This is a genomic window from Pseudoalteromonas sp. P1-13-1a (assembly GCF_001401875.1).
Lineage (GTDB): Bacteria > Pseudomonadota > Gammaproteobacteria > Enterobacterales > Alteromonadaceae > Pseudoalteromonas.
This window is the reverse complement of record NZ_LKDV01000024.1, coordinates 1-57,671: the sequence shown is the minus strand read 5'-3', so window position 1 is coordinate 57,671 and position 57,671 is coordinate 1. Positions and strand designations below refer to the sequence as shown.

48 protein-coding genes and 2 pseudogenes (1 of these 50 running past the window's edge) are annotated in these 57,671 nt (G+C 41.2%); 30 read left to right on the top strand and 20 right to left on the bottom strand.

Annotated elements, in window-relative coordinates; translation table 11 throughout:
* The 3 genes from nrdA to ubiG form a co-directional block, all read right to left on the bottom strand.
* Positions 1-1,415, bottom strand: the 5' portion of a protein-coding gene (nrdA, locus tag AN391_RS14505; RefSeq protein WP_055016063.1) for a class 1a ribonucleoside-diphosphate reductase subunit alpha. 868 nt of this gene lie to the left of the window's left edge; the window shows 1,415 of its 2,283 coding nt (coding positions 1-1,415); the start codon lies at positions 1,413-1,415; the stop codon falls past the left edge of the window.
* A 412-nt stretch (positions 1,416-1,827) separates the two neighbouring features.
* Positions 1,828-2,508 (bottom strand): HAD family hydrolase, encoded by a 681-nt coding sequence (locus tag AN391_RS14500; protein WP_055016062.1) that lies wholly within the window; start codon positions 2,506-2,508, stop codon positions 1,828-1,830.
* Complete coding sequence (gene ubiG, locus AN391_RS14495) at positions 2,508-3,218, bottom strand: bifunctional 2-polyprenyl-6-hydroxyphenol methylase/3-demethylubiquinol 3-O-methyltransferase UbiG (protein ID WP_055016061.1); 711 nt, start codon at positions 3,216-3,218, stop codon at positions 2,508-2,510. Before ubiG ends, AN391_RS14500 begins: the two co-directional genes overlap by 1 nt.
* 178 nt (positions 3,219-3,396) lie before the next feature.
* Here ubiG and gyrA point away from each other — a divergent pair, with 178 nt between their 5' ends.
* The 10 genes from gyrA (at position 3,397) to AN391_RS14445 (ending at position 14,159) form a co-directional block, all read left to right on the top strand.
* Entirely contained in the window at positions 3,397-6,096 is a 2,700-nt protein-coding gene (gene gyrA, locus AN391_RS14490) for a DNA topoisomerase (ATP-hydrolyzing) subunit A (protein WP_055016060.1), read from the top strand.
* Positions 6,097-6,206: 110 nt separating this feature from the next.
* Positions 6,207-7,289, top strand: a complete 1,083-nt coding sequence (gene serC, locus AN391_RS14485; RefSeq protein WP_055016059.1) for a 3-phosphoserine/phosphohydroxythreonine transaminase — start codon at positions 6,207-6,209, stop codon at positions 7,287-7,289.
* Positions 7,289-8,566 carry a 3-phosphoshikimate 1-carboxyvinyltransferase gene (aroA, locus tag AN391_RS14480; RefSeq protein ID WP_055016058.1) on the top strand — a complete coding sequence of 426 codons (1,278 nt, stop codon included), beginning with the start codon at positions 7,289-7,291 and terminating at the stop codon, positions 8,564-8,566. The genes serC and aroA overlap by 1 nt, the downstream gene beginning before the upstream one ends.
* 107 nt (positions 8,567-8,673) lie before the next feature.
* A complete protein-coding gene (cmk, locus tag AN391_RS14475) occupies positions 8,674-9,384 on the top strand; it encodes a (d)CMP kinase (protein WP_055016057.1) in 711 nt (236 codons plus the stop codon).
* Between the two features lie 95 nt (positions 9,385-9,479).
* Positions 9,480-11,147, top strand: coding sequence for a 30S ribosomal protein S1 (gene rpsA, locus AN391_RS14470; RefSeq protein WP_055016073.1), 1,668 nt, complete (start codon positions 9,480-9,482; stop codon positions 11,145-11,147).
* A 65-nt stretch (positions 11,148-11,212) separates the two neighbouring features.
* Positions 11,213-11,500: an integration host factor subunit beta gene (gene ihfB, locus AN391_RS14465; RefSeq protein WP_004587872.1), complete on the top strand. Its 288-nt coding sequence runs from the start codon at positions 11,213-11,215 to the stop codon at positions 11,498-11,500.
* A gap of 21 nt (positions 11,501-11,521) precedes the next feature.
* A complete protein-coding gene (locus AN391_RS14460; RefSeq protein ID WP_004587873.1) occupies positions 11,522-11,803 on the top strand; it encodes a lipopolysaccharide assembly protein LapA domain-containing protein in 282 nt (93 codons plus the stop codon).
* A gap of 2 nt (positions 11,804-11,805) precedes the next feature.
* On the top strand, positions 11,806-12,942 hold the full coding sequence (lapB, locus tag AN391_RS14455; RefSeq protein ID WP_055016056.1) for a lipopolysaccharide assembly protein LapB: 1,137 nt from the start codon (positions 11,806-11,808) through the stop codon (positions 12,940-12,942).
* A 46-nt stretch (positions 12,943-12,988) separates the two neighbouring features.
* Entirely contained in the window at positions 12,989-13,693 is a 705-nt protein-coding gene (gene pyrF, locus AN391_RS14450) for an orotidine-5'-phosphate decarboxylase (RefSeq protein WP_055016055.1), read from the top strand.
* 91 nt (positions 13,694-13,784) lie between these two features.
* Complete coding sequence (locus AN391_RS14445; RefSeq protein WP_055016054.1) at positions 13,785-14,159, top strand: hypothetical protein; 375 nt, start codon at positions 13,785-13,787, stop codon at positions 14,157-14,159.
* Positions 14,160-14,408: 249 nt separating this feature from the next.
* Here the strand turns inward: AN391_RS14445 and AN391_RS14440 are convergent, their stop codons facing one another.
* Positions 14,409-15,239 (bottom strand): S1 RNA-binding domain-containing protein, encoded by an 831-nt coding sequence (locus AN391_RS14440; RefSeq protein WP_055016053.1) that lies wholly within the window; start codon positions 15,237-15,239, stop codon positions 14,409-14,411.
* Positions 15,240-15,241: 2 nt separating this feature from the next.
* Positions 15,242-16,567, bottom strand: coding sequence for a DEAD/DEAH box helicase (locus tag AN391_RS14435; RefSeq protein ID WP_055016052.1), 1,326 nt, complete (start codon positions 16,565-16,567; stop codon positions 15,242-15,244).
* 198 nt (positions 16,568-16,765) lie between these two features.
* Here AN391_RS14435 and AN391_RS14430 point away from each other — a divergent pair, with 198 nt between their 5' ends.
* The 5 genes from AN391_RS14430 (at position 16,766) to AN391_RS14410 (ending at position 24,864) form a co-directional block, all read left to right on the top strand.
* Positions 16,766-17,773, top strand: coding sequence for a rhodanese-related sulfurtransferase (locus AN391_RS14430; protein ID WP_055016051.1), 1,008 nt, complete (start codon positions 16,766-16,768; stop codon positions 17,771-17,773).
* Between the two features lie 252 nt (positions 17,774-18,025).
* Positions 18,026-19,042, top strand: coding sequence for an efflux RND transporter periplasmic adaptor subunit (locus AN391_RS14425; RefSeq protein ID WP_055016050.1), 1,017 nt, complete (start codon positions 18,026-18,028; stop codon positions 19,040-19,042).
* 2 nt (positions 19,043-19,044) lie between these two features.
* Positions 19,045-22,125, top strand: coding sequence for an efflux RND transporter permease subunit (locus AN391_RS14420; protein ID WP_055016049.1), 3,081 nt, complete (start codon positions 19,045-19,047; stop codon positions 22,123-22,125).
* Between the two features lie 135 nt (positions 22,126-22,260).
* The gene (locus tag AN391_RS14415; RefSeq protein ID WP_055016048.1) at positions 22,261-24,156 is read left to right on the top strand and encodes a DUF294 nucleotidyltransferase-like domain-containing protein; all 1,896 of its coding nucleotides are present in this window, start codon (positions 22,261-22,263) and stop codon (positions 24,154-24,156) included.
* Between the two features lie 3 nt (positions 24,157-24,159).
* Positions 24,160-24,864 (top strand): 3'-5' exonuclease, encoded by a 705-nt coding sequence (locus AN391_RS14410; protein ID WP_055016047.1) that lies wholly within the window; start codon positions 24,160-24,162, stop codon positions 24,862-24,864.
* 94 nt (positions 24,865-24,958) lie between these two features.
* Here the strand turns inward: AN391_RS14410 and AN391_RS14405 are convergent, their stop codons facing one another.
* On the bottom strand, positions 24,959-26,539 hold the full coding sequence (locus AN391_RS14405; RefSeq protein ID WP_055016046.1) for a BCCT family transporter: 1,581 nt from the start codon (positions 26,537-26,539) through the stop codon (positions 24,959-24,961).
* A gap of 436 nt (positions 26,540-26,975) precedes the next feature.
* On the opposite strand from AN391_RS14405, the gene egtB reads away from it, so the two are divergent.
* On the top strand, positions 26,976-28,250 hold the full coding sequence (gene egtB, locus AN391_RS14400; protein ID WP_055016045.1) for an ergothioneine biosynthesis protein EgtB: 1,275 nt from the start codon (positions 26,976-26,978) through the stop codon (positions 28,248-28,250).
* The gene (gene egtD, locus AN391_RS14395) at positions 28,247-29,221 is read left to right on the top strand and encodes an L-histidine N(alpha)-methyltransferase (protein ID WP_055016044.1); all 975 of its coding nucleotides are present in this window, start codon (positions 28,247-28,249) and stop codon (positions 29,219-29,221) included. The genes egtB and egtD overlap by 4 nt, the downstream gene beginning before the upstream one ends.
* A 4-nt stretch (positions 29,222-29,225) precedes the next feature.
* On the opposite strand, the gene AN391_RS14390 is transcribed toward egtD, so the two are convergent.
* The 4 genes from AN391_RS14390 to pxpB all read right to left on the bottom strand — a co-directional run bounded on the left by AN391_RS14390 (position 29,226) and on the right by pxpB (position 33,740).
* Entirely contained in the window at positions 29,226-30,065 is an 840-nt protein-coding gene (locus AN391_RS14390; protein ID WP_055016043.1) for a PhzF family phenazine biosynthesis protein, read from the bottom strand.
* Positions 30,049-31,722 carry an asparagine synthase B gene (gene asnB, locus AN391_RS14385; protein WP_055016042.1) on the bottom strand — a complete coding sequence of 558 codons (1,674 nt, stop codon included), beginning with the start codon at positions 31,720-31,722 and terminating at the stop codon, positions 30,049-30,051. Before asnB ends, AN391_RS14390 begins: the two co-directional genes overlap by 17 nt.
* A gap of 424 nt (positions 31,723-32,146) precedes the next feature.
* A complete protein-coding gene (locus AN391_RS14380; RefSeq protein ID WP_055016041.1) occupies positions 32,147-33,079 on the bottom strand; it encodes a biotin-dependent carboxyltransferase family protein in 933 nt (310 codons plus the stop codon).
* Position 33,080: 1 nt separating this feature from the next.
* Positions 33,081-33,740, bottom strand: coding sequence for a 5-oxoprolinase subunit PxpB (pxpB, locus tag AN391_RS14375; protein ID WP_055016040.1), 660 nt, complete (start codon positions 33,738-33,740; stop codon positions 33,081-33,083).
* Between the two features lie 195 nt (positions 33,741-33,935).
* Between pxpB and msrA the strand changes: the two genes are divergently transcribed.
* Positions 33,936-35,225 carry a peptide-methionine (S)-S-oxide reductase MsrA gene (msrA, locus tag AN391_RS14370; RefSeq protein WP_055016039.1) on the top strand — a complete coding sequence of 430 codons (1,290 nt, stop codon included), beginning with the start codon at positions 33,936-33,938 and terminating at the stop codon, positions 35,223-35,225.
* A 133-nt stretch (positions 35,226-35,358) separates the two neighbouring features.
* Complete coding sequence (locus AN391_RS14365) at positions 35,359-36,093, top strand: ABC transporter substrate-binding protein (RefSeq protein ID WP_235575969.1); 735 nt, start codon at positions 35,359-35,361, stop codon at positions 36,091-36,093.
* A gap of 977 nt (positions 36,094-37,070) precedes the next feature.
* Here the strand turns inward: AN391_RS14365 and AN391_RS14360 are convergent.
* The 9 genes from AN391_RS14360 to AN391_RS14320 all read right to left on the bottom strand — a co-directional run bounded on the left by AN391_RS14360 (position 37,071) and on the right by AN391_RS14320 (position 46,647).
* On the bottom strand, positions 37,071-37,952 hold the full coding sequence (locus tag AN391_RS14360) for a LysR family transcriptional regulator (RefSeq protein WP_055016037.1): 882 nt from the start codon (positions 37,950-37,952) through the stop codon (positions 37,071-37,073).
* A gap of 315 nt (positions 37,953-38,267) precedes the next feature.
* Complete coding sequence (locus AN391_RS14355; protein WP_055016036.1) at positions 38,268-38,924, bottom strand: CoA transferase subunit B; 657 nt, start codon at positions 38,922-38,924, stop codon at positions 38,268-38,270.
* Positions 38,925-38,939: 15 nt separating this feature from the next.
* Positions 38,940-39,638 carry a CoA transferase subunit A gene (locus AN391_RS14350; RefSeq protein WP_055016035.1) on the bottom strand — a complete coding sequence of 233 codons (699 nt, stop codon included), beginning with the start codon at positions 39,636-39,638 and terminating at the stop codon, positions 38,940-38,942.
* Between the two features lie 45 nt (positions 39,639-39,683).
* Positions 39,684-40,586 (bottom strand): hydroxymethylglutaryl-CoA lyase, encoded by a 903-nt coding sequence (locus AN391_RS14345; protein WP_055016034.1) that lies wholly within the window; start codon positions 40,584-40,586, stop codon positions 39,684-39,686.
* Positions 40,586-42,577 (bottom strand): acetyl/propionyl/methylcrotonyl-CoA carboxylase subunit alpha, encoded by a 1,992-nt coding sequence (locus tag AN391_RS14340; protein ID WP_055016033.1) that lies wholly within the window; start codon positions 42,575-42,577, stop codon positions 40,586-40,588. Before AN391_RS14340 ends, AN391_RS14345 begins: the two co-directional genes overlap by 1 nt.
* Positions 42,578-42,585: 8 nt before the next feature.
* A complete protein-coding gene (locus AN391_RS14335; protein WP_055016032.1) occupies positions 42,586-43,356 on the bottom strand; it encodes an enoyl-CoA hydratase/isomerase family protein in 771 nt (256 codons plus the stop codon).
* Between the two features lie 12 nt (positions 43,357-43,368).
* Positions 43,369-44,976 carry a carboxyl transferase domain-containing protein gene (locus AN391_RS14330; protein ID WP_055016031.1) on the bottom strand — a complete coding sequence of 536 codons (1,608 nt, stop codon included), beginning with the start codon at positions 44,974-44,976 and terminating at the stop codon, positions 43,369-43,371.
* A gap of 10 nt (positions 44,977-44,986) precedes the next feature.
* Positions 44,987-46,162, bottom strand: coding sequence for an isovaleryl-CoA dehydrogenase (locus AN391_RS14325; protein ID WP_055016030.1), 1,176 nt, complete (start codon positions 46,160-46,162; stop codon positions 44,987-44,989).
* Positions 46,163-46,212: 50 nt separating this feature from the next.
* Complete coding sequence (locus AN391_RS14320) at positions 46,213-46,647, bottom strand: MerR family DNA-binding transcriptional regulator (protein WP_055016029.1); 435 nt, start codon at positions 46,645-46,647, stop codon at positions 46,213-46,215.
* 330 nt (positions 46,648-46,977) lie between these two features.
* Here AN391_RS14320 and AN391_RS14315 point away from each other — a divergent pair, with 330 nt between their 5' ends.
* The 7 genes from AN391_RS14315 to AN391_RS14285 all read left to right on the top strand — a co-directional run bounded on the left by AN391_RS14315 (position 46,978) and on the right by AN391_RS14285 (position 54,690).
* Positions 46,978-48,159 carry an acetyl-CoA C-acyltransferase gene (locus AN391_RS14315; RefSeq protein ID WP_055016028.1) on the top strand — a complete coding sequence of 394 codons (1,182 nt, stop codon included), beginning with the start codon at positions 46,978-46,980 and terminating at the stop codon, positions 48,157-48,159.
* 104 nt (positions 48,160-48,263) lie between these two features.
* Positions 48,264-49,754 (top strand): CoA-acylating methylmalonate-semialdehyde dehydrogenase, encoded by a 1,491-nt coding sequence (locus AN391_RS14310; protein ID WP_055016027.1) that lies wholly within the window; start codon positions 48,264-48,266, stop codon positions 49,752-49,754.
* Positions 49,755-49,895: 141 nt separating this feature from the next.
* Positions 49,896-51,053: an acyl-CoA dehydrogenase family protein gene (locus tag AN391_RS14305; protein ID WP_055016026.1), complete on the top strand. Its 1,158-nt coding sequence runs from the start codon at positions 49,896-49,898 to the stop codon at positions 51,051-51,053.
* A gap of 10 nt (positions 51,054-51,063) precedes the next feature.
* Complete coding sequence (locus AN391_RS14300; protein WP_055016025.1) at positions 51,064-51,849, top strand: enoyl-CoA hydratase; 786 nt, start codon at positions 51,064-51,066, stop codon at positions 51,847-51,849.
* Positions 51,849-53,000, top strand: a complete 1,152-nt coding sequence (locus AN391_RS14295) for an enoyl-CoA hydratase/isomerase family protein (protein ID WP_055016024.1) — start codon at positions 51,849-51,851, stop codon at positions 52,998-53,000. Before AN391_RS14300 ends, AN391_RS14295 begins: the two co-directional genes overlap by 1 nt.
* Positions 53,001-53,010: 10 nt before the next feature.
* Entirely contained in the window at positions 53,011-53,910 is a 900-nt protein-coding gene (gene mmsB, locus AN391_RS14290) for a 3-hydroxyisobutyrate dehydrogenase (RefSeq protein ID WP_055016023.1), read from the top strand.
* A gap of 9 nt (positions 53,911-53,919) precedes the next feature.
* Entirely contained in the window at positions 53,920-54,690 is a 771-nt protein-coding gene (locus AN391_RS14285) for an SDR family oxidoreductase (protein WP_055016022.1), read from the top strand.
* Between the two features lie 252 nt (positions 54,691-54,942).
* On the opposite strand, the pseudogene AN391_RS14280 reads toward AN391_RS14285, so the two are convergent.
* Positions 54,943-55,911, bottom strand: a pseudogene (locus tag AN391_RS14280) (integron integrase).
* A 241-nt stretch (positions 55,912-56,152) separates the two neighbouring features.
* On the opposite strand from AN391_RS14280, the gene AN391_RS14275 reads away from it, so the two are divergent.
* The 4 genes and pseudogenes from AN391_RS14275 to AN391_RS20420 form a co-directional block, all read left to right on the top strand.
* Positions 56,153-56,419 carry a hypothetical protein gene (locus AN391_RS14275; RefSeq protein ID WP_055016021.1) on the top strand — a complete coding sequence of 89 codons (267 nt, stop codon included), beginning with the start codon at positions 56,153-56,155 and terminating at the stop codon, positions 56,417-56,419.
* 194 nt (positions 56,420-56,613) lie between these two features.
* Positions 56,614-56,925, top strand: a complete 312-nt coding sequence (locus AN391_RS14270; RefSeq protein WP_235576490.1) for a tautomerase family protein — start codon at positions 56,614-56,616, stop codon at positions 56,923-56,925.
* A gap of 114 nt (positions 56,926-57,039) precedes the next feature.
* Positions 57,040-57,327 carry a hypothetical protein gene (locus tag AN391_RS14265; protein WP_055016019.1) on the top strand — a complete coding sequence of 96 codons (288 nt, stop codon included), beginning with the start codon at positions 57,040-57,042 and terminating at the stop codon, positions 57,325-57,327.
* Positions 57,328-57,602: 275 nt separating this feature from the next.
* Positions 57,603-57,671: pseudogene (locus AN391_RS20420) on the top strand (Mobile element protein); the annotation flags it as partial.

Below are 57,671 nucleotides of genomic sequence, written 5' to 3'. Positions count from 1 at the left end.
ATAGCACCTAAGTTAAATGCCGATAGCGTACAAAGGGCAATTTCGCCTTCTTCGTCGTTTACGTTATTTAACGGCTTAGTTGGCAATGCAATTTCTAAACATAAGTTAGATTGGCGAATTGGCGCAACTTTAGAAATAAACGGGCTGTGAGTGTTACAGTGATCCACGTTTTGTAAATAAATACGACCTGTACTAGCTCGCTCTTGTGCGAACATTGAGAAAAGCTCAATCGCTTTGATACGCTTTTTACGAATAGACTCGTCTTGCTCGTATTTTACGTATAACGCATCAAACTCGTCTTGGTCTTCAAAGAATGCATCGTAAAGGCCAGGCACATCTGATGGGCTAAATAACGTAATGTAGTCGTCTTTAATTAAACGAGAATACATTAGCTTATTAAACTGTACGCCGTAATCTAAATGACGAACACGGTTATCATCAACACCACGGTTATTTTTAAGTACAAGCAGGTTTTCTACTTCTAAATGCCAAAGCGGATAGAATAAGGTTGCTGCACCGCCACGAACGCCACCTTGCGAGCAGCTTTTAACAGCTGTTTGAAAGTGCTTATAAAAAGGGATACAACCAGTGTGGTACGCTTCACCGTTACGAATATGGCTGCCTAACGCACGAATACGGCCGGCGTTAATACCAATACCCGCACGTTGTGATACGTATTTAACAATCGCAGATGATGTAGCATTGATTGAATCAAGGCTATCGCCACATTCAATAAGTACACATGAGCTAAATTGGCGAGTAGGGGTACGTACACCCGACATAATGGGTGTAGGCAAAGAGATTTTAAACGTTGATACAGCATCGTAAAAACGCTTGATGTAATCAATACGTGTTTCGCGCGGGTAGTCAGAAAATAAACTCGCAGCCACTAAAATATATAAAAACTGAGCACTTTCGTAAATTTCACCTGTTACGCGGTTTTGTACCAGGTATTTACCTTCAAGTTGCTTTACGGCTGCGTAGCTAAAGTTAAGATCGCGCGAATGATCAAGATACGCATCTAGCTCGTCAAGCTCTTGCTCTGTGTAATCAACAAGTAAGTGAGCATCGTAGCGTTTGTCTTCAACCATTTTTGTAACATGGTCAAATAAACGTGGAGGCTCAAACTGGCCATACGCTTTTTTACGTAAGTGGAATACAGCTAAGCGGGCAGCTAAATACTGGTAGTCAGGCGACTCTTTTGAAATTTGATCGGCTGCTGCTTTAATGATGGTTTCGTGAATGTCTTTTGTACGAATACCGTCGTAAAATTGAATGTGCGACTTTAATTCAACCTGTGAAACCGATACGTTGTTTAAACCTTCGGCGGCCCATTCAATAACGCGATGGATCTTATCAAGATCTAGCGGCTCTTTACGCCCGTCACGCTTGCTTACAGATAACTGTTGGTTCATAGCTTTGCCTGTATTCCTTGGGAATTGAGTATTTTGACCAATGTTTTATACCTCGCTAAAGCAAGGTACGTATTCATTTATTATAAGTTTCACCGTATGGGCGAATTTAATTGAATAACATTTGGCCACAATATCTGGTGTTGTTCAATTTAGAGATCACAAGATAGTGTGGTCTGAGTTGATTTGCAAGGGACATAATTGCCCCTATTTGTGGATAACTTTGGGATAAAGCAGTTGTGTTAGTAGTCACTCACCTTTGAACAATCATTTAAGTTGAAATAGGTAAAAATCAACTAATGATCAGCTAAATTTGCGCATTTTGAAAATAAATTTTGACTGCTTTTTTTATCATCAAGCTGTGCATAAAAACTAACACGATCACAATATATAGTGTTTAATAGAGCTAATGGCACTATATATGGTTAAAAGCATCAATAGGGCTGCGCCAATTAAAGTCGGCTTCCCAGCGCAACGCCTCCTCAATACTTGGTATATAGCCCCAAAGCGCTGTAGCGGTATGCATACCTGCAGCTTTACCCGCTTGTATATCACGTTGTGCATCACCTACATATAAACAACGCTTAGGATCAACGTTCATCAGTTTTGTACAGTGTAATAAGGGTAAAGGAGACGGTTTTGCTTCGGTAAGTGTATCGCCACTGATCACCACATGTGCATTTTTTAATGCGGGGATAGCTGCCACTAAAGGGTCGGTTAAAAACCCAGGTTTATTGGTCATTATCCCCCATTTTGTAGCTTGGTTTTCAAGGGCTATGAGTAATGATTCTATACCTTCAAAGCAACGTGTGTGATTAGCTAGGTTTTGGCTATAGTAACTCACTAGCTGTTTTATCCGCTGTGCTTGAGGTTGCGTGGCCCATTGTTCTTTAAAGCCGAGCTCAAGTAATGCACCTGCACCATTAGAAGCAGCTTTTCGGTACGCCTCAGGTGTAACTTGTGCAACACCTTCACTTTTAAGCACAGCATTCAATGCTGCACCTAAATCATCAGCTGTATCAAGTAAAGTGCCATCTAAATCAAATAAAAAAGCATCGTACTCAAAAGGAGTTACTGGAGTAGAAGAGCTAGCCATTACGCTAACTTCTCAAAGTGAAGTATATAATTAACACTTACATCTGTATTTAATGAATATTGCTTAGAAAGCGGGTTATAGCTAAGACCTGCACTGGCGCGTACTTTTAAGCCTGCTTGCTCAGCCCATGCAATTAGTTGTGCAGGTTTGATAAATTTGTTGTGGTCGTGTGTGCCTTCGGGCACCATTTTCAATAGCTTTTCAGCACCTACAATAGCAAACAAGTATGCTTTAGGCGTTTTATTAAGAGTTGAGAAAAATACATCAGCGCCGGGCTTGGCAAGCTTTGCTACTGCACGAATTATAGAGGCAGGATCAGGGACGTGCTCAAGCATTTCCATGCAAGTTATTACATCAAAGCGAGCAGGGTACTGGTTTGCAAACTCCTCTGCAGGTACTTTTATATAGTCAACATTTACACCCGTTTCTAGGCTGTGTAGTTTGGCTACGGTGAGTGGCTCTTGGCCCATGTCTATACCGGTTACGTTTGCCCCCATGCGCGCCATGCTTTCACTAAGTATACCGCCACCACAACCTACATCGAGTGTTTCTTTTTCAAATAAACCTTGGCTTTTGTTAGCTACAAAGTCTAATCGTAATGGGTTAATTTCGTGAAGAGGTTTAAACTCTCCGTCTTGGTCCCACCATCGCTCAGCAATGGCTTCAAATTTTGCTATTTCTGCGTTATCTACATTTTGATGTTCGGTCATAAAATACTTCCTCGTCAATCTGAGGCCATTATATAGGCCTAAATTGATAAATCGCAAAGTTTTGCGCCTGTAAATTAAAATTAATTGTGATAGCATGGTCGCTTAGAAATAATAACAAATACTCTTGGCACCCAATACCGGGTTGCAAAGAGCTGATACTGAAGGAATGTGATATCAAATGACTGATCTCGCCAATGAAATTCTGCCAGTCAATATTGAAGACGAGTTAAAAAACTCCTACCTAGATTATGCAATGAGTGTAATCGTAGGACGTGCATTACCAGACGTACGTGATGGTTTAAAACCTGTTCACCGCCGCGTTTTGTTTGCAATGAACGAGCTTAGTAATGACTGGAATAAGCCTTACAAAAAATCGGCCCGTGTGGTCGGTGATGTAATTGGTAAATACCACCCACACGGCGACAGTGCAGTTTATGACACCATCGTGCGTATGGCACAGCCATTCTCACTACGTTATATGCTTGTAGATGGCCAAGGTAACTTCGGTTCGGTTGATGGTGATTCAGCAGCGGCAATGCGTTATACAGAAGTACGTATGGCAAAAATGTCGCATGAGTTATTAGCCGATCTTGAAAAAGAAACGGTTGATTTCGTTCCAAACTACGACGGTACCGAACAAATTCCTGACGTTTTACCGACCAAAGTGCCTAACTTACTGGTAAACGGTTCATCGGGTATTGCGGTAGGTATGGCTACAAATATTCCTCCACATAACCTAACTGAAGTGGTGAATGGCTGTTTAGCGCTTATTCAAAATCCTGATTTAACGATTCATGAATTAATGGATTACATTCCAGGTCCTGACTTCCCAACGGCTGCCATTATTAATGGTAAAAAAGGCATTGAAGATGCCTACTTAACAGGCCGTGGTAAAGTGTACATGCGAGCACGTGCCGACATCGAAACCGATGAAAAAACAGGCCGCGAAACTATTATCGTGCACGAAATCCCTTATCAGGTTAATAAAGCCCGCTTAATTGAAAAGATTGCTGAGCTTGTTAAAGATAAAAAAATTGAAGGCATTAGCGCACTACGTGATGAATCAGATAAAGACGGTATGCGTATCGTTATTGAGATTAAGCGTGGCGATGTTGGTGAAGTTATTCTAAACAACCTATATGCACAAACTCAGTTACAAACTGTGTTTGGTATGAATATGGTTGCATTAATTAATAACCAACCTAAGTGTTTCAACCTAAAAGAAATGCTTGAAGAGTTTGTTATTCACCGCCGTGAAGTGGTTACACGCCGTACCGTATTTGATTTACGTAAAGCCCGTGACCGTGCTCATACCCTTGAAGGTTTAGCAATTGCGCTTGCCAACATTGACCCTATTATTGAGCTTATTCGTAAATCACCAACCCCAGCTGAGGCTAAATTGGCCTTGACGGCACGTCCATGGGATTTGGGTAATGTAAAAGCTATGCTTGAAAAAGCAGGGGAAGACAACGTAGCACGTCCAGATTGGCTAGCAAGTGAGCTTGGTATTCGAGATGGTCAGTACTATATTTCTGAGCAACAAGCGCAAGCGATTCTTGATTTACGTTTACACAAACTAACCGGCCTTGAGCATGAAAAAATCTTAGCAGAGTACCAATCGCTGTTAGATTTAATTGCTGAGTTACTTCACATTTTAAGCAGCCCTGAGCGTCTAATGGAAGTTATTCGTGATGAGTTAGTTGAAATTAAAGAGCAGTATGGTGATGAGCGCCGTACAGAAATTAACGCTGCCGCGCACGACATTAGCCTTGAAGATTTAATCAACGAAGAAGATGTTGTTGTGACCTTGTCGCACGAAGGTTACGTTAAGTATCAGGCATTGTCTGATTATGAGGCGCAGCGCCGTGGTGGTAAAGGTAAGTCAGCAACGAAGATGAAAGATGAAGATTTCATTGAACGTCTTTTAGTTGCGAATACCCACGATACCATTTTATGTTTCTCTACTGCGGGTCGTTTGTACTGGCTTAAAGTATACCAGTTACCACTGGCAAGTCGCGCCGCACGCGGTAAGCCAATTGTTAACTTACTGCCACTTGAAGATGATGAGCGTATTACTGCTATTCTACCTGTACGCGAGTACGAAGAAGATAAGTACATCTTTATGGCAACTGCATTTGGTACCGTGAAGAAAACACCACTAACGGCATACAGCCGCCAACGCGCAAGCGGTATTATTGCTGTAAACCTTAACGAAGGCGATAGCCTAATTGGGGTTGATATTACCGATGGTAGCAATGAAATTATGTTGTTTACTGATGCTGGTAAAGTGGTACGCTTTAAAGAAGCCGAAGAGTCTACTGTAGTTGATGAAAACGGCAATCCGGTACTTGATGAAGAAGGCAACCCTGAGGTTCGTTTCAAAGGTGTTCGCCCTATGGGTCGTACTGCTACCGGTGTTCGTGGTATTAAGATGGCCGACGACCAACGCGTAGTGTCATTAATTGTGCCTAAGTCTGACGGTGCTATTTTAACTGTGACTGAAAATGGTTACGGTAAACGTACTCAACTTGAAGATTACCCATCGAAGAGCCGTGCAACACAAGGTGTTGTATCTATTAAGGTGAGTGAGCGTAATGGCGCAGTAGTTGGCGCTGTACAAGTTGACGACAACGATGAAATAATGATTATTTCTAATCGTGGTACGCTAGTACGTACCCGCGTTAACGAAGTATCGACGGTTGGACGTAACACCCAAGGCGTTATTTTGATCAGAACTATTGACGAAGAGCAAGTAGTTGGTTTACAACGTATCGAAGAGATTGAAGTTACAGACAGTGACTTAGTTGATATTGAAGACGTTGAAACGGTTGATACAGTAAATGAAGAAGCAACGGATGATAATCCACCTTCTGAATAACTGAAATTGAAAAAGCGGCTAAGGCCGCTTTTTTTAATCATGTTGAAAAAAATTAATAATCCTTTTTTGTTTATCAAAGAGGTTTAAATTACTGGAATGAGGCAAAGGTAATGAGTAAATATAATTTTTGTGCGGGGCCAGCTATGCTTCCGCAAGCTGTTATGCAAAAAGCACAAAAAGAATTTTTAGACTGGCAAGATTTAGGCGTATCTGTGATGGAAATAAGCCATCGCAGTAAAGATTTTTTAGCGCTTACTGCAAAATGCGAAGCCAGCCTTCGTCGTTTAATGAATATTAGCGATGATTTTGAAGTGTTGTTTATGCATGGTGGGGGCCGCGGTCAATTTAGCGCTGTGCCATTAAATTTGCATCAGCATGGTAAAGCGGCGGTTTATTGCGAGAACGGCGTGTGGTCTAAAAGTGCGACTGACGAAGCTAATAAATTTACTCAAACTCACTCAATCAATGTCAGAAATGACGCTAACGGGCTGTTTTCTATAAAAGAAGTGGCACAGTGGGACTTACCTGAAGATGCATCTTATATTCACTACTGCCCAAATGAAACGGTAGACGGATTAGAAATTTTTGATGTGCCTAGTCACCCAACGGCGCCAATTATTGCTGATATGTCGTCAACAATTTTGTCGCGTGAAATTGACGTAAACAAGTTTGATTTAATTTATGCCGGTGCACAAAAAAATATAGGTCCATCAGGTATAGCTATCGTTATTGTGCGCAAAACATTACTTGAGCGTGAAGGTTTGGCTAAACCAGGTATTTTAGATTACGCACTTGAAGCAAAACAAGGCAGCATGTTTAATACACCGCCTACCTTTGCATGGTATTTAGCAGCCGAAGTATTTGAATGGTTAGAGCAAAACGGTGGCGTTAAGGCAATGGAAGCACACAATATTGCTAAAGCTAAGCTGCTTTATGATTTTATTGATGAATCGCCTTTTTATACCAATAAAGTAGCCGCGCACTGCCGATCTCGCATGAATATACCCTTTTGGCTAAATGATGAAAGCTTAAACGAAAAGTTTGTAATGCAATCTAAAGAGGCTGGCTTACTTGCACTTGAAGGACACAGAATAGTAGGGGGTATGCGTGCAAGTATTTATAACGCAATGCCACTTGAAGGTGTTCAAGCCTTAGTTGACTTTATGGCGGCATTTGCAAAGGAGCACAGCTAATGGAACAACTTCGTTTAGAGCCTATTTCTCGTGTAAATGGCAGCGTTACCTTACCAGGGTCTAAAAGCCTATCAAACCGTATTTTATTGTTAGCAGCGCTGGCTCAAGGGACTACCGTTGTAGAAAACCTGCTAGATAGTGATGATATTCGCCATATGTTGGGTGCATTAAATCTACTAGGTGTTAACGTAACGCTTAATGATGACCGCACTGTGGCAACTGTTGAAGGGGTTGGCGGTATATTTAAAACACCAAGTGAACCTTTATTTTTAGGAAATGCAGGTACTGCGTATCGTCCTTTAACCGCGGTACTTGCTGCTGTATCTGGCGAATATGAGCTAATAGGTGAGCCGCGCATGGAAGAGCGCCCAATAGGCCACCTAGTTGATGCGCTACAAGCACTTGGCGGCGATATTACCTACACAAAGCATAAAGACTACCCACCACTAAAAATAATTGGTGGGCAAATTAAAGGCGGTACTGTTGAAATTGATGGCAGTATTTCTAGCCAATTTTTAACTGCATTGCTAATGGCTGCCCCTTTATTTAGTGGTGATACGCAAATTTCTATTAAGGGTACTTTGGTCTCTAAGCCATACATTGATATTACATTAGATGTAATGGCACGTTTTGGGGTGACCGTTGAGCACAGCAATTACACAACATTTAAAGTGAAAGGCGGCCAACAATACCAATCACTCGAGCGTATTATGGTTGAAGGTGACGCATCATCAGCGTCTTACTTTGTTGCGGCAGCGGCTATTGCCGGTGGCGAAATTGAAATTAAAGGGGTTGGCGCTAAATCAGTACAGGGTGATATTGGTTTTGCAAAAGTGATGGAACAAGTTGGCGCCCAGATTGATTGGTATGACGAACGCCTAGTTGTGCGTAAAGGTGAATTAAAAGGCGTAGATATTGACGCTAATGCGATCCCCGATGCTGCAATGACACTTGCCACTGTTGCGTTATTTGCCAAGGGGCCTACCGCTATTCGTAATATATATAATTGGCGTGTAAAAGAAACTGATCGTTTATATGCAATGGCTACTGAACTTCGTAAAGTGGGAGCAGAGGTTATAGAAGGCGATGACTTTATCGAAATTACACCGCCAAATTCGTTTAATGATGTTGCTATTGATACGTATGATGATCACCGTATTGCAATGTGTTTTGCGATGGTAGCCGTAGGCGGAAAGCCTATTACTATCAACGACCCTAAGTGCACATACAAAACTTTTCCAACCTTTTTCAAGGTTTTAGCATCAGTGAGTGAGTAGAGCTTTTATAAATAATTATAAAAAGTTACACACTAAAGCGGATCTATTTGTAGAAGTGACGTATAATATCGCGGTTTTATTTAGGTGTGCATTGCAGGAGGTTCTAAATGCAGGCGTTATTAATGCCCGTAATCACCGTTGATGGCCCAAGTGGTTCAGGTAAAGGAACTGTTTGTCGCTTGTTAGCCGACAAATTGGGGTGGGATGTATTGGATAGCGGCGCAATTTACCGTGTATTATCCCTTGCCGCACTTCATCACCAAATAGCATTAGACAACGAAGAAGCGCTTGTCCCGCTTGCTGCAAACTTAGATGTGCAGTTTTTGGTTGATAGCCAAACTAATGCTGGAAAAGTTATTTTAGAAGGCGAAGATGTAACCTCGACAATTCGTAATGAAGAGGTTGGGGCTGCTGCTTCAAAAGTGGCTGCATTACCCCGTGTACGTGAAGCGTTACTTCGACGCCAGCGAGCGTTTAAAACCGAGCGGGGCTTAATTGCTGATGGCCGAGATATGGGCACCGTGGTTTTTCAAGACGCTCCATTAAAAATATATTTAACCGCCAGTGCACAAGAACGCGCGCGCAGACGTTATGTTGAGTTGAATGAGCGTGGTCTTGATGTTACACTAAGTGGTCTATTACAGGACATTCAAGCTCGTGATGAGCGCGATATGAATCGTGCGGTTGCACCGCTTGTTCCTGCTGATGATGCAATTGAAATAGACACAAGCGAGCTTAATGCTCAGCAAGTGTTTGATAAAGTTATAACTTTAGTAGATATTGCTATTTCAGAAGGTAAGCTTCCCAAGCGAAGCTAAACACATTTTATGCACCAGCAGGACGCCAGTGCTATTTTAACAACCCCATGCAGCATGGTTGCTTATTGGTATTAATATATGAGACGTATATTCGTATGTCAGAAAATTTTGCGCAGTTATTTGAAGAAAGCTTAAAGGGTTTTGAAGCAGAGCAAGGCTCTATTGTTAAAGGTACAGTAATCTCAATCGAGAATAACATTGTACTTGTAGATGCTGGTCTTAAATCAGAAAGTGCTATCCCTGCAGAGCAGTTCAAAAATGCTGCTGGTGAACTAGAAGTTGCTGTAGGCGACGAAGTAGATGTTGCACTAGATGCAATCGAAGACGGTTTCGGTGAAACTATCCTTTCTCGTGAGAAAGCGAAGCGTCACGAAGCGTGGATCCGTCTTGAGAAAGCATGTGAAGAGCAAGAGACTGTTACTGGTGTTATCAACGGTAAAGTTAAAGGCGGTTTCACAGTTGAAGTTGATTCAATCCGTGCTTTCCTACCTGGTTCACTTGTTGATGTTCGTCCAGTACGTGACACAACTCACCTTGAAGGCAAAGAGCTTGAATTTAAAGTAATCAAGCTTGACCAAAAACGTAACAACGTTGTTGTTTCACGTCGTGCAGTTATCGAATCTGAAAACTCACAAGAGCGTGAAGAGCTTCTTGCTAACCTTGTTGAAGGTCAAGAAGTTAAAGGTATCGTTAAGAACCTTACTGACTACGGTGCATTCGTTGACCTTGGTGGTGTTGATGGTCTACTACACATCACTGATATGGCGTGGAAGCGTGTTAAGCACCCTTCAGAAATCGTTAATGTTGGCGACGAAATCGCAGTTAAAGTTCTTAAATTCGACAAAGATAAAACTCGTGTATCTCTAGGCCTTAAACAGCTTGGCGAAGATCCATGGGCAGCTATCGCTGGTCGCTACCCAGAAGGTTCTAAGCTTTCTGGTCGTGTAACTAACCTTACTGATTACGGTTGCTTCGTAGAAATCGAAGAAGGCGTTGAAGGTCTAGTTCACGTTTCTGAAATGGATTGGACTAACAAGAACATCCACCCTTCAAAAGTTGTTTCACTAGGTGACACTGTTGAAGTTATGGTTCTTGAAATCGACGAAGAGCGTCGTCGTATTTCTCTTGGTCTTAAGCAATGTATTGCTAATCCTTGGCAGGAATTTGCTCGTCTACAAAACAAAGGCGACCAAGTTACTGGTAAGATCAAATCAATCACTGACTTCGGTATCTTTATCGGTCTTGACGGTGGTATTGATGGTCTTGTACACCTTTCAGACATTTCTTGGAACACGCCAGGCGAAGAAGCTGTACGTGAATTCAAGAAAGGCGACGAAATCACTGCTATCGTATTGCAAGTTGACCCAGAGCGTGAGCGTATCTCTCTAGGTGTTAAGCAAATCGAAGCTGACCCGTTCAATAACTACCTTGATGCAAACAAAAAAGGTGCTATTGTTAAAGGTAAAGTGACTGAAGTTGATGCGAAAGGCGCAACTGTAGAGCTTATCGAAGGCGTTGAAGGTTACATCCGTGTAGCTGATATCGCTCAAGAGCGCGTTGAAGATGCAACGACTGTTGTTTCTGTAGGCGACGAAATCGAAGCTAAATACGTTGGCGTTGATCGTAAGAACCGCACTTTAAGCTTATCTGTTAAAGCTCTTTTCGAAGCAGAAGAGAAAGAAGTACTAGAGAAGCTTAAGAAAGAAGAGCCAGTGTTTGAAAACGCAATGGCAGCTGCTTTCGCAAATGCACAAAAAGACTAATTACTAATTAGTTTTTAATTGGAAGGGCAGTTTTGCCCTTCCACTATTCTCTTTAAGGAAACGCTATGACTAAGTCAGAACTGATAGAAACACTTGCCGAACAGCACGCACACGTTCCAGTGAAAGATGTTGAAAATGCAGTAAAAGAAATTCTTGAACAAATGGCCGGCTCATTATCTACTTCAGATCGTATTGAGATCAGAGGTTTTGGTAGTTTCTCTTTGCATTACCGCGCTCCTCGCACAGGTCGTAATCCTAAGACTGGCGATACAGTAGAGCTTGATGGTAAGCATGTACCTCATTTTAAACCAGGCAAAGAATTACGCGATCGCGTAAATGAGAGTATTGCCTAGTTAACCAGTTGGAGTAGTTACTTGTTTAAGGTATTAAAAATTATTCTGGTTGTACTATGCCTATTTTGCGCATTTTTATTGGGTTCTCAAAATCCACAATTGGTACAAATAAATTACATTATTGCCAGTAATACCTTACCACTCGCTGTAATAATAAGTATCTGCTTTATACTGGGTGTAATAATAGGATGTTTTATTAGCTTTAAATTGTTTTCTAAATTAAAGTGGCAAAACTACCGCTTAAAAAAACAATTAGCGCCAGAAAAAAATAATAGTAAGCTTATTGCTAATAAAGACACCTAATCATGATTGAGCTTTTGTTTTTACTACTGCCTGTTGCTGCCGGTTACGGCTGGATTATGGGCAAAAATAGTGCAAAAAACCAAGCTCATCAACTCAACCGTCAAATTACTTCTGAATACAGTAAAGGCTTAAAGTTTTTACTAGACAGAGAAGAAGATCAGGGCTTAGAGCATCTAATCAATCTATTAGAGGTTGCTGCTGATTCTGTCGACCACTATTCAACCCTTGCTACCATGTTTCGCCGAAGAGGTGAGCTTGACCGCGCAATAAAAATCCATGAACTCCTTTTAAAACACCCAAGTTTAAATGAGCAACAAGCTGCCACTAGCCGTTTAGAACTAGCCGAAGATTATATTATGGCCGGTTTATTAGACGGTGCAGAAGAACATTTAGTGTGGCTTGTTAAAGCTGGGCATGAACAAGCGCTTGACCCTATTATTGCTCTTTATTCGCAAACTCGAGAGTGGGAAAAGGGCATTAATATGTTCGAAGCACACGGTGAGTTATTTGTTAAAGAGCAGCATTTTAAAGCCATTGCTAATTTTTATAGCGAGGCGGCCCTAAGCGAAAATAAACCGCAATTAATGAGCAAAGCCATTAGTTTAAATTACAAAGCGGTTCGCCCTTTATACGAATTGGGGTTATCGGCTTACACAAGCGAAGACTACGTAAAAGCTATTTATTATTGGCGTGAATTAGTCTGCCAATTTACATTGTTTGCGCCTTTGTTTATTGACCAGCTTGCACATAGTTATAAGCACTTAAATTTAACGCATCAATTTCATGATTTATTATGTGACTTGCTCGACAAAGGTGGGGTACTAATAAAAATAAAACATTGCCAAGCATTGTTAGAGCAAGGAAATACCAAACAGGCATTTGAGTTTTTAACTGACAGCTTAAAACGTCAGCCAACAATTAGAGGTTTTAGCTTTTTATTACAGCTAATGGCTGATAAAAATCCAAATACCAAAGAGGTACTTGATGAAATTGATAAGCTAGTTACGTCATATATAGCTACAAAACCAGACTTTCAATGCCAACATTGTGGTTTTACAAGCCACACCATTTATTGGAACTGCCCATCTTGTAAACATTGGGAAACCATTGTACCAAGTAGAGGCCTAGACGGATTTTAATAACCCCCAACTATTTATAACTTTACTGCCATTCATTAGGATAGTTATGTCTTTAGAAGATACAAAAAAAGTTCTTATTGCCCTAGATTACGATTCACAAGAGGCGGCTCTTAATTTTGTAAAAAAACTCTCACCAGAGTCGTGTCGATTAAAAGTAGGCAAAGAAATGTTTACTTATTTCGGGCCTGCATTCGTTAAACAGTTAATTGATTTAGGCTTTGACGTATTTTTAGATTTAAAATTTCATGATATCCCTAACACAGTGGCAAAAGCGGTTACCGCAGCGGCTAATATGGGCGTTTGGATGGTAAACGTTCATGCATCAGGTGGTTTTGAAATGATGAATAAAGCAAAGCTGGCACTTGAAAAGTTTGGCGATAAAGCACCTTTATTAATTGCAGTAACAGTGCTAACCAGCATGGATGAAACTGAGTTAAAGCGATTGGGCGTTGAAAAATCAGCGCAAGAACAAGTTATCCATTTAGCACAATTAACAAAAGAAGCAGGGCTTGATGGGGTGGTATGCTCAGCTCAAGAAGCTAAAGTGTTAAAAGAACACTTTGGTAGCGAATTTAAGTTAATTACCCCAGGCATTCGCCCTGCGGGAAGTGATTTAGGCGACCAAAAGCGGATTATGACACCTAAGCAAGCTATTGAAGCCGGTAGCGATTACTTAGTGATTGGTAGACCAATCACACAATCATCAAATCCAGTGCAAACTTTGAATGATGTTAACAGCTCGCTAATTTAAATTAACAAAAAGCAATTATTTAGTGCTAAACCCCTTTTATGAATACATTTTTATGCTACATTAGTACTAAGAATGCAGTAAGGGGTTTATTTTGAAGTTAATTTTTGGATCTATATTAATCGTTGTTGCGGTTTTTTCAGTTAATAAATATGTTTTTTCGAGTAAAGCATATGATGGTGTTGCGGCGATTACTGATCTCGTCGCGAATTACCCCGTAGATTTATTTGAGTTTAAACAAACCATGCATGGCTATGCACACCACTTATGCTATAAAAATGAAGAGCGCTTAACGCGGCAAAACGTGACTACCTCGGAATGTATTTCGAATCACGATAGCAAACAAAGTGAATGTGAAAATAAAGTATTTAGGTTAGCACCGCTCAGCTTAGAAACCAAAGCTGAAATACTTGATTATTCAAAGCAATATACTGAATGTACGTTACCGTATAAGCGTATTATGGGCTAATGCCTATTAGCAATTCCCTACTTATTTTGGGGGGAGAAAATCCAGTGTTAGCTTTGTTTCATAAATTTCACTCACTACAACGTGAAGGCAAAGAGTAGGGCAATATAAGTGCCGTTAGTGATAATGGCTAACTCACGTTTTATTCATCAAAACGTTTTATCACCTATCAACAATCATTTAATTAAACTATTTAAAACGTTTTTAATTAAAAGCGCTAACATAATGTTAGCGCTTATAAAAAGTGTACGCCTATTTTAAGCGAATAGATTTTGCTTCTATATCAATCAAGCCTTGCTTAAATAAACCACCAATGGCTTTTTTGTAGTTAGCTTTACTGGTTGAAAATACTTTTTTGATAAGCTCAGGATCAGATTTATCACCAATGGCTAGTATGCCGCCTTCGTTTTTAAGTTTTTCCATTATTTTATCACCAAGCTCACTTACTTTACCCATGCCTGGCTTTTCAAGGATGACGTCTATTTTTCCGTCTTCACGTACTTTTTGAATAAAGCCTTTAAGCTTTTGCCCTACAAATAAGTTTTTAAACACCATGTTGTAAAAAACAACACCAAAGTGAGACTCTTCAATAAGCACTTTGTAGCCAATATCGGTTTTACCAGCCACAATTAAATCAACTTCTTGAAGGTGAGTGTATTGAGGCTCATCTTTTGATAAAAAGCGATTAAAGTTACTTGATGCGCAAATACGTTGGCTCGCGTTATCCAAGTACAAGCGAACTAAATAGGAATGACCTTCTTGCATACGTGGCTTTTGCTCGTTAAAAGGCGCTAAAACATCTTTTTCGAGCCCCCAATCTAAAAAAGCACCAATGCTATTTATTTCTTTAACACGAAGTAATGCATATTCACCAACTTGGGCGTGAGGTTTTTTTACTGTTGCTGTAGGTAAGTTTGCGTTATCTAAAAAAATGAAAACGCTTATGCTATCTCCAGCTTCGAGTTCATCTTTAATTTCATGCTTGGGTAAAAACACTTCCCCTAAATCGTGGCCATCAAGGTAAGCACCTTCATTGCTCACTTCTTTAACAAATAAGGTTTGTGTTGTTCCTAGGTAACTCATAATTATTCCTGCTCAGGCTTTTTTTTACGGCGCATTGGTGAATTGCCATCAATGTTCAATGGGGCTTTTATAGGTGCAGCTGGTTTTTTAGGTTTTGCCTTGCGTTTAACTTGCGGCTTTTTGACCTGTGCAACTTTTTTAGTTTTTACAGCGGCTGTTGCAGGCTTTTTCTGTTTTATACCTTTAAATTTAGCTTTAAGGCCATCAACGCTTGCAAAAACCAGTTCTTCGTTCAAAAACGACTTAATTGCTAAGTAACTTGCCCAGTCTTTAGGACCTACTAGCGATAGTGCATTACCTTTAAATCCCGCACGGCCTGTACGACCTATACGGTGTACATACTCTTCAGCGTGTTTTGGTAAATCAAAGTTGATTACATGCGTTACACTTAATAAATCGAGTCCACGTGAAGCGACGTCAGTGGTGATCAAAATTTTAAAGTTTTCACGGCTAAACGAGTCCATGATCTCAAGGCGTTTGCTCTGTGTTAAATCGCCAGCTAAAGCCACCGATTTAAAACCTTTTGCATTTAATGCTTCACTCAAACGGCCGGTATCAGCACGGGTTGCTGTAAAAATAATACATTGGCCAACATTGTCCTGCTTTAAAAAATGCTCAAGTAACGCTTCTTTATGATCAAGGTGATCGGCTAAATAGAGTGTTTGTTTAATATCACTGTGTTGCTCGTTTGCGGCGCTCAAAGTAATTTGCTTTGGTTTTATTAATAAATTACGCGATAAGGCATCGACTTGAGCGTGATCTAAAGTCGCTGAAAAAAGTAATGTTTGGCGCAAGCGGTGATTCGCTTGCTCGTTAATCATCTTAAGTTGCTCAGTAAAACCTAAGTCTAAAATACGGTCAGCTTCATCAAAAATTAATAACTCTAACCCGCTTAATTGTAATGAGCGTTTTGTAATGTGATCGGCCAAACGCCCTGGGGTTGCCACAACAAAGTGCGGGTCGTTACGAAGCGCTTTAATCTGATCGTTAAAGTTCTCGCCACCGAGTATTTTTACAGCTTTAATGTTTGTGCCCGCAATTAATAAACGTAATTGAGTAAATACTTGCGTTGCAAGCTCACGGGTTGGTGCAACGATGAGGACACGTGGATCGCGTTTACTGAGCGCTTTTTGTTTCATAACTCGCTGAACAGCAGGTAATAAAAACGCTAATGTTTTGCCCGACCCAGTTTTAGACTGAGCAAAAATGTCATGCCCTGCAAGTGCGGTAGGCACTGCATGTGCTTGAATATCTGTGGGCTGGGTGATCCCTTGATGTGCTAATTGTGTTTCAAGGCGAGTATCAATCCCAAGATCAGTAAAGTGCAAAGTCGTGTTCTCCAATGTGCAACTTAAATTAATGGCCGCATTATAGCTTACACAAGGGTTATGCCGACAGTAAAAACCATTCTAACGCGCTATTTTTTGCAATTAATTATAAAAAGCGTAAAATACGCGCCCCATATGCGCCGGATTTACGATTCGGTAAACGCCACTTAAGGCTATCAAAGCAAAATAGGAAGTAAAATGACTGCTGTTCATAAAGATAATGTGACAAACGAGCACTTTGTAGTGTGTGCAATGTACAAATTTGTAGGTTTGCCAAATTTTGAAGCACTACGTAAACCCCTTTTAGAAGTAATGGAAGCAAACGAAGTACGCGGTACTCTATTGCTTGCTGCTGAAGGTATCAACGGTACTGTATCGGCTAAGCGCGAAGGAATAGATAACTTACTGGCGTGGTTAGATACACAAGAAAACCTAAAAGACATAGTAACTAAAGAATCATACGATGACGAATGCCCGTTTTACCGTACTAAAGTAAAACTAAAAAACGAAATTGTTACTATGGGCGTTGAAGGGATTGATCCACTTAAAGTAGTGGGTAGCTATGTTAAACCTAAAGAGTGGAATGCATTAATATCTGACCCTGATGTAATTTTAATTGATACACGTAACGATTACGAAATTGAAATTGGTACTTTTCAAAATGCAGTCGATCCTAATACCAAAACTTTCCGTGAATTCCCTCAGTGGGCTAAAGAAAATTTAGACCCAGAAAAACACAAAAAAGTAGCCATGTTTTGTACCGGCGGTATTCGCTGCGAAAAATCAACGGCTTACATGAAAGAGCAAGGGTTTGATGAAGTTTACCACCTTGAAGGCGGTATTTTAAAATACCTAGAAGAAGTGCCAAAAGAAGAAACAATGTGGGAAGGTGAGTGCTTTGTTTTTGATAATCGTGTAGCAGTAAATCATGATTTACAAAAAGGCTCTTACGATCAATGCCATGCCTGTCGTATGCCGATTACAGAAGAAGAAAAGCAAAAGCCAGAATACATGGAAGGTGTTTCGTGCCATCACTGTATTGACAATGTAACCGATGAGCAGCGTGCTCGTTTTGCTGAGCGTCAAAAGCAAATAGAATTAGCACAAGCTCGTGGTGAAGGGCATATTGGTAATGAAGCGCAAGCGGTTTTACAACAACGTAAAGAAGCTAAAAAAGCTCAAAAAGATGCGCAGCGTGGTAAATAATCTCTAACTCCTTATTATTTGCATAGCCCAGTTTATACTGGGCTTTTTTATTTAAATAGCCACTTTTTAGTTTAATCCTGCCTGTATTTGTATAAATGCTCAGCCTTTTGGGGCCTTTTAAAAATCAAATTGGTATTACCAATTTAATTTCATCTTATAGTTTCGCTAATTTATCTCTCTATTCTACTTATTGATCAATGAGGTGTTAGACTTCGTAAGGTAATGGGAATAATAATTAATTAAGGTGTTGTGTTGAAATCGCATAATTTTATAATCGGTGTGCTCAGTACATTGATATTTATCTGTACCCCTGCAATGAGCGCAAACGTTGTAGTGCAAAAAATCACATTAGAAAACGCCAAACAACAGGTTCAAGCAGTTGGAAATACAGAGGCAATACATTCGGTTGTCATGTATCCGGCAGTAGGCGATAGAGTAACAGGCGTTTTTTTTAAGCCAGGTGATAAAGTAAATAAAGGTGATATTTTACTAGAACTTGATTCTCGTAGGCAAAAAGCTGCGCTTGATGAGGCTAAAATTAGACTTGCCGACACCCGGCGAATATTAAAACGATTAGAAAAAAGTCAGGCCAAAGGGGCTGTACCCAAAAGCGATGTTGATGATGCTAAAACCGTTGTAGAGCTTGCCAAAGTAACGTTAGTACAAGCGCAAACTGAGCTTGAAGACAGAAAAGTAATTGCGCCGATAGATGGCATAATGGGGCTTACAGATGTAGAGGTAGGCGATAGAATAACCGAGCAAACCGCTATTGCTACAATCGATGATACAACAAGCCTGTATATAAATTTTAATGCGCCTGAGTCGGCCATTACTATGTTGCGTAATAAAAGCAGCTTAACGGTATTTCCTTGGCAATCAGGGACTGCCATTAACGCTGATATCGCCTATTTAGACTCACGCGTAGACCCACAAACCCGTACTTTACGCGTTAAAGCAAAGCTAAATAATGAAAAACAACGATTTTTACCCGGCATGAGCTTTAGGGTACATATTGAAGTGCTAGGCGAGCGTTTTGCTGCAATTCCTGAGGCTGCATTACTGTGGGGGGCAACTGGTCCATACGTATGGACTAGTGTAGATAAAAAAGCAACCCGTGTTGATGTAAAAATAGAGCAGCGTTTGGCGGGGCGATTATTGGTTTCTGGGCCGTTAACTAAAGGCGATATTTTAGTCGTTGAAGGGGTACAACGCTTACGTGCAGGCCAAGAACTAAGCTTTAATTTACCCGCACAAGATACGCAGGAGTAGGTATGAAACAGCAACCTATGATGCACGATTTACCCTCGATGGCGATTCGCCGCCCAGTCCTTATTGTGGTGCTTAACTTATTAATTATTATTGCAGGTATTGCGGCTATAGCGGGAGTTGAAGTAAGAGAGCTTCCTGATGTGGATAGACAACGTATTACGGTTTCGGCCCCGTTTCCTGGTGGCTCGCCTGAGACCGTTGATACCGAAGTAACCAGTAAATTAGAAGGCGCAGTGGCACGTGTAAGTGGCGTTAAATCAATACGTGCACAAAGTGAAGAAGGAAATGCACGTATAGTGGTCGAATTTAGACCAGGGATAAACTTAGATGACGCTGCAAATGAGACGCGTGAGTCTGTTGCACGTGTAGAGCGTGACCTTCCAGAGGAAGTAGAGCGTGTGTCTATTATTAAAGCCGACAACGACGCCGAAGCGGTTGTATCGCTAACTGTATCCAGTGAAAGTTTATCGCTCGAAGCACTTACAGAGCGCGTAAATGTTGACTTAGCGCCACAATTTTTAACCATTCAGGGTGTCGCAGATGTACGCTTAAACGGTGATAGAGAACGAGTATTAAGAGTACGTATAGACCCACTAAAACTAAGTAGCTTTAATTTAACTGTGCCCGATGTAGCACAAGTGCTCAGCCAAGCTCCATTTGATGTACCTGCAGGGAGTTTAAAGGCAAACGATCAGCAAATTATTGTCCGTGCTGATGCTACATCAATCACCCCTGAGCAAGTGGGCGATATAATAATTCAAGGCGACACCCGTATTAGCGATATTGCAGCCGTTTATTTTGGGCCTGCCGATCCGCGCTCTATGGTAAGGCTAAACGGTAAACCTGTTATTGGTATGGAAATTATTCGCCAAGCACAATCAAATACAATTGAAATATCAGATGAAGTCCTCAAGCTTATAAAAAATATGCAAACGCGCTTTCCTGAAATGGAATTTACGCTTACCTCTGATGATGCACAATTTATAAGAAGCTCAGTCGATGAAGTAATTTACTCTTTGTTACTCACTGTACTGTTAGTGGTAATCACTTTATGGGTATTTATTGGTTCTTGGCGTGCTACTTTAGTACCTGCTTTTGCTATTCCTGTTGCTTTAATTGGTTCGTTAGCGCTTATATGGGCACTGGGTTTTTCAATAAATATTTTAACCTTGTTGGCGCTTGTATTAGCCACTGGCCTAATTGTTGATGATGCCATAGTAGTAAGTGAAAATATTCAGCGCCAGCGAGGGCTTGGCTTAGGACGTCGAGCAGCTGCCGTAATAGGGACCCGAGAGGTGTTTTTTGCTGTTGTGGCAACCACCGCAGTACTGGCTGCTGTATTTATACCCATTGCATTTTTGCCCTCTACGGCGGGTCGCTTATTTAGAGAGTTTGGCGGTGTTCTTGCAGGCGCCGTGATTATATCAAGCTTTGTTGCACTTTCATTAGTGCCTGCGCTTACCTCTAAATTAAAGTTAAAGCAGGGGGGCTTTCACCCGTTTGCAAAGTTAGGTCACTGGCTTGGCGCAATTTATACAAAATCAATTCACAAGGTGCTTAACCACGCATGGCTTACGTTTTCGGCGTGTTTATTGGTTGCCGCGGGCTCTGGGGCATTGTACGCCAGTTTAGATAGTGAGCTTTTGCCCACAGAAGACCGAGGTAAAATTCGTATATTTGCACGAGGCCCAGATGGTGTAGGGCTTAACTTTATGGATAGGCAAGCGATAAAAATGGAAGACATTTTACTTCCGTTTGTCGATAGTGGCGAAATCGAGTCTATTTATACTGTAGTAGGCCAATGGGACCCTAATATTGTGTTCATCACTGTACCTTTAAAGCATTGGGATGAGCGCCATTTTAGCCAACAAGAAATTATTAACAAAATACGACAACCGCTTGGCGATATTCCAGGAGCACCGGCATACCCAGGTGGTGCAAATAGTTTAAATTTACGCGGCCAAGGGGGAGGCGTTGAAATAGCGTTACTTGGTCAAGATTATTTGCAAATATTTAAAGCGGCACAGCAGTTTTCTGCGGCCTTAGAAAAAGCTGTTCCTGAGGTGGCACCTGTGCGTATTTCGTATCAACCATCGCAGCCACAACTTCGTGTAAATATAGACAGACGACGTGCACAAGAGCTAGGAGTAGCACTAAACGACATTGCCATTACCTTGCGCGCAGCAATAAATGGCGACGACGTAGAAGATTTAAACATTGGCGATCAGTCTGTGCCAATTATGCTACAAGCGCAAAACCAAACCATAAACAGTCCAAGTGATTTGGCAAATTTATACATCAGAGCGGGTAATGGCAGTTTAGTTCCGTTAAGTAGTGTGGCGTATATTTCTGAAGAAGGCGTGGCTGCAGAACTTGAGCGACATGCTCAGCGTCGTTCAATAGAGCTCAGCATGGAACTGCCAGAGTCGTTAACCATAGCTGCTTTAGTAGAGCAAATAAAAACCGTGTCTGAACAATCGTTAGAGCCAGGTATTGCTCTTGCGTTTAAAGGTGAAGCGCTAACGTATGAAGAAACATCCAGCGAAGTACTCATAACCTATGTACTTGCTTTTTTAATCGTATTTTTAGTGTTGGCCGCGCAATTTGAAAATGTAAATAGTGCCATTGTGGTAATGATAACTGTTCCCTTTGGTATTACCTTGGCCATATTAGCGCTTTATTTAACCGGTACGTCGTTAAACATTTACTCTCAAATAGGTTTAGTGATGCTGATAGGCTTAATCGCTAAAAATGCGATTTTGCTTGTTGAATTTGCAGATCAGTTACGCGATCAAGGCTTAACGGTCAGAAAAGCTGTCGAGCAAGCTTCAATGGTGCGTTTGCGTCCAATTACAATGACCCTTATATCGACACTGCTTGGTGCGTTGCCGTTAATTCTCTCTACAGGCGCAGGGGCTGAGGCCCGAAATGCCATAGGCTGGGTGGTGTTTGGCGGCTTAGCATTGGCGGTATTGTTTACGCTTTATCTTACTCCTGTAATTTACTTAGGCTTAGCACGTTTTACCACACCAAGAGGGGATGAATCTAAGCAACTCGCACAAGAGCTTGAAAAAATAGACTAACCTTAAAGCCATGCCCAGCCATGTTCTTAAATTATAATGTGCTGGGCATGCTTATGGGTTGATTGGCAGACCTTGTTTGTTAAGATAGCTTCTTAAGCATATTCATGCCTTTTGTCTGGCCACAAGGAATCCTCAATGCAAGCCGAACAAGTTGAAATTGCGCAATTTCTAGCGCAGCACCCGCCATTTGATGACTTACCCACAAACGCGTTAAACGAGCTTGCGCAACAAGTTGAGGTTGCTTACTACCGCTCGCAAACTGATATATTAACGCTGGGCCAAGATATCGCTGATTTATTTATTGTTCGCAGTGGCTCTGTGGAAATATATCGTCGTAATAACGAGCTCTATAATCGTTTAGATGTAGGGGGGATTTTTGGCCAAATGGGCCTATTGATGAACCGTAAAGTACGTTTTCCTGCTAAAGCATTGGAAGATACGCTGGTTTATTGTATTAACTTTGAATTGTTTAATCGTTATTGCGATGAGTTTGATAGTTTTGCTGATTATTTTGAAGCTGATGGCAATGTACGTCTTCGCCAAGCGTTAGTTGAACAAGCCGACAGTAACGACTTAACAACCGCCAAGGTTAAATCACTCATTCACCGGGATGTAGTAACGCTAAGTACTCAAACAACCATTCAAGATGTTGCTAAAGTAATGACAGAAGAAGCGGTATCTTCTGTTTTAGTTACCGATTTAGACAAACCCATTAGTGACGATCCTGAAGAGGACGATGGGCAAATTGTCGGTATTATCACCGACCGCGATATACGCACAAAAGTGGTAGCACAAGGGCTAGGCCTTGACGTTACCGCAGATAAAATTATGTCGACGAACCTTGTACTACTTGATTCAAATGCGTATGTATTTGAAGCCGTGCTTGCTATGCTGCGTGATAACTTGCACCACTTACCTGTTGTGCAAAAACGCCGTCCCATTGGGGTTATTTCATTATCCGATATTTTAAGGTACGAGTCGCAAAGTAGCTTACTTTTAGTACGCGGTATTTTAGCGCAGCAAACGATTGAAGATTTGGCACATTATGCTCGCCAATTACCGAGTGTATTTGTGCGTATGGTAAATGAAGATGCTAATTCGCATATGATTGGTACGGCAATGGCCGTAATAGGGCGTACTTTTAAACAGCGCTTATTGGTATTAGCTGAAGAAAAGTATGGTCCGCCGCCAGTACCTTACTGTTTTATAGCGTTAGGCTCTATGGCGCGAGATGAGCAGCTTATTGTAACAGATCAAGATAACGCGCTTATTTTAGATGACAATTATGATGATGCAAAACATAACGAGTACTTTCAAAATATTTCTGATTTTGTGTGCGATGGCTTAGCGCAATGTGGTTATACCTATTGCAGTGGCGAGATTATGGCCTCGTTTAAAAAGTGGCGCAAAACACGCTCGCAATGGTTTGATCAATTCTCACAATGGATAGCCTTACCCAAACCACAAGCACTGCTTAACAGCTCTATATTTTTTGATTTAGATGGGGTGTGGGGTAAAACAAAGTGGGCCGATGAGCTAAAAATTTTTATTGCCAAACAAAGTAAACAAAACCGCGTATTTATAGCGAATATGGCTGCTAATGCCCGAAACCGCACACCGCCACTTGGTTTTTTTAAAGGCTTTGTGCTGGAGCATAACGGCCAGCATAAGCGCTCAATGAACTTAAAGCGACGAGGCACCGCGCCGCTTTCTGATGTAATAAGAGTGCATGCACTGGCGATAGGCTCTCGTAAGCAAAATTCATTTGAACGCCTTGAAGATATTATAGAGTCACGCCTGTTACCTGAGGGTAAAGCGCAAGATTTACGTGACGCGTTAGAATACATTGCCATGATGCGAATACGCCATCAAGCATGGCAAATAGAGCAAGAAGAAGAGCCCGATAACGACATAGACCCGCATTTGCTTTCGCCGTTTGAGCAACGTAATTTAAAAGAAGCATTTGCCATACTCGAAAAAGCACAAAGCTACTTAAAGTTTAGCTACTCAGCCAATGCGGGTGTTAAGTAACGAATGGCTAAAAAATCGTATTTTGACTGGCAGGCCCATTATAAAACGTTGGCTAAAAACGCTAAAAATGAGCATTTAAAAGCGTTTTATCAGCACGCTTATGGTGATACGCACACGCCAATAAAAGACATTTCGTTTGTGGCTCTTGACTTTGAGACAACCGGTCTAAATAGTGAGGTAGACGATATAGTTAGTATTGGCTTAGTCCCTTTTACATTGCAAAGAGTGTATTGCACAGATGCTAAACATTGGGTGGTACAACCGCGTAAAAGCTTAAGTGAGGAGTCGATTGTTATTCATGGTATTACTCACTCAGAGGTAGATGATGCCCCTGATTTAACCTCACGGCTAAGACCGCTACTTAATGCACTTAGTGGTAAAGTCGTGGTCGTACATTATGCAGCGATAGAGCGGCACTTTCTAAATAATGCGTTACTTGCGCGAATTAACGAAGGGATCCAGTTTGCGTTAGTCGACACTATGGAACTTGAGCAACGAGCATTGCGCGCCCGACAAGGGTTAATAGGGCGGTTGTTTAATCAAAAAGTAGGTTCACTGAGGCTAACTGACTGTCGAAGTCGCTACTCTTTGCCTGCTTATCATAATCACAATGCGCTAACTGATGCATTAGCCACAGCAGAGTTGCTGATTGCACAGGTGCAATATCATTTCCGTGATGACACACCATTGGCTGAGTTACTAAGCTAAATCTATTTTTAAATTTATTAAACAACGTTTATTTTAGTCAATAAAAACGCCGCAAATAATGCGGCGTTTTTTATAGTTATGTTATTAAAGCTAACTACTTAGCAGCACGAGGCTCAGTACGTAGCCCTAACAATAGGCTTACACACATGAGTAGTAACACTAAAGTAAACGGAAGGCCCGTTGAAACAGCCCCCGCTTGCAACGCTTGAATTGCTTCTGTACCGCCAATCCATAAAAGTGCAGCGGCAATAGAGCCCTCAACCGAAGCCCAAAAGATGCGTTGTGGTACAGGTGCATCTACTTTACCGCCTGCTGTGATAGAGTCGATAACTAATGAACCCGAGTCAGAAGAGGTAATGAAAAACACTAATACTAAAACCACAGCAAGGAACGAAAGCACGCTCGACATTGGCAATTCGTCTAGCATTTGGAACATTGCCATAGGTACATCGGTTAAACCGTTTACGCCTAAGCTGCCTACACCTTGCACAACTTGGTCGATGGCTATACCGCCGTAAATAGACATCCATAAAATAGTAACCGCAGTAGGAATTAATAATACAGCGATTAAAAACTCTCTAATTGTACGACCACGAGAAACACGCGCAATAAACATACCTACAAACGGTGACCACGAAATCCACCATGCCCAGTAAAAAACTGTCCACCCGTGCATCCATGTTTCGTCTTCACGGCCATGTGGGTTGCTCAGTGGGATAATATTTTCGATGTAGCCCATTACCGTGTTTGGTACATTACCAATTGCCACTGCAAAGCCAACTAAACCAACAAACAAAAGTAAGGCAAATGCGATAAGCATATTTATATTACTAAGTACTTTTACGCCGCCATCTATACCGCGCACAACTGAAATAATAGCCAGTAAGGTAACGCCAATAATAACCAATAATTGTGCGCCTACACCGCCATCGGTACCAAATACATGATTAATACCTGCAGAAGCTTGCTGTGCCCCCAAACCTAAAGAGGTTGCAAGGCCAAACAAAGTAGCAAGCACAGCAAGAATATCAATAATATGACCAGGCCATCCCCACGCTTTGTCGCCTAATAGTGGATAAAAAATTGAGCGGATTGATAAAGGAAGACCTTTATTATAAGTAAAAAACGCAAGGGAGAGTGCTACAACAGCATAAATAGCCCATGGATGAAGCCCCCAGTGAAACATAGTAGCTCCCATCGCTACTTTTGCAGCTTCTGGTGTATTAGCGGTTACATTTAGCGGGGTCTCGTACCAGCCTGTAAAGTAAGCAACTGGCTCTGCAACACCCCAAAACATTAACCCAATACCCATACCTGCAGCAAATAACATTGCAAGCCATGACATACGCGAGTGCGTTGGTTTGGCTCCTTCTCCACCTAAACGGACATTACCGTATGGCGATACAATCAGCGCCAAGCAAAAAATAACAAAGAAGTTTGCTGCCCACATAAAAAACGCATCAAAGTTATTTATTATATCGAGTTTAATACCATCAAGTGTTGATTTTGCTGTTTGCGCATCAGTAACAAGAATGGCGACTAAAAAGATGACAATCAAACCGGCACTAATACCAAAAACAGGATTATGTATATCAAACCCCCATTTTTGTACGTTATCTTGACCTACGGTGTAGTCCGTATTATCAATACTATACTTGTCATGATTTTCGCTCATGAATACCTCTTATGTTGTCCTAACAAGCCAGAGAGCTCCGGCATAATACTAAGTTAATTACCTCTAAAGTAAGTTGCAATATTTACAATAAAACTTATTTGAGAACTAATTAATTTAATCATAGATCATACCCTTAATAGTGTATGAGTTAAATCGTAAATGTAAAACTATTTGGTTATAAATCACTGATTACTTAGTGCTAAATGCTATTTATAGATAGAAATATAAGCTATTGTTAATTCAGTGAGTATTAAAAATTAGTTTGTTATTAAACTAAAATTAATGCTACTTCATAAAATTTGTTTATTAGTAAATGAATTTCCCTTCAATATGAACGGGTTTATTACCAGTTTAATCATTATGTAACATGCATAAAGGTAAAATCTGAGGTAGGCTATATTTTAATCACAAAAGAGTGAAAAGGACGAACTTAAATATGCTAAACACGCAAGCGAACGAAGTGCACAGCTCTGAGAAAACACAGGCACAATTTCAGCTAGTTCGCCAACATAGCCTTACACTTATAAAAGATTTAAGTGCAGAAGACTGCCAATTACAAGCAATGGATGATGTAAGTCCAATAAAATGGCATTTAGCACACGCCACCTGGTTTTTTGAAACATTTTTACTTGCAAAGTACCTGCCTAACTACACACTCTTTGATGAACAATTTAAGGTATTGTTTAACTCCTACTACAATGGCATAGGTGAGCAATTTAAGCGTGCGAATAGAGGATGTTTATCTCGCCCTAGTTTAGAGGTGGTGATGCGCTACAGAGCCTATGTTGATAATGCCGTCAATGAGCTACTTCAAACAGGCACTGACCAAACACTGTGTAATATAATAGAACTTGGGCTGAATCATGAGCAACAACATCAAGAGCTCATGCTGATGGATATTAAATATAATTTTTCGGTTAATCCTAGTTTTCCTGTCTACCGCCAAGCCCCGAGTAACCTAATCGAGGGGAGTTATTCGTTAGGCACTTTAAAATATACCGAATTTAGCCAAAGCATAACCAATATAGGGGCTGATGCCAAAAATGGCTTTTCGTACGATAACGAGCAACCTCAACATCAAGCTCTTATTCATCCGTTTAGGTTTGCAAACCGACTAGTGACAAATAGAGAGTATTTAGAATTTATAGAGGCGGGGGGGTATAAAACTCCATCATTTTGGTTAAGTGATGGCTGGGCTAATGTAAACGCTCAGCAAATTAGTCACCCTTTATACTGGCAGTGTATTGAGGGGCAGTGGTTTGAATTTACCCTTTACGGATTGCAGCCCTTAAATTTAGATGCGCCAGTGAGTCATATAAATTATTTTGAAGCGGCAGCTTACGCTAATTTTGTGAGTGCGCGTCTACCTACTGAATTTGAATGGGAGTATGTAGCCCAGCAACAAGTACTTAAACAACCGCAAAACAATTTGCTCACGCCAACTGTATGTAAACAGCCAGATACCGTCTCACAATTAAGTGATACATGCTGGCAGTGGACTAATAGCGCTTATTTACCTTACCCAGGCTTTAAACCCTTTAGCGGAGATGCAGGGGAGTACAATGGTAAATTTATGAATAACCAAATGGTTTTACGTGGCGGGTGTGTGTTTACCCCAAAAAACCATTTAAGGCCGACCTACCGTAACTTTTTTTATCCACACCAAGCGTGGATGTGCAGCGGCATTAGACTAGCAAAGGACTTACTATGAGCCAAGTAACAGCAATTAATCAGCAATCAATAACCGATCTAGACTTTTTAAATGATGTATTACATGGACTTGCTCAACAGCAAAAGTCGTTGCCGTGTAAGTATTTTTACGATGATAAAGGGGCGGCATTATTCGAGCAAATAACCTCTTTGCAAGAGTACTATGTTACCCGTACTGAACTTGCCATCTTAGAGAATCACTCAAAAGCCATCGCTAATATATTGCCAGAAAACCTATCAATTATTGAGCCAGGCTGTGGCTCAGGTAAAAAGGTCGCGTATTTACTTGCCCATATGAGCAACGTAAAAACCTTTGTCCCCTTTGAAATATCATCAGAAATGCTTAATTACTCGTTAGCGCATTTATCGCCGTTATTCCCGGAGCTGGCCATTACGCCACTATTAGGTGATTTTACCCATAGCCAAATGGTTAAACAGCTAACAAAAGACACTGCTTTAGATAGCCAAACAAATTTAGTTTATTTTCCAGGTTCTACACTAGGTAACTTTGCGCCAGTAAAAGCCATAGAAATCATGAATAATTTTTACCGTTTGTGCGGCGTTGATGGTTACGTATTAATAGGAATTGATTTAGTAAAAGAGCGACAAGTGTTACTAGATGCCTACGATGATAAAGCCGGCATTACCGCCGCCTTTAATAAAAACTTACTACAGCGTATAAATAACGAATTAAATGGCACGTTTATTTTAGATAATTTTAAACACGAATCGCGATTTAACGAAGTGCATAGCCGCATTGAAATGCATTTAGTGAGCAAGTGTAATCAAAGTGTGGTTATTAACGATAAGCAAATAGACTTTGTAGCGGGAGAGAGCATTCACACTGAGAACTCGCACAAATATACGCTTGAGGCGTTTAAAAACCTTGCTGCCCAAGCTAATTTATCGCTTGAACAAACATGGCAGGACGAGAAAAGCTATTTTGCACTTTGCCTACTAAGGCCAATGTAACCGCTTAACTTACAACGACCTGGTTGCTGTTAAACGTATAGTTTAGCAGCGCACCTTTTGATGACTGCTGAATAAGAGTTGCTTCATTTAAACCATGTAGTCTAAAAATAAGTGGCGCTATAACCGACACAGCGGAGCCTGTAGCCGAATCTTCATTTACCCCAAATTGCGGCGCAAAATACCTAAAATGCGCGCAGGCATTGTTTTTATCAATACTATGTATTTGCAATGCAATTACCGCATTGTTATGCATATTTGCTAGGCGCGTAAAATCAACCTCTAATTGCTTTAAATCAACTATATGTTTAAACAGTACAACGGTATAACCGCTCTTATGAGCTGTTGAGTAAGTTGCTTTTATAGAATGTGAAAATACACCTTTAAGGCTATTTTCCTCATCAACCTTTCTTAAATTAATAGCCGCTAGCTGAAGTTGCACACGGCCTTTATCACGCTTCATTTTAAACCGCTCTTTATCGTTCGAAATAAAGTATAAAGGGCAAAAGCTAAAGTGGGCTAATAAACAGTTTGCAGCAGCAAGGGTGCCATGGCCACAGCGCTTAATTTCTGATGTTTGGTTAAACCAGCGAATGTTACATACATGGCGAGAAATTTCGCTTTCATTTAAAAAAACGGTCGCAGGGTGCTGCGAATTTGCGGCAATATTTTGCATTACGCGCGTACTTAACCCTTGTTTATAAATAACAATTAACGCACGTGAACCAGCTAAGTTAAAACGTGAACTAGAAAATACAGGAACTGAATAGAGATGCTTTATATACCGCAACATAGGCTGCTTGAGCCTACATTGCGATAAAAAGGTGCGTTTAGCCTTTGCTTGCATACGCGTCGTTGTGGACGCCTGCAGCACGGCCTGATGGGTCAGCATTATTTTGAAATGATGCATCCCATGCAAGTGCTTCAGGGGTTGAACACGCAACCGACTTACCATGTGGCACACATTTAGCTGATGCATCACCAGGGAAGTGTGATTCAAAAATAGAGCGATAGTAATACGCTTCTTTTGAATCTGGCGTATTAATTGGGTATTTAAACTTAGCATTAGCAAGCTCTTGGTCGCTTACTTGCTCGTTTACAAACTCTTTTAACGTGTCTATCCAGCTGTAGCCAACACCGTCAGAGAATTGCTCTTTTTGGCGCCACAGTACTTCTTCAGGCAGGTAGCCATCGAAACCTTCACGTAAAATGTGCTTTTCAATTTTGCCATCTTTACACATTTTAGCTTCAGGGTTGATACGCATAGCCACATCAACAAACTCTTTATCAAGAAACGGTACACGTGCTTCGACGCCCCATGCAGCCATTGACTTATTAGCACGTAAACAGTCAAACATATGCAGCTTTGACACTTTACGGTTTAGCTCTTCATGGAATTCTTGTGCGTTTGGTGCTTTATGGAAGTATAAATAGCCACCAAATAGTTCATCAGCGCCTTCGCCCGATAACACCATTTTAATACCCATAGCTTTAATTTGGCGCGCCATTAGGTACATTGGCGTTGAAGCACGTATGGTGGTTACATCGTATGTTTCAATGTGGTAAATAACCTCACGAAGCGCATCAATACCTTCTTGAATGGTAAAGTGAATAGGGTGATGCACTGTGCCAATCATATCCGCAACTTTTTGCGCAGCGGCTAAATCGGGTGACCCCTCAAGGCCTACAGAAAATGAATGTAGCTTAGGCCACCATGCGTCACTTTCATCGTTATCTTCAATACGTTTAGCAGCAAAACGTTGCGTAATAGCCGAAATTACCGACGAGTCTAAACCACCTGATAGCAATACGCCATAAGGGACATCACACATTAGCTGGCGCTTTACAGCGCCCTCTAACGCTTCTTTTACGTCTTGCGCTTGTGCACTGTTATCTTTAACTGCGTCGAAAGTTTCCCAATCACGTTTGTAATAAGGCTTAAGCTCTCCATCTTTGCTATAAAGGTAATGACCTGGAGGAAACTCTTCAATATGCTTACAAATTGGCGAGAGCGCTTTAAGCTCAGAAGCAACATAAAAATTACCATGCTCATCGTGGCCAGTATAAAGTGGAATAATACCAATGTGATCTCGGCCAATTAAGTACGCATCGTTTTCTTCATCGTATAAACAAAATGCAAAAATACCATTTAGGTCATCTAAAAACTCAGGCCCTTTTTGTTTGTATAACGCTAAAATAACTTCACAGTCTGATTGAGTCTGAAATTCAAAATCAACTTCTAACTCTGCTGCCAGCTCTTTATGATTATAAATTTCGCCGTTAACCGCTAATATATTTGTTTTTTCAGGGTTATATAATGGTTGTGCGCCGCTTGAAACACCTACAATGGCTAGGCGTTCATGCACTAAAATCGCTTTTTCAGATGAATATACACCAGACCAATCTGGGCCGCGGTGCCTTAGTAACTTTGACATTTCAATTGCTTGGGTACGCAACTGAGTGGCGTTAGATTTAATATCTAATACACCAAAAATTGAACACATAGTAACTCCTCATTCCTATTATGTGTGCAGCAAAGCAACGTTGCTGTACTGCGAAACCTTGTTTTATCAGAAATAATTACTCAAGTCACACTGCTTTTGCAATTAATTAAGAATAATTTATGCACCAAGCGCAATGCTTGCGCACCATGTTGGTGCTTTGTGCGAAGGTGCGTTTATATTTAAACCAAATTTATTATAAAAAGTGGCGTTAGTAAGGCAGTTAGCGCATGGTTTTAAAAAATGAACTTCACACAAACGCACCAAATGTGTGCGAAATTTAAAGTAAAACTTAATTGTCTTACTGTATATTTTTTGTGTTTAAAGTTATTAACTACCTAAACTCAGCTTATTATTGCCTCTAAGCAAAGCGCAGTTAGCTATTTTAAATAGCCGCCAAATAGAGGCTTAATTGCCCACTTTATAATTAACTGTATTTAAGCGCCAAGCTGAGCTGGTGTAAGTGACCTTCAAGCTTTTGTTTTGCCAATTTAGCTTGCTCATGGCTTACCTGCTTAAATTCAATAGAGTCACCGGGTCTAAATTGGGCAAATTGATGTAAATCAGCCTCTATTACCGTACCAAGTAATGGGTAGCCACCGGTTGTTTGAGCATCGTTAAGTAATACAATAGGCTCGCCACTGGGCGGTAATTGAATCGAGCCTGGGCCTGTGCCCAATGAGGGCAGTGAATGACTATGCGTTAAGGGGCTTTCGTTTGTTAGTCTAAGTCCCATTCTGTTACTGTTATGGCTGACTTTAAACGATGTAGAAAAAAACTGTTTAAGAAGCGTATCACCTAATAGCTGTGCGTGCGGACTTGCATGAACCCGAATCACTTTCAATTTAGGCGGGGTAATAGCACCGCGCTGTTTAAAGCGCGTTATTGGCACGGGCGATGTTTTTATCGGGATAATATCGCCCTCACTCAGCGCTTTACCTGCTAAACCACCAAAGAGCGCGTTTAAATCGGTTGATTTTGAGCCCATCACATCTTTAACATCAATGCCACCTTGTACGGCTACATAGGCACGCAAACCAGCGCGACCCGTATCAAAGCTTAAAGTTTGTTTCGCTCTTACTTGGTAACTCCAACCTGGGTACAAGGGTGTTTCATCAAGCGCAGCGTTTAAATCAGCGCCTTGTAATGCGATAACTGTATCGGTTTCAAACTGTAACTCGCACAGGCCTAATGTCACCTCAAGCACAGCTTCATTATCTTTGTTACCCACTAATTTATTAGCAATTATTTGTGCGTAAGGGTCTAAACAACCCGCTTGGCTAACACCTAAATGTCGATAACCGTAGCGTCCGCTATCTTGAATTGTAAGTTGTACGCCGGGTTTAAGAACTTTTATCACGTTATGCTCCTTGCACTGTGTTTATTGAAACAAACGATAGCGTATCGCCGGGTTTGAGTAAGCAAGGTTCTGCGTGTGTGCTATCAAACAGAGGCGTATTAGTGTGGCCAATAATATGCCAACCGCCAGGTGTTTCTGCAGGGTAAATGGCGGTTTGATCTGAACCTAAAGCAACCGCACCTGTAGGGACTTTAGTACGCGGCGTATCTCTGCGTGGGATATGCAAGCGCGAGTCTAATCCATGAAGGTAGGCAAAACCGGGCTGAAACCCTAAAAATAAAACGTGGTAAGTGGTTTGACTGTGTATTTGAATAATTTGTTGGGGTGTTAAGTTAGTTTGTTTGGCAACAAAATCTAAATCTTCTCCTTCATAAGTAGTGTGTATTTTATGATGAGTGCCTGTAAATGTTGATGCGTGAACTTTGTCCCATAAATCTGGGAGAGCGTTCTTCCATTTTTCTAAATTATAAGCCGATTTTAAATAAAGCGTTAAAGAGTTCATGCCTGGGACTAAATCGATAAATTCGTTACTTTGCTTTAGCTGCTTAGTGAGCGCCCAAATTTTTTTTTGAGTGTCTAACACATTGTTTTGTTTATGCTGTGTGGCATCTAATAGCAAACTGTTATTTGTTAAAGTAAATACCTGTGATAATGCAGTCATAATTTAATCTTTTTATACAACGTGAAGCAAAGCTAACATAGTTTTGTCAATTTAATCAGTACCTAGCCATAAGAAAACCGGCGAAAATAAAATGTAGACTCAAACTGAATACAAATTTAGTACGTATTTATTTGCTGAAATAAAAACATGGTTGGTTAGGTCTTAATTAAAACACGCAGGTATTAAGAGGTATTTATGACATTTTCTCGAACAGTTTATTTATTGGGCGCTGCTATTACCTTTAGCGCCGGCTGTTTTGCCCTATCAACAGAAAAAATAGAGCACAGCAACGTAGCGGCCACCATGCACATAAAAACCATAGTGTTAGGCTCAGGGTGTTTTTGGGGAGCCGAAAAACGTTACGAAGCACTAGAGGGGGTTATAGATGCAGAGTCGGGTTATGCTGATGGACACGGTTTTAAAGCAACCTATAAAAATATTACCGACCAATCTCGTCGTTTTGACGAAAATAACTACGCTGAAGTAGTGCAAGTTATGTACAACAGCAATGTGATTTCTTCTAAAGCATTGATACAAAATTACTTTGAAAGCCATGATCCTACTCAATTGAACCGCCAAGGTAATGATATTGGCACGCAGTACCGATCAATTATTCTTACCACCACAAAAGAGCAAGCACAGCTTGCAGAGCAAGTTAAAGCCGAGTATCAGCCGTTATTAACAGAAGCAGGTTATGGCCAAATAAAAACAATAATAAAACCGCTTGAGGGGTTTGTATCTGCTGAGGAGTACCATCAAAATTATCTACAGAAGAACCCTAATGGCTATTGCCCAGATCACGCCACAGGTGTGGTTTTTAATAAAACTAAAAAAGCAGATGCAGACAATAACTTTTTACTAAGCGGCAAGCACATTGTGGTACTAGATTCACGGGAGTATTGCCCTTACTGCGAAAAATTTAAAAAATTAGTAGCAAATGATTATAAAGGCTCAATCCCTTTAACCTTTCGCCATGCAGATGAGCTCAAGGGGTTAACCATAAAATCGGCAACGTGGGCAACCCCTACAATTTTATTTTTAGAAAATGGTAAGGAGGTGTATGCACATCAAGGCTACGCGTCTCCCGCTGAATTTTATAAAGCGCTGGGTGCATTTAAGTTAGGTGATAGTGATGCATACGAGGTGGCATTTCATGAGCGCACAGACAGACCGTATTGCAAAGAGTATAAGGAATTTAAAAATACCCCCGATGGCGTATTTGTAGATAAGTTAAGTGGTGAACCCTTGTTTGATACTCGAGATAGATTTAATTCGGGCACAGGTTGGCTGTCGTTTAAGCATCCAGTAAAAAATAGTGTGACTAAACACAAGGATACAAGCTGGGGTATGACACGAATTGAGCTTAAATCTAAAAGTTCAGGTATTCATTTAGGGCATTTATTTATAGGTGAAGGGCCTAGAGGTACGGATAGGTATTGCATTAATGCCACAGTGTTGGAATTTAAACCCCGCGACAAAAGCTAATTTTAAGGGCGATTCGTTCGCTCTTCTTTAAATAAATATAAACTTTAATTAACTGCGATTATGTTATATAAGTTTAGGTATCAACCAATAAAAGTGACGTTAAACTATCAAACTGATTAACACTTTAGCACTTGTGTATGGGCTTATAGCAATAAGCCCAACCCAAGCACAGCCAAATGAAAAATATGTAATAGGCGTAGAAAATATAGAATATCTGCCTTATTACGATGGTAGTGGTACTTACAAACGTGATTATTTTGGTTTTAGCAAAGAGCTGCTGGAGTTATTTGCAAAACAGCAAAATATCAAGTTTGAGTTTTATACTTTACCAATTCCTCGCCTATATAAAGAGTTTATAGAGCATCACCATGTTGATTTTAAGTATCCAGATAACCCTAATTGGCAAGTAAGCTACAAACGTCAGCACCAGCAAAGCATTAATTATTCTGTGCCTTCATTAGTTACACATACAGGTATAGCAAGTTTAAAAGACAATATTAAACTTGAAGATTGCAAATCACTTGCAAAAGTGCGTGGTTTTACATTACAAGGGCTTAATAAATTAACTTCAATGCCTAACTTAAAAGTAATCGAAAACGATAATGTTATCGAGATGATTTACTTGCTGCATAAAGAGCGAGTTGATTGTATATATATTTCACACGATGTACTTAAGTATAATATTGAGGAGTTTTTCGATACCCCTGTACCTGTGTTTTTTCAGCATCAACTGCCAGTTGATCATCAAGCGTTTATGCTATCGAGCATTAAGCACCCACATCTTATTAGAAAGTTTAATGTATTTTTAAAAGAGAATGAAAATACCATTAAACAGCTCAAACAAAAGCATAACTTTATAATTGAATGATTCTAATCCGCAATAATAGTAAATCATTTGGTGGGGGTGATGTGTGGCTGTGTATGTTTAAAACGCGCATTTAAAACAATTGAATAGCGAATTTTTACTCAGCTATTAATATGGTTCTTAGCCTCAAAATAGATCATTTAATTAAGCGTATTAACGTACAAGGGCAGGGGCAAAAAATAGTGCTTATAAAATAAAAACGGCCCATATAAGGTCACCACCTCACATGAACCGCTTTTCACACTGACAACATCTTACACACACAATATAAGATTCGGTTTGCTACACAGTAGCTAATTTAGTTATTGCTGGGTGCTGCTGGTGGAATAAAAAACAGTTCAAACCAAGTCACCACCTAACTTGAACTGCCTTTTCACACTGACAACATCTTACACACACAATATAAGATTCGGTTTGCTACTCAGTAGCTAATTTAGTTATTGCTGCGTGCTGCTGGAATAAAAAACAGTTCAAACCAAGTCACCACCTAACTTGAACTGCTTTTTCACACTGACAACATCTTACACACACAATATAAGATTCTTTTCTTACCTTATTAGAGCTATCACATCTAAAAAGGTTGCATTTATTTGGTGCAAAACAGTAAATACTATCTAATTAGTAAACATGTTTAGCTGTTTGCTTTTGATGGGTTAACTTTAAAATAATCGTATTTGTCAGACAAACGATAAAAATAAAACCAATAAGTGAAAAAAATTAAGCTATAGACTTTAGTCTAAGCCTCCTCTCTATATTATTGATTTTTAATAAGTTAATTTTCAATGACTCGCTTGCAGTAAAAAGTAAGAGTTTAAATAAAAAAATATAATTAATAATAAATGATTAAACGCTATGGGTAAGCGTAAAAAATAATGAAGAACTACAGTTTACTATGTGCAGCCTTAGGACATGCTAAGTGCTGCACACTAAAAGTAGGGGAGTAACCAAACAAAAATACCATGGCGTATATTATTTCAACACTAACCTTGAATGTTGCTAAATGTAGATACCACCCACTTAGCAAATAAATCCAGTGCTGGGTTGGGCGTATTAGCTTCGTGCTGCACTAAGTAGTATTTATCTTTAGTTGTAAGGGGCTGCTGAAACAATTTATAAAGCCATTTTTCATCAAACCAGCTTTGGCTGATAGGTAGCGGTATAAGTGAAATACCTATACCTTGCTGGGCAGCGCGAGCGACCCCAAACATACTATCAATTTGGATAATTTGTGTAGGAGAAAAGTCATCTATGCCCGCTTTTTCAGCCCATTGGTGCCATGCCCATGGTCTTGCTTTATGCAGAATTAGGGGGACTTGATTTAATGCTTGGCAATGATCGTCTTTCCACTGTTTTAACAGTGCTTCGTTACACGCAGGGATATATTCAAGATTAAATAACTCTGTTGTCAGGCCTTCTGTAGGCTTACTAGATGATAAAACAATCGATAAATCGCTGTGTCGGGTTAGCTCTTTACGGGTTTTAAGCGTATCCATTTGCAGGTTTATATTTGGATGCTCTGAGGTCCACTCACTAAGCTTAGGCATGAGTAGTTCACTGGCAAAAAACTCAGGCAGCGTAATGGTTATATTAGTATTTTGCTGTAACTGACTAAATTCGTTGATGGTGTTCTCAAGTGTATAAATAATGGGTGAAATAGCATCAAAAAAGTTTTTACCTGCAGCGGTTAAGCTAATGGAACGAGTTTGTCGCTGAAAAAGCTCTATACCAAGCTGTTCTTCAAGCTGTTTAATCTGATGGCTTACCGCAGAGGGGGTAAGGTACAGCTCTTTAGCTGCATGTTTAAAACTTAAGCTTTTTGCTGCAAAGCAAAAAGAGCGGAGGCCTCGAATAGGAGTTTGCATGTTTTCCAAAAATCGTTTAATTAATTAAAGACGCCTTTATTAGGCAATAATCGAACCAATAATTTAAATTAATAATATCAATAGTTTAATTTTAAATATAGCGCTAGTTCACAAAAAAGGTGCAGACTATCTACAAATTAGTGCAAAAAATTTAAGCGCTTACATTTAAAGTTATTTGTATTATAGATAATATTTACTACAACTGTATTAAAAGTGAAAAAAATTTAAAGCGGGCAAAAAAAATCCCTCTAGCGAGGGATTTTGGGTAACTCAGCGCCATTGGCACTGGGAATGAGGTCGGTACATGGTGAAGCGTTAAAAAACCATTTCTGGCACTTCACCGTCAACAAGTAATTTACCTGCTGTTTTACTAATAATTTCATCTACCGATACGCCTGGTGCGCGCTCAAGTAAATGAAAAGCGCCGTCTTTAACTTCAAGTACGGCTAAATCCGTTACTATTTTTTTTACGCAGTTAACGCCTGTTAGCGGTAAAGCGCATTTCTCAAGCAGTTTTGACTCACCATGTTTACTGGCATGGGTCATAGTAACAATAATATTCTTTGCGCCTGCAACTAAATCCATTGCGCCGCCCATACCTTTAATTAGCTTTTTTGGGATCATCCACGACGCAATGTTGCCACTTTGGTCAACTTCAAATGCACCCAGAACTGTTAAGTCTACATGACCACCCCGTATCATGGCAAAACTATCTGCACTATTAAATATGGCTGCGCCTGTTGCAGCTGTCACGGTTTCTTTACCCGCGTTTATCATATCGGCGTCTAGTTCGGCTTCAGTGGGATATGGTCCCATCCCTAAAAGCCCATTTTCGGACTGTAACATAACTTCTATACCTTCTGGTACAAAGTTTGCGACGAGTGTCGGAATTCCTATGCCTAAATTAACGTAGTAACCGTCTTGTAGTTCTTGTGCAACACGCATTGCAACTTGTTCACGTGATAATGCCATAACGTCTGCTCCTGCTTAATCTCGTGTTGTTACACGTTCAATGCGTTTTTCAAAGTTACCTTTAATAACGCGGTTTACAAAAATACCAGGGGTATGAATTTGACTTGGTTCTAGTTCGCCTGGCTCTACAATTTCTTCTACTTCAGCAACGGTAATTTTACCTGCTGTTGCCGCCATAGGGTTAAAGTTCATGGCAGTGTGCCTAAATACTAAATTACCATATCGGTCTGCTTTCCATGCTTTTACAATAGCAAATTCACCCGTGATGGACTCTTCTAAAATATAAGGGCGGCCGTTAAACTCTTTAACATCTTTACCCTCAGCAACAGGCGTACCGTAACCTGTTGCAGTATAAAATGCAGGGATACCGGCACCACCGGCGCGCATTTTTTCTGCAAGTGTACCTTGCGGGGTAAGCTCTACATCTATTTCACCATTTAATAATTGCTGCTCAAACAAGGCATTTTCACCTACATATGAGGCGATTACTTTTTTAATTTGTTTATCTTTTAGTAAAATTCCTAATCCAAAGTCATCCACACCGCAATTGTTAGAAACCACGGTTAGCTCTTTGGTATTCATTTGCTTAATTTGTTTAATTAAGCCCTCTGGGATACCACATAAGCCAAAACCGCCAGCAATTATAGTATCGCCATCTTTTAAACCTGCCATCGCAGCTTCGTAACTAGAAACCACTTTATCAAAACCGGCCATGAGTCTCTCCTCATTGTATTAACTGCCAATTGGCGAGTTAAGCTATTATTTTTGTGTGTTGCCTAATGCAATTGAAACTTTGCTTACAGGCGTTTTGCCAAGTGCTTGCGTAATTTTCCAACCAGCGCTACTTAACCTTTGTAAATCAATTCCATGCTCGATGCCAAGCCCGTTGAGTAAGTAAACCACATCTTCGGTGGCAACATTTCCTGACGCGCCCTTGGCATAAGGGCAGCCGCCAAGGCCAGCAACAGCTGCATCAACCGTTGCTATACCTAAGCTTAACGCTGCGTAAATATTTGTGAGCGCTTGCCCGTACGTGTCATGAAAATGCACCGCCAGTTTCGATTTTTCAATATGATCAAGTAAAAGTGTTAAAAGCGTAGTAACTTTGTTTGCAGTGCCAACACCTATGGTATCGCCAAGGCTTATTTCGTAGCAGCCTAAATCTAAAAGCTTTTGCGAAACGCTAAGTACTTTATGCGGGTCTATTTCCCCCTCATAAGGGCAACCGAGCACGCAACTCACATAACCGCGTACACGTATGTTATTGGCTTTTGCAAAGGCCATAACCTCGCTAAAGCGCTCAATACTTTGTTCAATACTGCAATTTATATTTTTTTGGCAAAACGATTCGCTTGCGGCGGTAAATATGGCAAATTCTTTTATGCCAACGGCATGGGCCGCTTGGGCACCTTTTAAGTTGGGTGTAAGCGCACTTAAATTTGCATTGGGTAAATTAAGCGCCGTTATTACTTCGGCTGAATCGGCCATTTGTGGCACCCACTTAGGCGATACAAAGGCGCCGGCTTCGATATTTTTTAAGCCAGCATCACTAAGTGCATTTATTAATGAAATTTTATCAGATGCAGTAACCGATTTTTCGTTTTGTAGGCCATCACGCGCACCTACTTCAACAATTTTAACTTCGCTGGGGAAGGCCGCCATTACGATGCCTCCTGCGCCGTGGTGTCTTCTACAATTGCTAATAAAGCGCCGTGCGAAACTAATTCACCTTCATCAAAGCAGTAGCTTTGTAAAATACCATCGTGCGGTGCATTGAGTGTATATTCCATTTTCATGGCTTCAATAATCACTACAGCATCGCCTTTGGTGATGGTGCTGCCTACATCAACTAAATGCTTAACCACAGTACCATTAAGTGGCGCCGCAAGGGGCAGGGCGTCGTTTTCATGGCTACTAATGTAATGTTTAGTGTTTAAAGCAAGCTTAATTTGTAGCGAAGCAAACATCACGCTAATACTGCTATCAAAGTGGCTAACATGGGCGGTAAATTTTTCCCCATCAATAAACACATTACATACGTTTTGGTTTACAGAGCCTGCTATATCGAACGACTTTTCATTATGCGTTACAACATAACCCGTTTTAGTTTTAACACCACTGATGGTTAAGTCTTTAAATGGAACATCTACTTTTTGTGGGGCGTTAAGCGTAAAACCACTTAATTGCTGCCACGGGCTTGCACTTTGAACAGCTTCGTTTTTAGCGCTAAGCGTTTCAAGGTAGGCAAAAGCTGCAATGAGTTGTGCTTTTTCAAGCGCGGCGCTATCAACACTTACCAATGCATCGCCTTGCTCGGCAATAAAGTGAGTACTTGGCGCACCTTCAGCGAACCTAGGGTGGCTTGCTAAATTATGTAAAAAGCCAATGTTCGTGCTAAAACCCGCTAAGTGAAATTGCTCAAGTGCTTGGCGTAAACGCCCTAATGCTTGCTCGCGATCATCATCATGCACAATAAGTTTTGCAATCATCGGGTCGTAATACGGGCTTATTTCATCACCTTGTGCAATGCCAGTATCTATACGTACAAACTCGTTGTTAAGCGGTGTATTTAATGATTCGATTACGCCAGAGCAAGGAATAAACTCGTTACTTGGATCTTCTGCGTAAATTCGCGCTTCAAAGCTGTGACCTTGTAGTTGTATGTCAGATTGCGTTAACGGCAGAGTTTGCCCAGCGGCAATATTAATTTGCCAATTAACTAAATCTACGCCGGTGACCATTTCTGTTACTGGGTGCTCTACTTGCAGACGCGTGTTCATTTCCATAAAAAAGAACTCATCGCCACACAGTAAAAACTCAACCGTACCTGCACCGCGGTAGTTTATTGCAAGGGCACAGCGTACTGCAGCTTCGCCCATTTCTTTGCGCAGTGCATCACTTAAACCAGGCGCTGGGGCTTCTTCAATAACTTTTTGATGACGGCGCTGTAATGAGCAATCACGATCCCCTAAATACACACAGTTACCGTGGTTATCGGCAAATACCTGTACTTCTACGTGGCGAGGCTGGTTAACATAGCGCTCAAGCAGTACTAAGTCGTTACCAAAACCAGCTATTGCTTCACGCTGTGCGCCTTCTAGTGCACTTATAAAATCTTTAGCTTGCTCAACAACACGCATACCTTTACCGCCGCCGCCAAAGGCCGCTTTAATTAGCACGGGGTAGCCAATTTTTTCAGCCTCAGATTGTAAAAAAGTAGGGTCTTGATTATCACCATAGTAACCTGGCACTAATGGTACATTGGCAGCGGCCATAATTTCTTTAGCGCGAGTTTTAGAACCCATGGCTTCTATGCTGCTAGCCAATGGGCCAATAAACGCAATATTGTTGGCTTCACAGGCTTTAGCAAACTCGCTGTTTTCAGATAAAAAACCATAGCCAGGGTGGATACAATCGGCCCCGCTTGTTTTCGCAATATGTATAATTTTATCTGTTACAAGGTATGAATCTTTGCTTGGCGCTGGGCCAACATGGTAGGCCTCATCCGCCATTTTTACATGTTGTGCGTGTTTATCGGCATCAGAATAAACGGCCACCGTTATTAGGCCCATCTGTTTTGCTGTGCGCATTATTCGGCACGCAATTTCACCGCGGTTGGCAATGAGTATCTTTTTTAATGTGTGTGTGTTCATAGTTAATCCTACAGTTGCCAAGCGGGAGGGCGTTTATCAAAAAAGGCACTGAGTCCTTCTTGGCCTTCGTCAGATACCCGAATGTTTGCAATACGTTCGGCCGTAAGCTCAATAAGTTCATCATTAATAGGCTTATTTGCTACATCATTAATCAACGATTTAGCGGCTTTTACAGCGACAGGGCCATTGTCGATTAATGTTTGCAGAAGGTTATCAAGCGCACAGTCTAAATTACCGGTAACCTGATGAACCAAACCAAGTTGCTTTGCTGTGTGGGCATCAAACACCTCGGCAGTTAAAAAGTAGCGCCGTGCCGCGCGCTCACCAATGGCTTTAATTACATACGGACTAATTACCGCAGGAATAAGGCCTAGTTTTACTTCGCTTAAGCAAAATTGGGCATCGTCTTTACTCAGAGTAATATCGCAACAGGCAATTAAGCCCAGCGCGCCACCAAATGCCGCGCCTTGCACAGCACATACAGTAGGGTGAGGAGAGGTCGCTAATACCTGCATTAATTTAGCAAGCTGCATTGAATCAGCAAGGTTATCGGCGTAATTGTTATCAGCCATAGATTTCATCCAGGCTAAGTCGGCGCCTGCTGAAAAATGTTTACCCTCAGTTTTTAAAACCAAAGCGCGAATATCGAGCGTATTTGCATGCTCTATGCACTGAATTAGCTCATGTATTACTTCACTGTTAAAAGCATTACGCTTTTCAACTCGGCTTAAAACAAGTACAGCCACATTAGATTTTGTTATTTGTAGTGTTACTGACATTTTGCGCTCCGGTTACATTCTAAATACGCCAAACTTAGAGTCTTGCTGTGGTGCATTTTTAGCTGCACTTAAAGCAAGGCCTAATACATTACGGGTATCTGCAGGGTCAATAATGCCGTCGTCCCACAAGCGCGCGCTTGCATAATACGGGTGGCCTTGCTCTTCGTATTGGTCAATAATTGGCTTTTTAAAATCGTTAACTTCTTGCTCGCTCATGCTATGACCTTTGCGCGCTAAGCCGTCTTGCTTTACTTGTGCCATTACACCGGCGGCTTGCTCGCCACCCATTACAGAAATACGGGCATTAGGCCACATCCACATCATGGTAGGTTCAAATGCACGGCCACACATACCGTAGTTACCTGCGCCGTAAGAGCCACCAATTAATACTGTAAATTTAGGTACATCGGCGCACGATACTGCCATCACCATTTTAGCGCCGTGTTTTGCTATGCCTTCGGATTCGTATTTTTTACCTACCATAAAGCCGGTAATATTTTGTAAAAACACTAAAGGAATATTGCGCTGTGCACATAGTTGAATAAAATGCGCGCCTTTTTGCGCCGACTCACTAAATAAAATGCCGTTATTAGCCACTATGCCTACAGGGTTACCATAAATACTGGCAAAGCCCGTTACTAGTGTTTCACCAAAGTAGCGTTTAAATTCATCAAACGATGAATCATCAACCGTACGGGCAATAACTTCACGCACATCAAATGGTTTTTTAAGATCGGTACCTACAATGCCGTAAAGCTCGTTTATATCGTACCTTGGTGGTTTAACATCCTCTAAAAGAGGGGCTGTAGGGCGCGTATAATTAATACGCTCAATACATTGGCGAGCGATAGAAAGCGCGTGCTCGTCATTTTCTGCATAGTGATCGGCCACCCCTGATGTTTTACAGTGCACATCTGCGCCGCCTAATTCTTCGGCGCTGACAACTTCACCTGTGGCAGCTTTTACAAGCGGCGGGCCGGCTAAAAATATTGTGCCTTGCTCTTTTACAATTATGCTTTCATCAGCCATAGCGGGTACGTAGGCACCACCAGCAGTACATAAACCCATTACCACAGCAATTTGAGGAATGCCTTTACCCGACATTCTGGCTTGGTTGTAAAAAATTCGGCCAAAATGTAATTTATCGGGAAATACATCGTCTTGCTCAGGCAGGTTAGCACCGCCAGAGTCTACCAAGTAAATACAGGGTAAGTGGCAGCGCTCGGCTATATCTTGTGCGCGTAAGTGTTTTTTAACAGTTAGCGGAAAATACGTACCGCCTTTTACTGTGGCATCGTTTGCAATGATCATGCATTCAATCCCTTTAACACGGCCAATACCGGCAACTACACCTGCACAGGCAATTTCTTGCTCGTACACACCATAGGCTGCAAATTGCGAGATTTCTAAAAACGGTGAGCCTTCATCTAATAAAGTGCTGATGCGGTCGCGTACAAATAATTTACCTCGGCCTTCGTGGCGCTCTTTGAGTGCAGCTCCACCGCCTAAACTAATTGTTGCAACTTTACTGTGTAAATCGTCAACTAAAGCCGCCATGTTTTTATGATTTTGTACAAAAATAGGATCGTGAGGATTAACGCTCGATTTTAATATCGTCATAATTTAATCCTTAGCGGCTTTCAGTGAATAGTTCGCGACCAATAAGCATACGGCGTATTTCTGATGTACCTGCGCCAATTTCGTATAACTTGGCATCACGGAGTAAGCGACCGGTAGCGTATTCATTTATGTAGCCGTTACCACCTAATATTTGAATGGCATCAAGTGCCATTTTAGTGGCAAGTTCAGCAGCGTATAAAATAGCGCCGGCGGCATCTTTACGGGTGGTTTCGCCGCGGTCGCAGGCTTTTGCAACGGTATAAACGTATGAGCGTGCTGCGTTCATTTGCGTATACATGTCAGCTACTTTGCCTTGAATTAACTGAAATTGGCCAATAGGGGTGTCAAACTGCTTACGCTCATGAATATAAGGTACAACTATATCCATACAGGCTTGCATAATACCAAGCGGACCTGCAGCAAGTACTACACGTTCGTAATCAAGGCCGCTCATAAGTACCTTAACGCCTTCGTTTAGGTTACCTAAAATGTTTTCTTCGGGTACTTCGCAGTTTTCAAACACCAGTTCACAGGTGTTTGAGCCACGCATACCTAGCTTGTCGAGCTTTTGCGCAGTAGAAAAACCAGCAAACCCTTTTTCTACAATAAATGCGGTGATGCCTTTAGCGCCGGCTTCTAAATCTGTTTTTGCGTAAATAACAAACGTGTGTGCGTCGGGGCCGTTGGTGATCCACATTTTATTGCCATTTAAAATGTACTTATCGCCTTTTTTCTCGGCTTTTAGTTTCATCGACACCACGTCAGAGCCTGCATTAGGTTCACTCATGGCAAGGGCACCAATGTGTTCGCCGCTGATCAGTTTAGGTAGGTATTTTTCTTTTTGTGCTTGGTTACCGTTACGGTTAATTTGGTTTACACACAAGTTAGAATGTGCACCATAGCTTAAGCCAATTGAAGCACTCGCACGGCTAATTTCTTCCATGGCGATTACATGCTCTAAATACCCTAAGCCAGCTCCGCCAAATTCTTCAGGAACGGTCATGCCCAGTACACCCATTTCGCCCATTTGTGGCCAAAGCTGATTAGGAAACGCGTTTTCCATATCGGTTTGTTCTGCAAGCGGTGCTATTTCTTGGCTCGCAAAGCTATTGACGTGATCGCGGATCATATCGGCGGTTTCGCCTAGGCCAAAGTTCATCTCTTTATAAAGTGAAATAGTGCTCATGATTCATTCCTGTTTGTGTGTTATCAGTGTGTTTTTATTTTTAAAATAGGCTACTCGTCTATTTTATTAAGCGTGTCTCTACAGCGACGCTCCGCTGTAACTAATTCCATAAGCACAACTTTTATGTCGTCCATTTGCTGAGAAAGGTCAGCTTTTTTTTCTGCAATTAAATCGAGCATAGTAACCAGCTGTTTAGCGCTTGATTTGTCAGCGTCGTACAGTTCAAACAAACGGCCTGTTTCGGCCAGCGTAAAACCTAGGCGTTTGCCACGTAAAATAAGTTTTAAGCGAACTTTGTCGCGTTTTGAATAAATACGGGTTTGGCCATTGCGCTCGGGGGTAATTAAACCTTGGTCTTCGTAAAAACGAATCGAGCGGGTAGTAATGTCAAACTCTTTAGCTAAATCACTAATGCTAAAAGTTTGATCGTTACTGCTTGGTGCTTTAGCAGAGCTTGCAAAGTTTGTTTGATTATCTGGTTTCATAGTTGTGTTTACCTCATTCGAATAACTCCAATATAAGTGAAGTTTACGTAAAGGTAAAGCTCGATATGTTATGAAACAGTTTATAATGGAGTGATAGGGTGAAATGTTAAATTAAGTTATTAGTATTCAATCGGTTATTTTTTTTCTTGTAACTTATCTTCGCTATTGGAAAATAAACCTTACACTTTTAAAACTAAAAAATAAGCTGTTTTTAGTTGACGTTAGCGTAAACGTTAGTATTGTGTATGGGTATTAAATAATAAATGAATACCAAATTAATAGAGCAAATATTCTAACAACTATTTGCATAAAAATACAACGGAGTTAATTATGACTTTAGAATCAGTGGTAATTGTAGCTGCAAAGCGTACGCCAATGGGTGGCTTTATGGGCGCATTAACCGATGCACAATCTACCGAGCTTGGCGCTACTGCCATTGCAAGTGCCCTTGCACAAACTGGTTTAGCTAATGATGCAATAGATGAAGTAATTATGGGCTGTGTATTGCCAGCGGGCCTTGGCCAAGCGCCAGCTCGCCAAGCCATGTTAAAAGCAGGCCTTGCTCTGGGCACGGGTGCTACAACCATAAATAAAGTGTGTGGCTCTGGTTTAAAAGCCGCCATGCTTGCAAACGATTTAATAAAAGCAGGCTCTATAAACTGCGCTATTGCAGGCGGTATGGAAAGCATGAGTAACGCACCGTATTTTATCCCTAAAGCGCGTGGCGGCATGCGTATGGGTCACGGTGAAATTAAAGATCACATGATGAGCGACGGCCTAGAAGATGCCTACGATAACAAAGCAATGGGCTGTTTTGCACAAGATACCGCCGATGAATATGGCATTGGCCGTGAGCAAATGGATGCTTTTGCACTGGGCTCGTTAAGTAAGGCTAATACTGCAATTGAAAATGGAAGCTTTGAGAACGAAATTGCCCCGCACACCATAAAAACCCGTAAGGGCGATGTTACTGTTTCTGTTGACGAGCAGCCGGGTAATGCACGCCCTGAAAAAATACCAAGCCTTCGTGCGGCCTTTAAAAAAGACGGCACCATTACTGCGGCTAATTCATCGTCAATTTCTGATGGTGGCGCAGCGCTTATATTAATGAGCGAATCAAAAGCAAAAGCGCAAGGCTTAACACCGCTTTGTAAAATTGTAGCGCACAGTACGCACTCTCAAAAACCAAGCGAATTTACACTAGCACCTGTAGGCGCTATGAACAACGTGCTTGAAAAAGCAGGTTGGACTACTGCTGATGTTGACCTTTGGGAAATTAACGAAGCCTTTGCCATGGTAACTATGCTTGCTATTAACGAGTTAAAGCTTGATGAGAGCAAAGTAAACGTAAATGGTGGCGCGTGTGCACTTGGACACCCAATTGGTGCCAGCGGTGCGCGAATTTTAGTCACGCTTATTCACGCACTTAAAAACCGTGGCCTTAAAAAAGGAATTGCGTCTTTATGTATTGGTGGCGGCGAAGCCGTAGCCATGGCTGTAGAGGCTTACTAACAAAGTAGTTAATTAAATAACAGCAACTAAAATGCACCGTACTCATACTAATAACAAAACGGTGCCATTTTTTTAAAAGAACACACTAACAACAGGATTTATCCATGCACCAAGTTCCACTACTTATAAATGGCGAATTTGTTCAATCGGCTTCAAACGAGCTTATTGATGTAATTAACCCAGCAAACCAAGAAGTGCTTGCACAAGTTCCATGCACTACCGACTCAGAAATGGATGCAGCCATTGCCTCGGCCTCAGAAACGTTTAAAACGTGGAAAGACGTGCCCATTACCGAGCGTGCCCGCATTATGATGAAATACGCAGCGCTATTAAAAGAGCACCACGATGAGCTGGCAACCATTATTTGCCACGAACTAGGTAAAACGTTTGAAGATGCAAAAGGCGATGTATGGCGCGGTATTGAAGTAGTAGAACAAGCAGCTAACGCACCGTCATTAATGATGGGCGAAACAATGGAAAACGTTGCCCGTAAAATAGATACCTATTCTTACATGCAGCCCCTAGGCGTATGTGCAGGCATTACGCCATTTAACTTTCCGGCGATGATCCCACTTTGGATGTTTCCGCTAGCTATTGTGTGTGGTAACACCTTTATTTTAAAACCCTCTGAGCAAGACCCGCTCACTCCCATGCGTTTAGCTGAACTATTTATAGAAGCCGGCGCACCAAAAGGCGTATTACAAATTGTTCACGGTACAAAACCACAAGTAGACCGCCTACTAGAAGATAAAGCCGTACGTGCAATTTCGTTTGTGGGTTCGTGTGGCGTAGGTGCGTATATTTATTCTAAAGGCACGCAAAACCTTAAGCGCGTACAAGCGTGTGTGGGTGCTAAAAACCACATGGTTATTATGCCAGATGCGAGCAAATCGCACGTAGTTAATAACCTGGTTGGTGCATCGGTTGGTGCCGCAGGCCAGCGCTGCATGGGTATTTCGGTTGCTGTGTTTGTAGGCCAAGCAAGTGAGTGGGTAGATGAAATAAAAGCAGGCTTTGAAAACGTACGCCCAGGCGTATGGGATGACAAAGACGCTGCCTACGGCCCACAAACATCAAAAGCTGCAAAAGCGCGTATTTTATCGCTTATTGCAAGCGGTAAAGAGCAAGGCGCTACTTGTTTAATTGACGGGTCAAACTTCACAGTAGAGGGCTTTGAGCAAGGTAACTGGGTTGGCCCAACCTTATTTACCGATGTAACAAAAGAAATGGATTTATACAAAGAAGAAATCTTTGGTCCTGTGCTTGCCTGTATGTTTGTAGATACGCTAGAAGAGGCAATTGCCCTTATTAACGAAAGCCCATACGGAAACGGTACATCACTATTTACCTCAAGTGGTGCTGCGGCGCGTAAATTTCAACACGAAATTGAAGTAGGCCAAGTGGGTATTAATGTGCCTATCCCGGTTCCGCTGCCGTTTTTCTCGTTTACAGGTTGGAAAGGCTCGTTTTATGGCGATACGCACACTTATGGTAAGCAAGGTATACGTTTTTACACAGAAACTAAAACCATTACCTCACGTTGGTTTGAAGACGACATCGCTTCGGGTCCAAACATGAGCATTAATTTAAAATAAACACACTCAAAAATAATAATAAAGAAGAGCGCAAAGGCTAAACTCGCTGACAAGCAACTAGAACACACACATAAGCCTTTGCCGCTCTTCACACCTATCCCAATAGGGCACACTAACAACACACAATTAAAGAGGTCTAACATGGACTTTAACTTATCAGAAGATCAACACGCCTTTGCAGAAACTGCACGCCAATTTGCCGAATCAGAACTTGCCCCACATGCAGCAAAGTGGGATCGCGAGCATATTTTTCCTAAAGAGACGATTAAAGCCGCAGGCGAGCTTGGTTTTTGCGGATTATACACGCCAGAGGAAGCCGGCGGCCTTGGTTTATCACGTTTAGATTCAAGCATTATATTTGAGCAGCTTGCTATGGGCTGTACTGCAACAACGGCCATGTTAACTATTCATAATATGGCGACCTGGATGGTGGCAAGTTTTGGTACCGACGCAGTTAAAGACACATACGTAGAAAAACTAGTAATGGGCGAGCTACTTGCTTCTTATTGTTTAACAGAGCCTGGCTCGGGCTCAGATGCGGCATCACTAAAAACAAAAGCCGTACTTGAGGGTGATGAGTACGTTATTAACGGCTCAAAAATGTTTATATCGGGCGCGGGCGAAACCGAAGTATTAGTGGTCATGGCGCGCACCGGTGGCGAAGGCGCTGCGGGTATTTCGGCATTTGTAGTACCGGCCGATGCACAAGGTGTTGAGTACGGCAAAGCAGAAGAAAAAATGGGTTGGAACGCACAACCAACACGCTTAATTAGTTTTGAAAATGTGCGTATACCGGCACATAACTTATTAGGTAAAGAAGGCGAAGGCTTTAAATTTGCAATGCAAGGTTTAGATGGCGGGCGCATTAATATTGCAACGTGCTCAATTGGTACTGCACAAGCTGCACTTAATACAGCAAAAGAGTACTTACAAGAGCGCACTCAATTTGGTAAGCCACTGGCTGCGTTTCAGGCTTTGCAGTTTAAGATTGCAGATATGAATACCGAGCTTGTCGCTGCACGGCAAATGGTTAGGCTTGCGGCATTTAAACTTGATACCGGCGATAGTGAAAAAACCACCTACTGCGCCATGGCTAAACGTTTTGCGACGGATGTTGGCTTTACCGTGTGTAACGAGGCACTGCAAGTACATGGTGGTTATGGTTACATAAAAGAATACCCGCTTGAGCGCCATGTACGTGATGTGCGCGTTCATCAAATTTTAGAGGGCACAAACGAAATTATGCGCGTAATTATAGCGCGCCGTATTTTAGCTGAATCTGCAAGCGACGTTTTATAAGGAGCAAGTTATGTCACAATCAAAGCCGTGTATTGAATTAACAACCCAAGGGCATGTTGCAATTTTAACTATGTCTAACCCGCCAGCTAATACCTGGACAAAAGACACCTTAATAGATTTAAAAAACAAAGTTAACGAGCTTAATAACAACAAAAATATCTATGCTTTAGTGCTAACTGGCGAAGGCGAAAAGTTTTTTAGCGCCGGTGCCGATTTAAACGTATTTGCTAGTGGCGATAAAGGCGCTGCTGCTGATATGTCGCGTGTGTTTGGTGAAGCCTTTGAAGCATTGACTAATTTTACAGGGGTATCGGTTGCAGCAATAAATGGTTATGCCATGGGCGGCGGGCTAGAAGTGGCGCTTGCATGTGATATACGCATAGCAGAAGAGCAAGCACAAATGGCATTGCCAGAGGCAAAAGTGGGCTTATTACCATGCGCAGGCGGGACACAAAATTTAGCATGGCTTGTAGGTGAAGGCTGGGCAAAACGCATGATTTTATGTGGCGAGCGCCTAAAAGCCGATAAAGCCCTACAAATTGGCTTAGTAGAAGAAGTTGTACCCCAAGGCGAAAGCTTTGCAGCGGCGTTAAAACTTGCCAACCAGGTAAGCGAACAAAGCCCAAGCTCAGTTTCTGCGTGTAAAACACTTATACAAAAAGGCCGCCATCAATCTATGGCCAGTGTATTGCCACTTGAGCGTGAATTGTTTGTTGGTTTGTTTGATACACAAGATCAACAAGAAGGTGTAAATGCCTTTTTAGAAAAACGCCGCGCTAATTGGGTAAATGGCTAATGAGTAATTTAACGTTATTAAATAATGCCGACGACCCCGTGCTATTTGAAACGGCAATCGCAGAAAACGGCAGCTTAATTGGGCTTATTACACTCAACGTACCTAAAGCATTAAACGCCCTCAATTTTGACATGATCAAATTACTCGAGCCGCAGCTGCGCGCTTGGCAAGACGATGATGCAATTGCAATGGTTATTTTAAAAGGCGCAGGCGATAAAGCCTTTTGCGCCGGTGGCGATGTAGTAAGCCTGCATCATGCAATGGCGCAAGGTAAGCCAACAAGCCTAGTTGAAGAGTTTTTTACCCTTGAGTACAAACTTGATTACCTTATTCATACCTTTGATAAACCAATTCTAGTGTGGGGTAACGGCATAGTAATGGGTGGCGGTTTAGGCCTAATGGCAGGTGCTAGTCACCGCGTAGTAACCGAAACATCGCGCATTGCCATGCCAGAGCAAACCATAGGCTTATACCCAGATGTAGGCGGCAGTTACTTTTTACATAAAATGCCACAAGGTGTGGGGCTATTTTTAGGGCTAACGTCGGCTTCTATTAATTGTGAAGATGCACGCTTTGTATCGCTTGCCGATCACTTTATCGACAGCACAAAGTACGATGCCATGCTAGCGCAAATTTTAGCTGCTAAGTGGGGCAAAACTCCAAGTTTAAATCATGAGCGTTTAACAAAGTTATTAACCGATTTAGATAACCAATCTGCGCGAATGCCCAAAGGTAATATTAAAGCTAACTTAGCAACCATTCAAAAATTAGCTGAATTTAATACGCTACAAGAACAAGTTGATTATATTTTAGGCCTAACTATTGACGACAAATGGCTGCAACGCGCCCAAAAGTCACTCAAGCATGGCTGCCCACTAAGTTGTGCACTGGTTAGTGAGCAATTAAAAGCCAGTAAAGGCCAAAGCTTATTAACGTGTTTTAAAATGGAGCTGTGTATGTCGATACGCGCTGGCGAAGTAGGTGAATTTCAAGAAGGCGTAAGAGCACTATTAATAGATAAAGACGGCGCACCTAATTGGCAATACAAAACACTGAGTGATGTACCACAAACAATAATAGATAGCTTCTTTGCTAACCGTTTTAGCGAAAATCACCCACTCAATGGCTTACACACGCCATCACACACATAAAGGAAAGACGATGACTAAACTCAATATTGGTTTTATCGGCTTAGGTAATATGGGCGGCCCTATGGCGGCTAACTTAATTAAAGCCGGTCACACTGTTACGGCATTCGATTTAAACCAGTCGGTCTTAAATGAACTTGCAAACAAAGGTGCACACGCAGCTGATAATGCAAAAGCATGTGCAAGCAATGCCGATATACTCATTAGTATGTTACCCGCAGGCAAACATGTTAAATCGCTTTATTTAGGCAATAACGACGATAGCGGCTTAATTAATGTGCTGGGTAAAAACACCTTAGTGATAGATTGCTCAACAATAGATGCAGAGTCGGCCCGTGTGGTTGGCAGCGCACTTGGCGAGCAGGGTATTAGCTTTGTAGATGCACCGGTATCGGGCGGCGTTGCAGGCGCAGCGGCTGGCACGCTTACGTTTATTGTAGGGGGGAGTAAAGCCGCGTTTAATACCGCACAACCTGTGCTTAATGATATGGGTAAAAACATATTCCATGCAGGTGATATTGGCGCAGGGCAAGTTGCAAAAATATGTAACAACATGCTACTTAGCATTTTAATGGCAGGCACCAGCGAAGCACTACAAATGGGTATAAATAACGGCCTCGATCCTAAAGTACTTAGCGACATAATGACCGCAAGTTCTGGCCGTAACTGGACGCTTGAACTTTACAACCCGTGCCCAGGTGTAATGGATACAGCCCCTGCAAGTAACGATTACAAACCAGGCTTTATGGTCGATTTAATGGCTAAAGATTTAGGCCTTGCCATGGAAGCCGCGCAGCAAAGTAATTCATCAACCCCAATGGGGTCAATGGCTAAAAATTTATACACTATGCTTCAGCACCAAGGTGCAGGCAGTGATGATTTTAGTGCCATTTTTAAACTGTTTTCTAAGTAGGAGCAAGGCGTGGAAATTAAAAATAACACGGTAGTAATAACTGGTAGCGCACAAGGCTTAGGTTTTGCAATGGCGCAAAAATTTGCCCTTATGGGTGCTAACATTGCACTTATAGATATGGCGCAAGAGTTATTAAACAAAGCATGCGAGCAACTAAAACAGCTTGACGGTGTATCTGGCACTATTAAAGGCTACGCTGCAAACGTAACCGCAGAGAGCGAAGTAGAAAATGTATTTAATACCATTAATGGCGATTTTGGCCACATTGGTGTGCTTATAAATAACGCCGGTATTTTACGCGACGGCATGTTTATAAAAGCTAAAGACGGCAAAGTGGTAAAAAAAATGTCCCTTGAGCAATTTCAATCGGTGATTGATGTAAACCTTACTGGCGTATTTTTAGCAGGGCGAGAAGCTGCAAGCCACATGATTGAATCAGGCAAAGGCGGTGTAATTGTGAATATGTCAAGCGTAGCGCGCGCAGGTAACATAGGCCAAACAAACTACGCAGCATCAAAAGCTGGCGTAGTAGCACTTACCACCACATGGGCTAAAGAGCTTGGCCGTTTTGGTATACGCGTAGGGGCTATTGCACCAGGCGTAATAAGCACCGCGATGACAGACGCCATGAAACCCGAAGCCAAACAGCGTATGCTTGCAGTAACACCCGTAGGGCGTTTGGGCGAAAGCAACGAAATTTCCCATACTGCACAATACATAATCGAAAACGACTTTTTTACCGGTCGCGTGGTTGAAATAGACGGCGGTATTCGTTTGTAAAGTAAGTTTTTTACGCTTGAATTTAAAAAGCATGGCGCTTTTGGCTGTGCTTTTTTGTTTTGAATAGGGGAGGTTTATAATCTTGAAAAAGGGCTAACAACCCCGTTAGCACCTTGTTGTAGTACATGGGTAGGATACCCGCTGAATTAAAACGTTGACCATTTTAGCGCTCTAAATAACTCATTAACTGCGTTAAAAACTTCTCATGTAGAAAAACTATATAACTAACTTTTTGCCTTGTTACTGAGCTATTTATAATCTTGAAAAAGGGCTAACAACCCCGTTAGCACCTTGTTGTAAAACATGCGTATAAATCTGTGTAGTACGTACATCACTGTGACCTAACTGTGTTTGTACTGTGCGGATATCAGCGCCGCTTTGCAGCAAATGCGTAGCGAAAGAGTGGCGCAAAGTATGTGGGGTAACGTGTTTATTAATTTCAGCTTTTGTTGAAGACAGTTTAACTGCCTTTCTTACCCCTGAACGATCTAAGTGATGACGTCTTATTTCTCCTGTTTCAGGGTCTGTACTTAATTTATGTGATGGGAACAGAAACTGCCATTGTAATGACTTATTAGCGCTTGGGTATTTTTTACTAAGTCGATGAGGCATCCATACACCGGCGTACGCATCATTTTTTTAATCTAACTGTAAATATTCATCAACCTGAATTATTTGATTTCTTAGCATTGGTATTAATTCTTCAGCAAGTGTCACAATACGATTTTTATTACCCTTGCCGCTCCAAATGCGTATGTTTTTATAGTCGAATTCAATATCATGAACTCTTATTTTTACTGCTTGCATCAGCCGTAAACCACTTCCATATAGCAGGGGTGCTGTCAAATAATGTCGCTTATTTATATTTCTAAAAAATAGCGATACCTCAGTTTGTGTAAGTACGACAGGAAGTTTCTGTTGACGGTTACTTTTGATGAAATTTAAATCTAATGAAAGCTCATTCTTGATAATATGTTTATATAAAAAAGCAAGTGCATTTAAAGCAGTTGCTTGTGTTCTCGCTGCCACTTTTTTAGTAACTGTTAAGTGATTTAAAAATACTTCTACTTCATTATTGCCCATACTGGTAGGGTGTCGCTTATTATGAAAATGGATATAGGCAGTAATCCAAAAGACATAAGTTTCAATAGATTTTTTAGCATAATGATGGCTATACATATAGTCGATAATACTATTAAGGAAAGGGGACTTAGTTTTCATTTCAAACCCTATTTACCTGTATTTATATACAGTATTAGTGTTTTCCCTCCTAAGTCAAGAAATGAGGACGTTTTCCTCTTTTCTTCATTTTAAAAAAAGAACAGCCTGACTTAAAGTTTAAAGCTGGCAATGTGTTACAGGATTTGTTATTAATATTAAAAGTAATTAAGAGGACATATATTACTCATAAAAAGAGGAAAGTGTCCTCTGATAAAGTTGTTAGGTATACAAGGAAAATTCGTTGCCAATTTATGTCAAAGTAGATGGTTCAGGTGAAAAATTAGCTCACCTTGCAGAAGGTGATTGGGAATTACCTTCTCAAATAGAAGCTCTAGAATCCTGGCTGCTCAAAAATCCGCTCAATCTAGTACCAGCAAAGTACATAGCAGATCTTGGTTTTACTATAAGAGAGAATGCATGTGGCGGCGGGGCAATATTGTCACCAGAGGCAATGTCTATAATGGGTCGCCTAGGTATCAAGCTGTACTTATCAGAGTACGGTGAGTAATGTATACCTAACAAACCAAGTCAGCGGGACAATTACATGCAGGCTCCCGTCACTTCGTTCCTTATTTTAGCCTGCATGTACTTGCCCCTGCTTGGGGCGTTATACACAAGGAAACATCAGTGGTTGTAATATACGGAATAAACCAACACCTCAATCCCATCAAAGCTGCACTTTCAGATGTCATACATCATTGCATGCAATCAGTTCTTGGTATGCCCGAAGACAAACGTGCACATAGATTTGTACCTCTAGAAAAAGAAGACTTTTATTATCCTGGAGGCAGAAGCGATGCTTATACGGTAATCGAAATCAATTTGATGAAAGGTCGCAAGCCGGATACGCAAAAGCAACTTATTAAAACGCTTTTCAAAGAAATAGAGTCCGCCATTGGTATTGAGCCAATCGACGTAGAAATCACCATCAAAGAGCAAGAAAAATATCAGTGGGGTTTTAGAGGAGTTACAGGCGACGAGGCGGTCGATTTAAAGTACAAAGTAAATGTATAACAAAAAAATTAAGCCGCCTGCTGCGCAGGCTGGGACGCATACACGTGGGGCGGCTTCGCCATTATGCCCCACATGCCTGCGCCCCTTATTTAAAAGTTATGTTTAAAGGATAGTATGGACGTCGAATTAAAGAAAAAAGTCGATATCGTTGTTGGTTTAAGTCGACTTGCAGGGGGAGTTCTAATACTCATCGGAAGTATATTAGTTTTCTTTTTTGTTCAAGCAGCATTAGATCCAAATGCGGTAATTGAAATAAATGGTGTACCAACTAAAGATGAGAGTTCTAAAATATTTGCAGCCATATTTAGCGGACTACTCCCTCTTATTGGTATATTTTTATCTTTCGTACCTAGTAAACACCTTGATAAGTGGGTTGCTCAAATAATTATTAGGTTATCTTAAATTTAAACATAACAAGAAAATGAAGTGGGACTAATTACAGCTGGCTGCCTCACTTCGTTCGTTATTTTAGCCAGCAATAATTAGCCCCTTATTTGGGCGTTAGAAGCCAAATTAACATGACACCCATCTTAAATTTTGCTCTTTTCGAAAATTAACATGACACCCATCTTAAATTTTGCTCTTTTCGAAAATTAACATGACACCCATCTTAAATTTTGCTCTTTTCAAAATTGAAGGCTAAGTTTAAATCAGTGTAAAAACGAGCTGGGTGTCTTATGGCAATTGCAAGAAAGCGACAAGTAAGTTTGGTTGATACAAAATACTACCATTGTATTTCACGGTGT

What these genes read in the sequence shown, in the direction of transcription:
- AN391_RS14500 (WP_055016062.1), bottom strand. Translation starts at nt 2,508, where the DNA reads ATGGCTAGCTCTTCTACTCCAGTAACTCCTTTTGAGTACGATGCTTTT.
- ubiG (WP_055016061.1), bottom strand. Translation starts at nt 3,218, where the DNA reads ATGACCGAACATCAAAATGTAGATAACGCAGAAATAGCAAAATTTGAA.
- gyrA (WP_055016060.1), top strand. Translation starts at nt 3,397, where the DNA reads ATGACTGATCTCGCCAATGAAATTCTGCCAGTCAATATTGAAGACGAG.
- serC (WP_055016059.1), top strand. Translation starts at nt 6,207, where the DNA reads ATGAGTAAATATAATTTTTGTGCGGGGCCAGCTATGCTTCCGCAAGCT.
- aroA (WP_055016058.1), top strand. Translation starts at nt 7,289, where the DNA reads ATGGAACAACTTCGTTTAGAGCCTATTTCTCGTGTAAATGGCAGCGTT.
- cmk (WP_055016057.1), top strand. Translation starts at nt 8,674, where the DNA reads ATGCAGGCGTTATTAATGCCCGTAATCACCGTTGATGGCCCAAGTGGT.
- rpsA (WP_055016073.1), top strand. Translation starts at nt 9,480, where the DNA reads ATGTCAGAAAATTTTGCGCAGTTATTTGAAGAAAGCTTAAAGGGTTTT.
- ihfB (WP_004587872.1), top strand. Translation starts at nt 11,213, where the DNA reads ATGACTAAGTCAGAACTGATAGAAACACTTGCCGAACAGCACGCACAC.
- lapB (WP_055016056.1), top strand. Translation starts at nt 11,806, where the DNA reads ATGATTGAGCTTTTGTTTTTACTACTGCCTGTTGCTGCCGGTTACGGC.
- pyrF (WP_055016055.1), top strand. Translation starts at nt 12,989, where the DNA reads ATGTCTTTAGAAGATACAAAAAAAGTTCTTATTGCCCTAGATTACGAT.
- AN391_RS14440 (WP_055016053.1), bottom strand. Translation starts at nt 15,239, where the DNA reads ATGAGTTACCTAGGAACAACACAAACCTTATTTGTTAAAGAAGTGAGC.
- AN391_RS14430 (WP_055016051.1), top strand. Translation starts at nt 16,766, where the DNA reads ATGACTGCTGTTCATAAAGATAATGTGACAAACGAGCACTTTGTAGTG.
- AN391_RS14420 (WP_055016049.1), top strand. Translation starts at nt 19,045, where the DNA reads ATGAAACAGCAACCTATGATGCACGATTTACCCTCGATGGCGATTCGC.
- AN391_RS14415 (WP_055016048.1), top strand. Translation starts at nt 22,261, where the DNA reads ATGCAAGCCGAACAAGTTGAAATTGCGCAATTTCTAGCGCAGCACCCG.
- AN391_RS14410 (WP_055016047.1), top strand. Translation starts at nt 24,160, where the DNA reads ATGGCTAAAAAATCGTATTTTGACTGGCAGGCCCATTATAAAACGTTG.
- AN391_RS14405 (WP_055016046.1), bottom strand. Translation starts at nt 26,539, where the DNA reads ATGAGCGAAAATCATGACAAGTATAGTATTGATAATACGGACTACACC.
- egtB (WP_055016045.1), top strand. Translation starts at nt 26,976, where the DNA reads ATGCTAAACACGCAAGCGAACGAAGTGCACAGCTCTGAGAAAACACAG.
- egtD (WP_055016044.1), top strand. Translation starts at nt 28,247, where the DNA reads ATGAGCCAAGTAACAGCAATTAATCAGCAATCAATAACCGATCTAGAC.
- AN391_RS14390 (WP_055016043.1), bottom strand. Translation starts at nt 30,065, where the DNA reads ATGCAAGCAAAGGCTAAACGCACCTTTTTATCGCAATGTAGGCTCAAG.
- asnB (WP_055016042.1), bottom strand. Translation starts at nt 31,722, where the DNA reads ATGTGTTCAATTTTTGGTGTATTAGATATTAAATCTAACGCCACTCAG.
- pxpB (WP_055016040.1), bottom strand. Translation starts at nt 33,740, where the DNA reads ATGACTGCATTATCACAGGTATTTACTTTAACAAATAACAGTTTGCTA.
- msrA (WP_055016039.1), top strand. Translation starts at nt 33,936, where the DNA reads ATGACATTTTCTCGAACAGTTTATTTATTGGGCGCTGCTATTACCTTT.
- AN391_RS14360 (WP_055016037.1), bottom strand. Translation starts at nt 37,952, where the DNA reads ATGCAAACTCCTATTCGAGGCCTCCGCTCTTTTTGCTTTGCAGCAAAA.
- AN391_RS14355 (WP_055016036.1), bottom strand. Translation starts at nt 38,924, where the DNA reads ATGGCATTATCACGTGAACAAGTTGCAATGCGTGTTGCACAAGAACTA.
- AN391_RS14350 (WP_055016035.1), bottom strand. Translation starts at nt 39,638, where the DNA reads ATGGCCGGTTTTGATAAAGTGGTTTCTAGTTACGAAGCTGCGATGGCA.
- AN391_RS14345 (WP_055016034.1), bottom strand. Translation starts at nt 40,586, where the DNA reads ATGGCGGCCTTCCCCAGCGAAGTTAAAATTGTTGAAGTAGGTGCGCGT.
- AN391_RS14340 (WP_055016033.1), bottom strand. Translation starts at nt 42,577, where the DNA reads ATGAACACACACACATTAAAAAAGATACTCATTGCCAACCGCGGTGAA.
- AN391_RS14335 (WP_055016032.1), bottom strand. Translation starts at nt 43,356, where the DNA reads ATGTCAGTAACACTACAAATAACAAAATCTAATGTGGCTGTACTTGTT.
- AN391_RS14330 (WP_055016031.1), bottom strand. Translation starts at nt 44,976, where the DNA reads ATGACGATATTAAAATCGAGCGTTAATCCTCACGATCCTATTTTTGTA.
- AN391_RS14325 (WP_055016030.1), bottom strand. Translation starts at nt 46,162, where the DNA reads ATGAGCACTATTTCACTTTATAAAGAGATGAACTTTGGCCTAGGCGAA.
- AN391_RS14320 (WP_055016029.1), bottom strand. Translation starts at nt 46,647, where the DNA reads ATGAAACCAGATAATCAAACAAACTTTGCAAGCTCTGCTAAAGCACCA.
- AN391_RS14315 (WP_055016028.1), top strand. Translation starts at nt 46,978, where the DNA reads ATGACTTTAGAATCAGTGGTAATTGTAGCTGCAAAGCGTACGCCAATG.
- AN391_RS14310 (WP_055016027.1), top strand. Translation starts at nt 48,264, where the DNA reads ATGCACCAAGTTCCACTACTTATAAATGGCGAATTTGTTCAATCGGCT.
- AN391_RS14305 (WP_055016026.1), top strand. Translation starts at nt 49,896, where the DNA reads ATGGACTTTAACTTATCAGAAGATCAACACGCCTTTGCAGAAACTGCA.
- AN391_RS14300 (WP_055016025.1), top strand. Translation starts at nt 51,064, where the DNA reads ATGTCACAATCAAAGCCGTGTATTGAATTAACAACCCAAGGGCATGTT.
- AN391_RS14295 (WP_055016024.1), top strand. Translation starts at nt 51,849, where the DNA reads ATGAGTAATTTAACGTTATTAAATAATGCCGACGACCCCGTGCTATTT.
- mmsB (WP_055016023.1), top strand. Translation starts at nt 53,011, where the DNA reads ATGACTAAACTCAATATTGGTTTTATCGGCTTAGGTAATATGGGCGGC.
- AN391_RS14270 (WP_235576490.1), top strand. Translation starts at nt 56,614, where the DNA reads ATGCAATCAGTTCTTGGTATGCCCGAAGACAAACGTGCACATAGATTT.
- AN391_RS14265 (WP_055016019.1), top strand. Translation starts at nt 57,040, where the DNA reads ATGGACGTCGAATTAAAGAAAAAAGTCGATATCGTTGTTGGTTTAAGT.